Below are 55,433 nucleotides of genomic sequence, written 5' to 3'. Positions count from 1 at the left end.
GCCGCCATCAAGGGTGAGCTCGGCCGTCAGCGCCATGAGGTCGAGCTGATCGCCTCCGAGAACATCGTCAGCCGGGCCGTGCTGGAAGCGCAGGGTTCGGTGATGACCAACAAGTACGCTGAGGGTTATCCGGGCGCGCGCTACTATGGCGGTTGTGAGTGGGTCGACGTCGCCGAGAATCTTGCGATCGATCGCGCCAAGAAGCTGTTCGGCGCCAAATTCGCCAACGTGCAGCCGAACTCCGGCAGCCAGATGAACCAGGCGGTGTTCCTGGCGCTGCTGCAGCCCGGCGACACCTTCATGGGCCTCGACCTTGCGGCCGGCGGCCATCTCACCCACGGCTCGCCCGTCAACATGAGCGGCAAGTGGTTCAAGGCCGCGCACTACACCGTGCGCCGCGAGGACCAGATCATCGACATGGATGCGGTCGCCAAGCAGGCCGAGGAGGTCAAGCCGAAGCTGATCGTCGCCGGCGGCTCGGCCTATTCGCGCGCCTGGGACTTCAAGCGCTTCCGCGAGATCGCCGACAGCGTCGGCGCGTATCTGCTGGTCGACATGGCCCACTTCGCCGGCCTCGTTGCCGGCGGCGTGCATGCCTCGCCGGTGCCGCATGCCCACATCACCACGACGACGACGCACAAATCGCTGCGCGGCCCGCGCGGCGGCCTGATGCTGTGGAATGACGAGGCGCTGACCAAGAAGTTCAACTCGGCGATCTTCCCGGGTCTGCAGGGCGGCCCCCTGATGCACGTGATCGCGGCCAAGGCGGTCGCCTTCGGCGAGGCGCTGCGTCCGGACTTCAAGGTCTACGCCAAGAACGTCGTCGAGAACGCCAAGGCGCTGGCAGAAGCGATGAAGAGCCACGGCTTCGACATCGTCTCCGGCGGCACCGACAACCATCTGATGCTGGTCGATCTCAGGCCGAAGGGCCTGAAGGGCAACGCCTCGGAGAAGGCGCTGGTTCGCGCTGCCATCACCTGCAACAAGAACGGCATTCCGTTCGACCCCGAGTCGCCCTTCGTCACCTCCGGTATTCGTCTGGGCACGCCGGCGGCCACCACCCGCGGCTTCGGCGTCGCCGAATTCCAGCAGGTCGGCGGCATGATCGCCGAGGTCCTCAACGCGATCGCGCAGTCCTCCGACGGCAAGGCGCCGCTGGTGGAAGCCGCGATCAAGGAACGGGTCAAGGCGCTCACCGACCGGTTCCCGATCTATCAATAAGGCCAAGAGAACTGATTAAGGTCAACGGATGCGCTGCCCGAACTGCAACAGTCTCGATACGCAGGTAAAGGACTCGCGTCCGACCGAGGACTCTTCCGTCATTCGCAGGCGGCGCGTGTGCGTCGCCTGCGAATTTCGCTTCACCACCTTCGAGCGCGTGCAGCTGCGCGAGCTCACGGTGATCAAGCGCAACGGCCGCCGCGTGCCGTTCGACCGTGACAAGCTGATGCGCTCGGTGTCGATCAGTCTGCGCAAGCGGCCGGTCGAGCCGGAAAGGGTGGAGAAGATGGTCTCCACCATCGTGCGCGAGCTCGAGACCGGCGGCGAGGCCGAGATCTCGTCCGAGGTGATCGGCGAGACCGTGATGGAGCATCTGCGTACGCTCGACGACGTCGCCTATGTGCGCTTCGCCTCGGTCTACCGCAATTTCCGCGAGGCCAAGGATTTCGCCAACGTGCTCGGCGAGCTCTCCGGTGAGGAGGAAGCGCGGCTTGCCGCGATCCGCAAATGATCTTCCGTATCCTGGAAGATCAGTTCGCGCAGAAGGCCCGTGAGGCCAAGGACGCCGATCTTCGTTTCATGCAGCTGGCGCTGGCGCTGGGGAGGCGCGGGCAGGGTCGCACCTGGCCCAATCCGGCCGTGGGTGCCGTCATCGTCAAGGACGGCGTCATCGTCGGCCGCGGCTGGACGCAACCAGGCGGGCGGCCGCATGGCGAGCCCGAGGCTTTGCGGCGCGCAGGAGAAGCCGCCCGCGGCGCCACGCTCTACGTCACGCTCGAGCCGTGCTCGCATTTCGGCAAGTCGCCGCCTTGCGCAGATGCGGTGATCGCCGCCGGTATCAAGCGGGTGGTGGCGGCGATCGAGGATCCCAATCCGGAGGTCGCAGGGCAGGGGCATGCACGCCTGCGCGCTGCCGGCATCGCGGTGGACGTAGGCCTGTGCGCGGCGGAGGCCGCGTTCGACCATGCCGGCCATTTCCGCCGCATCCGGGACCAGCGTCCGCACGTGATCCTGAAGCTCGCGGTTTCGCCCGACGGCAAGATCGGCGCCGCCGGCGGCAAGCCGGTCGCGATCACGGGGGAGGCGGCGCGCAATCGCGTGCATCTGCTGCGCGCGCAGAGCGATGCGATCCTGGTCGGCATCGGCACGGTGCTGGCGGACGATCCGCAGCTCAATTGCCGCCTGCCGGGCATGGCGGCGCGCTCGCCAGTGCGTGTGGTGCTCGACCAGAGCCTGCGCATCCCCGCTTCAAGCCAGCTCGTGCGCTCCGCGCGCGAGACGCCGCTGTGGGTCATCGCTTCTGAGCTTGCGGAGCCTGCCGCTGCAACCCGCCTTGGTGCGGCCGGTGCGCAAATATTGCGCGTGCCTGCAGGCAGTGCATCAGGGCTCGATTTGCCGGCCACACTGCATGCGTTGGCCGGGAAGGGCATCACGCGGCTGATGGTCGAGGGCGGCAGCCGCGTTGCGGCATCGTTCGTGTCCGCCGACCTCGCCGACGAGATCTGGCTGTTCCGCGGCGCGGAAGCGGTGGGCCCTCGCGGCGTCGATGCGCTCGATGCATTGCCCCTGTCGGAAATCACGCAGTCGCAGGCCTACAAGGTTCATGCTAGCGAGACATTCGGCCAGGATACTTCCAAGGACACTCTCACCATCTACGAGCGCGCGTAATGTTCACCGGCATTGTCACCGATATCGGCGAGATCGTCAGCTTCACGCCCGTGGTGCAAGGGCAGCTGCACCGGCTGCGCATCGCCTGCAGCTACGATCAGACCACCATCGCCGACGGCGCCTCGATCGCCAGCAACGGCGTGTGCCTGACGGTGGTCGCCTCCGGCGTCGCGGGCGGCAAAACCTGGTACGATGTCGATGCGGCGGCGGAGACGCTGGCGCTGACCACGGCCAAGCACTGGAAACTGGGCACGAAGCTCAATCTCGAGCGCGCGCTCAAGATCGGCGACGAGCTCGGCGGCCATATCGTCGCCGGCCATGTCGACGGGATCGCGACCATTGTCAGCCGCGAGGACCTGCCCGACATGGCGCGGTTCGAGCTCTCCACCACGCGGGAGCTGGCGCGGTTCATCGCCACCAAGGGCTCGATCACGCTCGACGGCGTCTCGCTGACGGTCAATTCGGTCAAGGACGTGACCTTTACGGTGCTGATCATCCCGCACACGCTCGAGGTCACCACGATCGGTGGCTGGAAGGCGGGCAGCGAGGTTAATATCGAGGTCGATCTGATGGCCCGCTATGCGGCGCGGCTGACCGAAATGACGGTTTAAAACTTGGCTTACGTGCCTGCGGCGACTACATAACGCGCCGACCCAAGAGACGACTTCACGAACGGATTGAGACGATGGCAGACGCGCGGCGCGCACCCCTGAAGGACCAGACCGACATTTCCGGCGCGCGCGCGCTGATTGTCGAGGCAAGGTTCTACGACGATCTCCAGGACGCGCTTCTGGACGGCGCGGTGACCGAGCTGAAGGCGGCCGGCCTGACCCATGACGTCATCACGGTTCCCGGCGCGCTGGAGATTCCGGCGGCGGTGGCGATTGCGGTCGATGCGGCAGCCGCAAGCGGCAAGCCCTACGACGCGGTGATCGCGCTCGGCTGCGTGATCCGCGGCGACACCATTCATTTCGAGATCGTCTCGCAGGAATCCTCGCGCGCGCTGATGGACCTCGCCGTGGCGCGCAAGCTGCCGCTCGGCAACGGCATCCTCACCGTCAACAACGAGGATCAGGCCTGGGCGCGGGCGCGCGCCAGCGAGCTCAACAAGGGCGGCGACGCCGCGCGCGCCGCGCTTGCCATGCTGCGCATCAAGCGCCGCCTGGCGCGGGCCTGACGCCATGGTCGATTCCAAGAAAACGGCTGATCCCAGGAAACCGGCGGGCGCTCCGGAAAAGAAGGCGAACCGGCGCGGTGCGGCGCGGCTGGCCGCCGTCCAGGCGCTGTACCAGATGGACATCGCAGGTGCCGGCATCAACGATATCTTCGCCGAGTTCGAGAGCCATTGGCTCGGCAACGAGGTCGAGGGCGACACCTACCTGCCGGCGGAAGCCGCGTTCTTCCGCGACGTCGTCTCCGGCGTCGTGCGCGACCAGAAGAAGCTCGATCCCCTGATCGACGAGGCATTGTCGAAGGGCTGGCCCTTGAAGCGGATCGAAGCGATCCTGCGCGCGGTGTTGCGGGCGGGGGCCTATGAGCTCCAGCACCGCAAGGACGTGCCGGGCCGCGTCGTCGTCTCCGAATATGTCGATGTCGCCAATGCCTTCGTCGACCGCGAGGAAACCGGCATGGTCAACGCCGTGCTCGACCAGATCGGCCGCCAGTTCCGCGGCGACGAGTTCGGGCGGGGGTAAATCGAGACGACGACCTCCGCCGTAGCCGTCACCCTGAGGTGCCGGAGCGAAGCGGAGGCCTCGAAGGGCGGCGGCGTGCCACAAGGTGCACCTCGGCCGAGCATCCTTCGAGGCTCGCAAGGGCTCGCACCTCAGGATGACGGGTCTGGTTATTGTGACGCAGGACCAATACCGAGCTTCCCCCGAAGACTCCCTCATCGCGCGCTATTTCAAGCCGCTGGCGACCGATCCCGGTGCGTTCGCCCTGGTCGATGATGCTGCGGTGCTGTCGTCATCCGGCGACGACATCGTCGTCACCACCGACGCCATCGTCGAGGGCGTGCACTATCTTGCCAGCGATCCCCCTGACACCATCGCGCGCAAGGCGCTGCGGGTGAACCTGTCCGATCTCGCCGCCAAGGGCGCGGTGCCCGCCGGCTTCGTGCTGACGCTGGCGCTGCGAGCCAAGGAGGATGGCTGGCTTCGGCCCTTTGCGGACGCGCTGGGCGAGGACGCAATGGAATTTGCATGTCCGCTGCTCGGCGGCGACACGGTCTCGACGCCGGGCCCGCAGATGATCTCGATCACCGCCTTTGGCCGCGTGCCGAAAGGGCGGATGGTCGGCCGCACCGGCGCCAGGCCGGGCGATCGCATCCTGGTGACGGGCACGATCGGCGATGCCGCGCTCGGCCTCGACGTGCTCACGGGCGGCGCCGCCGCGGCGGCGCTCGCCACCGATCCCGTCGCAGGGCAGGCCCTGGTCTCGCGCTATCGCGTGCCGCAGCCGCGCAATGTGCTGGCGCTGGCCGTGCGCGATCATGCGACCGCAGCGATGGACGTCTCCGACGGCCTCGCCGGCGATCTGGTGAAGCTCTGTGCGGCCTCCGGGGTCTCGGCCACGGTCGACGTGACGAGCGTGCCGCTCTCGGCCGCAGCTGCAAGCCTCATCTCCCGCAACGTCGTTTGTGTCGAGACGCTGCTCGCGGGGGGCGACGATTACGAGGTGCTGTGCACTGTTCCGCCGGCGCAGGTCGATGCGCTGCTCGCGGCGGGGCGGGCGGCCGGCCTTGCCGTCACGGCGATCGGCACGATCGTCGCGGGGCAGCAGCGGATGCGCTTCCTGGACGGGCAGGGCCAGGAACTGGTTTTGAAGCGGCTGTCCTACAGCCACTTCTAGGAATTGCTCCAACCGGCATCTTGGTTTTCGGCACCTCGTCCTAAATACCTGCCGAGATCGGCGTTTTCGCCCCTATCCGGCGTTGCACCCTCAATTTGATTTTGGCAAGCTCGCGCTCGACTGAGGCCGCCCCTTTTGGGCAAGGGGCGGCTTTGTTCGAAATCAAGGCGCCGCACCGCACGACGGACAACAAAAGGCGCCGGGGGTACATCAAGGATCTGAGGCATAAATCACATGACAGCATTATGGTTGATAGTACTCTGCGGAGTGCTTTCCGTCGTCTACGCGATTTGGGCGACGTCTTCGGTGTTGAGCGCGGATGCGGGGTCGCCGCGCATGCAAGAAATTGCAGGAGCGGTCGCTGAGGGTGCTCAGGCGTATCTGCGGCGCCAATACACCACGATCGGTATCGTCGGCATCGTCATCTTCGTCTTGCTCGTCTATTTCCTCGGAATCTACGTCGCCATCGGCTTCCTGATCGGCGCGGTCCTGTCGGGGGCCGCCGGCTTCATCGGCATGAACGTCTCGGTCCGCGCCAATGTGCGTACGGCCCAGGCGGCGACGACGTCGCTCGCCGGTGGCCTCGAGCTCGCCTTCAAGGCAGGCGCGATCACCGGTATGCTGGTGGCAGGTCTCGCATTGCTCGGCGTGACGCTCTATTTCGGCTTCCTGGTGCATTCGCTGAAGCTCGCGCCAGACAGCCGCGTCGTCGTCGACGCCCTGGTGGCGCTCGGCTTCGGCGCCTCGCTGATCTCGATCTTCGCCCGTCTCGGCGGCGGCATCTTCACCAAGGGTGCGGACGTCGGCGGCGATCTCGTCGGCAAGGTCGAGGCCGGCATTCCCGAGGACGATCCGCGCAACCCGGCCACGATCGCCGACAACGTCGGCGACAATGTCGGCGACTGCGCCGGCATGGCCGCGGACCTGTTCGAGACCTATGCGGTGACCGCGGTCGCCACCATGGTGCTCGCTGCGATCTTCTTCGCCAAGACGCCGATCCTCGCCAACATGATGACGCTGCCGCTCGCGATCGGCGGCATCTGCATCATCACGTCGATCATCGGCACCTTCTTCGTCAAGCTCGGGCCGAGCCAGTCGATCATGGGCGCGCTCTACAAGGGCCTGATCGCAACCGGCGTCCTGTCGCTGGTCGGCATCGGCGGCGTGATCTACGCGCTGATCGGGTTCGGCAAGCTCGACGGCGTCGACTACACCGGCATGGCGCTGTTCGAATGCGGCGTGGTCGGCCTCGTCGTCACCGCGCTGATCATCTGGATCACCGAATACTACACCGGCACGGACTATCGTCCGGTGAAGTCGATCGCGCAGGCCTCGGTGACCGGCCACGGCACCAACGTGATCCAGGGCCTTGCCGTCTCGATGGAAGCGACCGCGTTGCCCGCGCTCGTCATCATCGCCGGCATCCTGGTCACCTACAGCCTCGCCGGCCTGTTCGGCATCGCGATCGCGACCGCCACCATGCTGGCGCTGGCCGGCATGATCGTCGCGCTCGACGCCTTCGGCCCGGTGACGGACAACGCCGGCGGCATCGCCGAGATGGCGGGCCTGCCGAAGGAAGTGCGCAAGTCGACCGATGCGCTCGACGCGGTCGGCAACACCACCAAGGCGGTGACGAAGGGTTACGCGATCGGCTCCGCCGGTCTCGGCGCTCTCGTGCTGTTCGCGGCCTACAACCAGGACCTCAAGTTCTTCGTTGGGGATTCCGCGCACCATCCCTACTTCGCGGGCGTCAATCCGGACTTCTCGCTGAACAATCCCTACGTCGTGGTGGGCCTGCTGTTCGGCGGCCTCCTGCCGTATCTGTTCGGCGCGATGGGCATGACCGCGGTCGGCCGAGCCGCGAGCGCGATCGTCGAGGAGGTCCGGCGCCAGTTCCGCGAGAAGCCGGGCATCATGCAGGGCACCGACAAGCCTGATTATGGCAAGGCGGTCGACCTGCTGACCAAGGCGGCGATCAAGGAGATGATCATCCCCTCGCTGCTCCCGGTGCTGTCGCCCATCTTCGTCTATTTCGCGATCTATGCGATCGCGGGCGGCGGGGTGGCCGGCAAGTCGGCGGCGTTCTCGGCCGTCGGCGCCATGCTGCTCGGCGTGATCGTGACGGGCCTGTTCGTCGCGATCTCCATGACCTCGGGCGGCGGCGCCTGGGACAACGCCAAGAAGTACATCGAGGACGGTCATTTCGGCGGCAAGGGCTCTGACGCCCACAAGTCGGCGGTGACCGGCGACACCGTCGGCGATCCCTACAAGGACACGGCGGGCCCCGCGGTGAATCCGATGATCAAGATCACCAACATCGTGGCCCTGCTGCTGCTGGCGATCCTGGCGCACTGAGCCGCGCGAACGAGACAAGACAAAACCCCGCGGCGTGAGCCGCGGGGTTTTTGTTTCTCGCCGTCATTCCGGGGCGGTCCAAAGGACCGAACCCGGAATCTCGAGATTCCGGGTTCGGCTCTTTCGAGCCGCCCCGGAATGACGCTTCGCGTCACTGCACGTCCATCTGCAGCCCTTCCTTCTGGATGATGCCGGCGAACTTCTTCGTCTCGGCGTCCACGAAGGCGGCGAACTGCTCCGGCGTGCCGTAATCGGCGCGGGCGCCCATGGCGGCGATCTGCTTCTTGACGTCGTCGCGCTCCAGCATCGCCTTGACCTGGAGATTGAGCGCGCCCAGCACCTCCGGCGAGACGCCCTTCGGCAGGAACACCGAGAACCACGACGAGACGTCGAAATTCGCAAGCTCCGGCGCGCTCTCGCGCATGGTCGGCAGGTTAGGGGCGAGGTCGCTGCGCTCGGGCGTGGTGACGCAGAGGCCGGTGAGGGTGCCGTTCTGAACCTGCGGCAGGCTTGGATAGAGATTGTCGAACAGGATCTGGATGTCGCCGGCGAGCGCGGCCTGCAGCGCGGGTCCGGCGCCGCGGAACGGGATGTGCGTCATCTTCAGCCCGGTGAGCTGGAGGAACCAGGCGCCGGTGAGGTGAGGGCTCTGGCCGACGCCGGAGGAGGCGTAGCTGAGCTTGTCCGGATTGGCCTTGAGAAAGGCGATCAGCTCGGCAACCGACTTGATGCCGGTCTTCGGATGCGCCGAGACGATGTTCGGGATCCGGATCATGTTGGAAACCGGCTGGAGCTGGTCCGGCTTGTAGGTGAGGTTCTTGAAGATGCTGTAGGCGATCGCGTTCGGACCGGGATTGCCGATCAGGATGGTGTGGCCGTCAGGCTTGGCGCGGACCACCTCGGCCGTGCCGATGGTGCCGCCGCCGCCGGAGCGGTTTTCAACGACGGCCGACTGGCCCCATGCGGTTTGCAGATGTGCGGCGAGGAGCCGGCCCATCACGTCGGTCGAGCCGCCGGCTGCGGCCGGGACGACGAGACGAACGGTCTCGGTCGGTTTCCAGTCCGCAAGGCTCGATCGCGGCAGGATGGCCGCGGCCGAAAGGCCCGCAGCAGCGGTGAGCACGCGACGGCGGGACAACAAAGTGTTCTGAAGTTTCTTGGGCACGAATCCAACTCCCTGCTTCTTGCTTTGCAGCGAGCGTAAGGAACCCGACTTGCGACGGCAAGTCGCACGCGACGACCAAGGCCGCGCAGAGGGTGGCACGACGCCGCAGGCGAGCGCCATTTACCTTCCGGCGGAATTGGAGCCGCGCGAGAGGCTCGCCTTGAAGCGTTGTCGCGACGCCAACCGGCGTCCACGTCGCTCGAAAAGGAGCTGGCGACCTAGTTGAAGCTGAGCAGCTTGAACAGCGGCGCGAGGTAGCTCATCTCCTGACCCGACGTCGCCGTGGTGCGGCTGATGAAGTCGAAGATCTTGCCGTCCTGCAGGCCGTAATTCGCCAACCGGCGCACGCGCCGGTTCTTGTCGAAATAGACCGCGATCACGCGCTGGTCGATCACCTTCTGGTTCATGAAGGCGACCATGCGCTCCGAGCGCTGCGAGATGTAGTAGAACACCTCGCCGTCGAGGGTGGCGACGGTGGAGGGCGTGCCCATCACGATCAGCACCTGATCCTGGCTCGCGCCGATCGGAATCTGCTCCAGCGCGCCGGGCGGCAGGATGTAGCCCTTCTGGAACTGTTCGCCGGTGCAGCCCGCAAGAGCGGCGCCGACCACGGCCATTGCGGCGAGCATGCGCAAGCCGCGCCAGCGTGCATGAAGGCCGCGCCGCTTGTCCGCGCGCAGGCTGGTCTGGTTCGTCGTGGTCATAGCGGAATTGATTCCGTCCCCTTGCGTCGCGCGAGGCGCTGAAGTACCGGGCTGGGCGACTGAATGCAACTCGCGCGCGCCCGCTTGCGGAAACCACAATGCTTTGGCCGTTCAATCACTTCAGGAAACCCCGGCTAACCCCGCCAGGCACCATTGAAGCCATCTATGGCATGATCGTGACGCAGGCGCGAGAACCCATATTTTACCGCGACTTGGGCGTGCCCGATACGGTTAACGGGCGTTTCGACCTGTTGCTGCTGCATCTCTGGCTGCTGCTGCGACGCCTGCGCACGGTCCAGAGCGCCGCGGAGCTGTCGCAGGCGCTGTTCGACCGCTTCTGCGAGGATATGGACGACAATCTGCGCGAGATGGGGGTGGGCGACCAGACCGTGCCGAAGCGGATGCGGGCCTTCGGCGAGGCCTTTTACGGCCGCGTCCAGGCCTATGACCTTGCCGTGGAGGCCGGCGGCGAGGCACTGGCAGAGGCGATCTGCAAGAATATCTTGAATGGGACAGGCCTGGACCAAGCGAAGCGGCTCGCGGCCTATGCCCGAGCCAGTGAGGCCGCGCTCGGCCAGGCCGACGAGGCCGCGCTGCTGCGGGCCTCTTTCAGCTTTCCTCCAGCGCGCAGCGAGGATGTCACGCCATGAGCCGACCAAATACCGGATCCGCGCCCGATCCCTGGCGGGCGCCCGTCATCGTCGCCCAGGTCCCCGATACCGGCCTGCATCGCGAACTCGAGGCCTCGGCCGCCGAGCGGCACGCCATGGCGGAGCTCGCGGGCGTGCGGGAGATCCTGTCTGCCGAAGCCGATTTCGACGTGCTGCCCAAGAGCGGCGGCCGGGTTCAGGTGACCGGCACCATCAGGGCCAGGGTCGGCCAGACCTGCGTGGTCACGCTCGATCCGATCGAGAGCGAGATCGAGGAGGAGGTGGACCTGATGTTCGCCCCCGAGGCCGAGGCGCGGCGCCTGGCCGACCTGATCGAGGAGGGCCAGGACGGCGACGATCCGCCCGAGGTCGCCGATCCGCCGGAGGCCATCGTCAATGGAATCATCGACCTCGGCCGGGTCGCCACCGACGCCCTGTTCCTGGCGATCGATCCCTATCCGCGCAAGCAGGGGGCCGTGTTCGAGGCGGAGGTCACCGCCCCCGATCCGGAGGACCATCCGTTCGCGGCGCTGAAGGCGCTGCAGGACAGCAAGAAGGACCGGTAGCGGGGCGTTTCTACGGGAGATCGCCTTGCCGGGGTGCGCGAGGCATTTCCCGGGATGGTTTCAAACATGCCCTTATCTATCTGATTTCAATATGTTCCTTGCCGATTTCGGGATTCACGGTCGGATCGCCCAGAAAGCAAAAGGCTGGGGGCAAGAGGTTGTTTCGGGGTAACAAAACGCTATTGTCGCGCCCCGGTCCGGGTGCGGCGTGGCGCTTGGCCGGGTCGCCATGTCCGTGGCGAACCCATCCGCGGCCCCCGCTGATCCAAGACCGCACCAGACCAGGTTTCCAGGACTTTTATGCCAAGCAAGGTTCGCATCGCGCTGGACGCCATGGGCGGCGACGTCGGCCCTGCCGTGGTCATTCCGGGCGCGGCCATCTCGCTTGGGCGGCACCGCGATAGCGAGTTCCTGCTGGTCGGCGACCGCGCCAGGATCGAGGCGGAACTCGAGAAGTCCCCGAAGCTGAAGGCCGTCTCGAAGATCGTCCACACCGATGTGGCCGTCGGCATGGACGACAAGCCGAGCCAGGCGCTGCGGCGCGGCCGCAAGACCTCCTCGATGTGGATGGCGATCGACGCCGTCAAGCGGGGCGAGGCCGATGTTGCGATTTCGGCCGGCAATACCGGCGCGCTGATGGCGATGGCCCGGTTCTGCCTGCGCACGCTGCCGGGCATCGACCGCCCGGCCATCTCCGCGATCTGGCCGACCAAGCGCGGCGAATCCGTGGTGCTCGATCTCGGCGCCACGCTCGGCGGCGACGCCCACCATCTGGTGTCGATGGCGGTGATGGGCGCGGCCAAGGCGAGCGTGCTGTTTAACAAGAAGCGGCCGACCGTCGGCCTGCTCAATATCGGGACCGAAGAGGTCAAGGGCCACGAGGAGATCCGCGAGGCCAGCGAGATCCTGCGGGCCAGGAACCTGCCGGAGCTCGACTATATCGGCTTCGTCGAGGGGGACGGCATCGGCAAGGGCGTCGCCGACGTCATCGTCACCGAAGGCTTCAGCGGCAACATCGCGCTCAAGACCGCCGAGGGAACCGCCCGGCAGATGGCCGAGTTGCTCCGCAACGAGTTGCAGCGGAGTTGGCTGACCAAGCTCGGCTACCTCTTGGCCCGCCGCGCCTTCCAGGCCCTGCGCGACAAGATGGATCCTAACAAGTCCAACGGCGGCGTGCTGCTGGGACTGAACGGGATCGTGGTCAAGAGCCATGGCGGAACCAGCGCCGAAGGCTTTGCCTATGCGATCGATGTTGGCTATGAGATGGCTCACTACGATCTCCTGAACAAGATCAATCAGATGCTCAACCGCGAGGGTGGTGCACTCAATTCCGTGCAGGCCGCGCAGGAGGCTGTTTCGTGACTCAAATTCGTTCGGTCGTGCTTGGCTGCGGCTCCTATCTGCCGGAGCAGGTCGTGACCAACGCCCAATTGGCGGCGCGTATCGACACCTCCGACGAGTGGATCGTGCAGCGCACCGGCATTCGCGAGCGGCACATCGCGGCCGAGGGCGAGTTCACCTCGCATTTGGCGATCCGGGCGGCGCAGGCCGCGCTCAGCGATGCCGGCCTTGACGCGCAGTCGATCGACCTGATCGTGCTGGCGACCTCGACGCCGGACAACACCTTCCCCGCGACCGCCGTCGCCGTGCAGCACGGGCTCGGCATCAACCACGGCGCGGCCTTCGACCTGCAGGCGGTGTGCTCGGGCTTCGTGTTCGCGCTCGCCACCGCCGACAACTTCCTGCGCACCGGCGCCTTCAAGCGCGCGCTGGTGATCGGCGCCGAGACCTTCTCGCGCATCCTCGACTGGAACGACCGCGGCACCTGCGTGCTGTTCGGCGACGGTGCCGGCGCGGTGGTGCTGGAGGCGCAGGCGCAGCCGGGCAAGGCGGCGACCGACCGCGGCGTGGTCACGACTCACCTGCGCTCCGACGGTCGCCACAAGGCAAAGCTGTTCGTCGACGGCGGGCCGTCCTCGACCCAGACCGTCGGCCATCTGCGCATGGAGGGCCGCGAGGTCTTCAAGCATGCGGTCGGCATGATCACCGACGTGATCGTCGACGCCTTCGAGGCGACCGGGCTCAATGCCGAGACCATCGACTGGTTCGTGCCGCACCAGGCCAACAAGCGAATCATCGACGCTTCCGCCCACAAGCTCCACATTGCGCCCGAGAAAGTGGTGCTGACGGTGGACCGTCACGGCAACACCTCGGCCGCCTCGATCCCGCTGGCGCTGTCGGTGGCGCGCAAGGACGGCCGCATCAAGAAGGGCGACATGGTTCTCATGGAGGCCATGGGCGGCGGCTTCACCTGGGGCTCGGCGATGGTGCGCTGGTAGAGCCACAGTCGATAAAATTTTGCCGGAATTAGCCGCCATTATCGATGCGCGTGCATTGATGAGCGCTGTTGACCGCCGTAACGTAAGCTCATAATTTCAGACAACAATTGTTCGCCGTGATGTGGGGCAGGGCGATGACCGATCAAAGTAAAACCGTAACGCGTGTCGATCTGTGCGAAGCCGTCTACCAGAAGGTGGGCCTGTCGCGCACGGAATCCTCTGCGTTCGTGGAACTCGTGCTGAAGGAGATCACCGACTGCCTGGAGAAGGGCGAGACGGTGAAGCTATCCTCGTTCGGCTCCTTCATGGTGCGCAAGAAGGGCCAGCGTATCGGCCGCAACCCGAAGACCGGCACCGAGGTGCCGATCTCGCCGCGCCGCGTCATGGTGTTCAAGCCGTCGGCGATCCTCAAGCAGCGGATCAACGCCCAGCACCGCACCAACGGCGACGCCAGCAAGGCGCAACCCGAGGCGTAACCGCCTTTCGAAGAGGATTGGCATTTGGACAAGGCGCCGGATGCGTTCCGAACCATCAGCGAAGTAGCGCAGGAGCTCGACATCCCGCAGCACGTGCTGCGGTTCTGGGAGACCCGCTTCTCCCAGATCAAGCCGATGAAGCGCAGCGGCGGCCGCCGCTATTACCGCCCCGACGACGTCGACCTGCTCAAGGGCATCCGCCGGCTGCTCTACGGCGAGGGCTACACCATCCGCGGCGTGCAGCGGATCCTCAAGGAGCATGGCGTCAAATCGGTGCAGGGCCTCGCCGACAGCGCCGCCGCGGTCTCGTTCGGCGCCATCGAGGACGCCATCGGCGCGAGCCTGATGGAGCCCGAGGACGAGGAGGCGCCGATCAAGGGCGTCGCCGATGCCGACGATGACGACTACCAGGGTGACGAGGAGGAAGGCATCGACTTCCGCTTCACCGAGGTCGACGACGAAGAGATCCTCACCACCTTCCGCAAGGGCGGCACGCCCGCCGCCCCGGCCGGCCCCAGCGCGCTGGACCGGGAGCGCCTCGGGAAGGTGCTCGCCGACCTCGTCGCGTGCCGCGAGATGCTGGATCAGGCCCTGAACGACGGCTAGAGGCGGTCTTCGGACCGCTTGCGGCCAGTTCCCCGGGGCGCCCTGGGCGCAAAGCCGATCAAGGAGAGGCACCAAAATGCTGCGGCCTCGCCTTGCGCATCGCGCCGATCCTAGCTAATGGAACGACGTTCGGAGCGTGGCGCAGCCCGGTTAGCGCACTAGTCTGGGAGACTAGGGGTCGGAGGTTCAAATCCTCTCGCTCCGACCATTTTTTCCAAAGTATCAGTCGGGTGGATGAACCTGCCGTAGGGCTCGCGCTGGCGGGCGCGCAGGTCGGCAGCGAGTGGCTGCTTCGGTGATCGGCAACCCAAATGCCGGAAAATAACCCCATGCACAGTAGCGATGTCATTGAGGGAATGGTGTTTTTCCGAATCGATTTGCAGCGCGTGAGGCTGCTTCTACCAAAAGGTGTAGCGACGGCCTGTACTCCCACGCTAATTTGTGGCGTTGGGCAGGAATTGGATCGATGGCGCAGCTTGTGAAAGCCATGGCGTGGCGGAAGATTTACGCGCTCGCTCTTCTATTGGCTTTTCAGTCGGGTTCGGCGGACGCGCAATCGAACATGACCGTAAAGGGATTCCCGCCGGAGCTACCCATTGAGATAGCGGGCAATGGATGGTTCGTCTTTTTGGACGGAGACATCGATCCCGATGCACCCCAGCGGTTTGAGCAGTATGTCACGCAAAACCGTATTCCCGATCGGTCTATTGTCTACCTGAACTCACCTGGTGGAAGCTTGGCTGCGGGCATAGAACTCGGTCGTCTGTTCCGAAAATATGGTTTCTCCACCGATATCGGTCGGAAATCACCATTCTCTCCGAAGCGCTACGATATTGATGCGGGCGGCTGTTATAGCGCGTGCGCGTACGCTTATTTGGGCGGTCAATTCAGGTATTTGAAGCAGGGGTCCCGATACGGCGTTCACCAATTCAAGTCGGTGCGGGCCGATGAGCGCATTGAAGGGACTGCTCAGGTCATCTCCGCTCTGGCAGTCGAATACATGCGCTCGATGGATGTTGATCCAGATCTTTTCACGTTGAGCGCCGCCGCGAGCCCTGACGGGATGCAGGAGATCGACAAAGTAACTTTGGAGCGGCTGAATGTCGTCAATAACGGGCGGACCCGACCTGTCTGGACAATCGAAAGTACGGGCGGACAACTTTATCTGAAAGGACAGCGAACAACCGAAGAATCTGGAATCAACAAGTTCATCCTCTACTGCGAAAAGCGACGCGCAGTTTTGCTCGCTATCTTCGACACTCTTCGCAGGGATGCAGAGCTCATGAATATGGCAGCCCATTCTCTTTTGATCGATGGGCAGGTGTATCGGCTGAGGCCCGATTCCAAGCGGATTCAAAATGGGTTGTTCAATGTCGCGTATACACTCTCGCAAAAGGAACTAGTCGCACTTCGCAAGGGAGAGAATGTTGGTGTGGCGATTCAGGCCTCGTACGAGGCACCTATATTCCTCGGGTTCGAGGGAATGAGCATCGGGAGCGGCAAGCTGAAGCTTGTTGGCATACTCGATCAGTGCGCTCTATAGGGGCTTCCCATTTTGCAGTCACCGCAGGCCTCGCTTCTCCGCGCGCCAGGCGGCGCATCATTCTAGCAAGCGCGTCCGGTCACGAGTCTGCGCAGGGCTTTCTCGATCGGGAGGTCCGCGACCTCCGCGTGCGCTGAGCGGACGATCCCGATGATCTCAGAGCGTGCGACGAAGCCGCTACTCTGGGGCTGAACAAAGCCGCCTCCGCGAACGCCGAAGACAGTTCGCGGTGACCAGCGGATTCACTAGCCGAAGCAGCGCGCCATCCGGCTCTTCGGAGTTCATCGCAGATGATGGCCGCGACTATCGCGGCCAATCGGTTCGCACCGCATTGGAGAACCGAGACTCAGGTTGCCGGCCTTACGGGCAGGGATGCCGCAGGCCATCATAGCCGAGATAGGTGCCGGAATACGGGTCATAGGACCTGAAGCGTTGGGCGCAATAGGCCACCGCGTCGCCAACATAGGGAGGCGGAGCGACATAGACCGGCCCGTAATAGCCGGGATAGCCGGGGCCGTAGCCGTAATACCCATAGGGTCGCGTTGCGCCAATGATCGCTCCGCCGATCAGGGCGCCGGCGATGCCTGCACCAATTCCAATTCCTGCACCGCCACGATAGCCGCCGTGCCAGCCGCGGCGATATTGCACGGTCTCGACCGATGGCGCCACCGTGCTACGCAGCATCAGCGGGGACGTTAGTGGCGCCGCAGTGACGGGCGCGGCGAGCCACGGCGTGGTGGCGACGACGAGCGCAACAAGCATAGTCCTGGACGACTTGTTCATGACAGCATCTCCAATGCGTTTTCGAGTAGCGCGGCCGTCTGCGGCGGCATCTTCGAAAAGGATCGACCAATAATGGTCCAGGAAGGCTGACTTGAATTGATCTGGCGCAACGTGGGCGCGCATCGATCGGACAAACTTGATCTTGTTCATTGGAGACATCTGCGCCTTGCGCGCGAACCAATGGCCGATCTTTCCTCATATCCGCAGTCGCGCACGCGTGTCGGCTGGTCTTCTCAGATTGTTGGTGGGCTGATCTGCCTGGCGGCCATCCGCCGAAGGTCGATCTAAGACGTGACGAAAACTTCTACGGACATCCCGGCGAAGGCGCCGGTGCTGCCGACGAAACTGCCGGACACCGGGATCGTCTGCCGGATGTCGCGCGCGACCGCGACCGGGATCAGATTGAAGCCGCCGAGGCTGCGGTTGGTCGGGTCGAATGTGATCCAGCCGGCTCCAGGTACGAAGACCTCCGCCCACGCATGGGTTGATCCCGCACCGCTCGACCCGATGCTGCGTTGGTCTGGATTGTAAAGATAGCCGGACACGATTCTGGCTCCGAATCCGAGCATGCGCGCGGCCTCGGTGAACAGCACGGCGAAATCCCGGCATGATCCCCAGCCACGATTCAGGGTTTCCACCGGCGTTTGGGTGCCCTCGTCCTCACGGCTCTGATACCGGACAGCTTCGGAAACGCCGACGCTGAGGTCTTTTAGCAGTGACAGCGTGTCAGTCCGACTTCCTCGAACGAACATTTGCGCCCAGTTTCGCAGGACTCCCGCCGAGTCCGAGAACTGGGGGAGGGCCAGGGCGCCGAGATCGGTCCAGTCGTCGTCGGAATAGTGGAAGGGGTAAGACACGGCCGAGACCGCGATATCGAACACTGGCCACGCGACGGCGTCGAGCTGAAGCTCCGCGACGCTGGCGATCGCCAGAGTGGAGGCCGTCATCTGAAACGTGGCCGTCGCGATTGCATTGCCGAACACATCGTGCGCCCAGGTCAAGGCCGCGGGCGGGGTGACCGTGATATTGCTCGAAATCAAGCGAAGCTCGCGGCTTTCGCGCGGACGAAGCATCAGGCGGTGCGGCAACAGGCGCACGGGCTCGTTGAATCGATACGTCGTCGTGTGCAGAACCTTCAGTGTTGTCAACGAAAGCTCCATCGGCGGCGACGTCGGATCAGGACCCTCGTCCGTGGCCAGCGCGGGAAGTATGGCGAGTTGGACGTGCCCATGCAAATGTGTGGACGTCGTGTCGGCGCGCCGATCCTGGGTGGTCGAGGCGGCCAGGAGGAACGCTCCATGACAAGACGGCCACCGCTTCCCAAGCATTTGAGCCGCCCCCGGGCGATCGCCATCGGACGGCAGATTCGGGAGCCTCGAGAGTGTCGGCTTCGCTAGCAGTACATCTGCCGACGCATCGACCGAGACCTACCTCAAATACCCCACCACCAACCGCGTCGTCTCGTCCGCCAGCGTCCGTACCATCTTCTCCGACAGCATCTCGGCGCCGTGCAGCACGGTGTTGTGCGCGATCGCTTCGATCGCGCCGACGCAGATGAAGGTTGCGACGTCGAGGTCGACCTTGCGCATCTCCTTGCGGCGGCTTTCGAGATAGGCGCGCACCAGGGCCTGGATCTCGCGGTTGTAGGCTTCGACGTCTTTGAGCTGGCCGGTGCGCGGGATCTGCTCGGCGAGCACCCGATGCAGTTTCGGATTGATGCGGTGGGCGTCGATCGCGACGGTGACGAGTTTTCGCACCGCCTTGTCGATCGGTAGGTCCGCGACCTCCGCGAGCGCTGAGCGGACGATGCCCATGATCTCCTCGTTGTGGCGGTCGATCACGGCGGCGACGAGCGCTTCCTTGCTCGGGAAGTATTGATAGAGCGAGCCGACGCTGACGCCGGCGACTTCCGCGATCCGGTTGGTGCTGGCCTTCTCGAAACCATCGCGGACCAGAATGCGAGCGGTCGCCTCGACCAGCGCGTCGACGGTGGCGCGGGAGCGCTCCTGGGAAGCATTTTTGCGAGGTTTTGTCGGCGGTTGGCGAGCCACGATGTTGTGATCCGAATGCGAGTATGAAAAGCGAGCGAATGCTCACATTATATCGGCAGGTGGCGGTGGGTCGGCAAGCCCGTTGTCGCCGTGTCGAAACAGCCATGTGGGGATGTGGCCATGAGCGTCGCCAGACTAGTGTCGGCCTTGCAGTTCTGCCCGGGCGGTTGCCTGTTCAGTCCGCCGGCCCGGCGCGATCCGGCCCCAAGCCTGCAGAGCCGCGCCTTCAACATGGTGCTCTCCCTGCTGCCCTACAAGAAGCAGCTGGCATCAGCCGAAGCGGTGCACGCGCATGTGCAGAAGCTCGCACTTAAGCCTGTCACCTTCGAGCCGACGGGGCTCGGCCGCGGTGTCGAGGCGACGCTGACGAAGATGGGCGGATGGCCGGTCTATTACACCGCGCCGTCCTCGGGCCATGAGGGCTGCAACTTCGTCATGTTCCTGCATGGCGGCGGCTACATCAACGAGATCGTGCCGGCGCATTGGCGCTTCGTCGGCGAGATGACGCGCAAGGCGAACGTCGTCTGCGTCGTGCCGATCTATCCGTTGGCGCCGCGCGCCACCGCGAAGGACGTGGTGCCGGCGACGGCCGAGATCTTGCGCATGCTGCTGGAGGACGCGGGGTCTGCCAAGGTGACAGTGGTCGGCAACTCCGCCGGCGCGGGGCTCGCGCTTGCCGCGTGCCAATGGCTGCGCGATCGCGGGCATCGGCAGCCGGACCGGATGGTGCTGATCTCGCCCGCCGCCGATGCCTCGGTCAGCCGTCCCGAGCAGATCGAGATCGCCAAGCGCGATCCGCTCCAGGACATTCCGGGGATCGTCGAGGCCGGGCATCTCTATGCCGGCGCGCTCGATATCGGCCATCCCTTCGTCAGCCCGCTCAACGGCGCCTTCCGCGCGCTGGCGCCGATGACGATCTTTTCGGGCACGCGCGATCTGCTCTACCCCGACAGCGTCGACCTTGCGGCGCGGGCGAGGGCGGTGGGCGTGCCGGTCGAGCTGCATCTGCTGCGTGACCAGCCGCACAATTATGCGCTGATGCCGACGCCGGAGGGACGGCGCGCGCGGGCGATGATCTTGCAGGCGGTGGCGTGATTGAAAGAGGCGTGTGATCGTTGTCACAGGACGCGCGCCGTCTCGTCACGACTGGCGCGGTGCGGCCCGTCGGAGGCGGCCTCCGGGGCGTTTCCTCGTATCCGTAGGCTTGTATCCGTAGTCTTGCGGGGCCGTCAGGCGTGGCCCTTGATCTCGTAGTGGCCGGGCACGCATTTGTACCGATCCAGGCGCCAATTGGCGTGATAGATCGGATGCTCGCCCATCCATTTCGCGAGCGGTGCCTGTGCGCCGACCGCACATTGCATCATCGAAATCTCGGGCGTCATGTTGCTGTCGGTCACGATTTCCTCGACGCAACTGCCTGAGCTAGCTGCGCTAAGCCGGCAGAGCACGGCTACGACGGTCACGAACATTCCTGTCACCTCATCGGTAGTTGCAGACCACGAAGAGGATGCAAGCGGAGTGCCAGAGCCTGTGACACGCAAACAACACGCTGGCCTGGCCGACTCGACCCAGCGTCCGAGGTCCATTTGACGATTCGGATTGTAAAAAATTTGCCCATAAACCGAAGCCGGACAAATACGGGAACCGGGGGACTACGGCTCCGCGCCGGCCTCCGCGCCTGGCAACGGCTCTCCTTGCGACGACGGAGCAAGCGCCTCGTCCTTCGAGACGACCGCTTTCAGCGGTCCCTCAGGATGAGGCTAATGAGCAGCGGTGCTCGTTGAGGCCGCCGCCACAGGCTCCGCCCTCATCCTGAGGGCCCGCCAACGGCGGGCGTCTCGAAGGATGTGCTGCGGGCGTTGCCGTCTTTCATGCAGGAGCTACGTGAGCGCGCGATTGTCCGCGCGCCGAAATAACGACATCGCCGATCCGCTTTCATTTGCGGATGCGGCGCTGCTACATTTCGCGCGCGCCCCAATCAGCGGCGCGATGACGAAGAAACATACCGACAAGGGAGGGGCCGAAAGTCCCATGAAGGATTTCGCAGGAAAGATCGCGGTCATCACCGGCGGCGGCACGGGAATGGGGCGGGAGCTCGCGCGGCAGCTCGTGGCCGAGGGCTGCAACGTCGCGATGTGCGACGTCTCGGAGGCCGCGATGGCGGAGACCAAGCGGCTCTGCGAGACCGAGAAGTTGCCGCAGGGCCTGCGCGTCACGACGCATGTCGCCGACGTCGCGATCGAGGATCATCTGAAGCGTTTTCGCGACGAGCTCGCCGAGCAGCAGAAGACCGACAGGATCCATCTGCTGTTCAACAATGCCGGCATCGGTGGCGGCGGCAGCCTGTTCACCAACACGCGCGAGCAGTGGGAGCGCACCTTCAACATCTGCTGGGGCGGCGTCTATCTCGGCGTGCGCACCTTCCTGCCGATGCTGGTCGCCGCGGACGAGGCGCACATCGTCAACACCGCCAGCGTCAACGGCTTCTGGGCCTCGATCGGCATGGGGCAGGCGCACACCGCCTACAGCTCGGCCAAGTTCGCGGTGAAGGGATTCACCGAAGCGCTGATCAACGATTTGCGCCTGCACGCGCCGCACGTCAAATGCTCGGTGGTGATGCCCGGCCATATCGGCACCTCGATCGTCTCCAATTCGCGCAAGGTGCAGAGCGCCGACGGTTCGGAGCGGCTCAATCCCGACGAGGTCGCGCTGACGCGCAAGCGCATGGTCGCGGCCGGCGTGCCGGATGCCGACAAGATGTCGGACGAGGACATCCAGGCGGTGTTCGCCGAGCGCGCCCGCAGCTTCCTGGAGGATGCGCCGACGACGGCCGCGCAAGCCGCGAAGATCATTCTCGACGGAGTGAAGGCAGAGCGCTGGCGCATCCTCGTCGGCGACGACGCCAGGCGGCTCGACGAGCGCGTGCGTGCAACGCCCGAGCAGGCCTATGACCGCGCCTTCTACGAAAGTTTCACGCAGGAGGTCGGCTGGCGGCTCGGTTGAGGCGCCGCGCCGGCAGCCGTCGGCGCGCGCGCCCATGTAGGTATGATAGTCATCATGACAAGAGGTGCGCGCCTGATATTGCGTGTCACCTCTTGCCAATGTTCAGGCCCGTATGCCGAATTGGAATGTCATGCATGCGTCACGGATCATCGTTCAAGCGATGGTGATCTCAAACGCCTGTAATGCCACGCGCGACGCCTTGGTCGGGAAACTGAAATGGTTTAGTGAATCGCGGGTAACGCGAGATAGAGCGTAGCTCCCGATGATACCCGCATGCCTCTCCGACGACTGGACCCTTTGCCCGGAGCGAGAGGACATCTCCGCTGAATTCACGCGGTTGCTGACCGCGGCGCAGGAGGGCGGCGCCACCATCGCCGAATGCCTGATGATCGCGCGGCATCTCGAGAGCAGCGACGACCGGTCCTGGCACCGCGAGTGGAAGCGGCTGGCGCAAGCCAACCGGCAGCGAGCCGAGGCCGCTTTCGCGGAAGGCCATCTGGCCAGCGCCCAGCGCAACTGGCTGCGCGCCATGAACTACTATGGCGCGGCGGCGATGCCGCTCGACCAGGCCGACGAGCGCCGCTGGGTCGCTGTGCTCACGATGCAGGAATGCGCGCGCCGCTACCTGTCGGCGCGCAGTCCCGCCGGCGAGGTCGTGACGATCCCCTGGCTCGACGGACACGCGTTGCAGGGTTATTTCCTGCCGGCACCTTCGGGAAGCGCGCGGGCTCCGACCGTGATCTGTATCGGCGAGCCCGGCCACCGCAAGGAGGAGTTCCTGTACAAGCTCGTGCCGCATGCGCGCGAGCGGGGCTTCTCGATGCTGGCGCTGGACCTGTTCGGCGACCGGCGCGACGACTACATCGACGTGCTGCTCCGGCGCGGAGATCTCGAGAGCGCGATTCCCTGCGTGATGGACCATCTGGAAGCGCGCGGCGACGTCGATTTCGCGCGGGTCGGGATCATCGCCGATGGCTGGGGCTCGTCCTTCGTGGCCCGCGCAGTGCTGCAGGAGCCGCGGCTCGCAGCCGCCGTCTGCGACGGTGGCCTGTGGGACCTGCACGAGCGGGCGTTTTTTGCCAGCCGGTTCGCGCTGAGCGACGTCGGCATCGTGCCGGTGCCGCATGCGCCGCTGATGGCCTCCAGCGCCGATTGTCCGGTGCTCATCACGCTCGGCGAGGACGGCTGGCTCAAGGCCGACCGGGCGCGCCAGCTCGTCCAGAGCTCCCGACACGGCGCTTCGGATGTGATGCTGAAGGTGTTCACGGCGGCCGAGACCGGCGCGGCGCAGGCCCATGCGGACAATCCGAGCCTCGCCAACGAGTACATCTTCGACTGGCTCGAATCGCGGCTCGGTGCCGCCGCCCGGCGGATCTGAGCCCCGTTCTCGGCCTTAGAGGTCGAGCGAGATCCGGACGCAGGCCTTCTCGAGGCGGTTCTTCAGCGTCGCCAGCTTTGCGGTGAATTCCGTCAGTTCGTCCTCGTCGAACTCCTGGAAGACGAATTCGCGAATCGTCTTGTACTGCTCGTTGAGGCTTGCGATGTGCTTCTGCGTCTTGTCGGTCAGCGACAACCGCACCACGCGGGCGTCGGTCAGCGAGGGACGACGGCGCAACAGGGCCTTCTTCTCGAGCAGCTTGGACTGCGTGGTGATGAAGGACGGATCCACGTGGAGCAGCTTGGAGACGACGTTGACCGGGATGCCGTCGTCCTTGTCGAGGTCGGAGATGGCCATCAGAATCAGCCATTGCGGGCCGCTGATGCCGAGCGTCTTCGCCCAGAACTGACGCAATTCCTCCAGGTGCATGTTGATCGACGATATCTCCCAGGTGAAACGCCGGATGATATCCAGGTTGCCGATCGAGCGCATTCGCGCTCCTTCTTTCCTCGTCGCGGACACAGCGTCACTCCCGTGGACGATAGTTCAGGCCGATGTTCGTGGAGGGCCATAGTCCACGCAAGCCTGCTCTGACGCAAGTGCAGAGCAGGCTAATTTCGTCATTAGAGATACAAAGATGATCAGCTCAAGGATTGGCCCCGCAGGCATACGGTGTGGCGCGCGGGGCACAGGTCGGCTGAAACCACAAAGCTGATCTAATAAACTATTTTGATTAGTGAACGACGCGCTGCATATTGTTCCCCGACGGTGGGGGGTACTCGATCGTCCCGCTGCAGGTGGTTCGCTCACGTTCCTCGCGCATGGCCGAGGGTGTCCGAAAGCGACCGAGCGGAATTGAGAGATGGGGATCTGGGGGGCCTCACGGTCCGGTCTCCGCAACTTGGAGGTTTTATATGAGAGTGGTGAAGAGCCTTTTGCTTGGCACTGCGGCGGGTCTGATCGCCGTCGGTGGAGCCCAGGCGGCCGATCTTCCGGTCAAGGCCAAGGCAGTCGAGTACGTCAAGATCTGCTCGCTGTACGGCACGGGCTTCTACTACATCCCGGGCACCGACACCTGCATCAAGCTGGGCGGCTATGTGCGTGCTGAAGTCGCGCTCAACGCCGGCGGCAACTACAGCGCCCAGTACAACGGCGTGTTCGCGGCCAACAACCGCCTGAACAACTACTACTCGATGCGCGCTCGTGAAGATCTCAACATCGACACGCGCACCGCGACCGAATACGGCGTCGTCCGCACCTATTTCGACGCGGTGTTCACCTGGACGACTGGCAATTACGGCGGGACCGGCTCGGGCACGGGCGCGACCCAGTACAGCGGCTCGATCGGCCTCAACGCGGCCGGCACCGGCCTCACCGGTTCGGGCGGCGGCAGTGTCAACGGCACCGACGGCAACCTCTCGGGCGGCTCGCTCGGCGTCTACTACGCCTTCATCCAGTTCGCCGGCTTCACCATGGGTAAGGCGGTGTCGCAGTTCGACGCGCCCTGGATCAACTATCCCGGCAACAACTTCGACCAGCTCGTCGGCGGCAGCGGCTCCACCAACGGAGTCGCGCAGTTCACCTACACGGCCGATTTCGGCCAGGGCATCACGGCGGCGTTCTCGGCGCAGGACCAGACGCAGGTCTACCAGACCAGCCTCTGGAACACGGCCGGCATGTCCACCACCGGCGTGCTCGGCGGTGCGTACGGCTCGAACGACATCGGCGGCAGCCGCTCGCCCGACCTCGTCGCGATGGTTCGCGTCGATCAGGCCTGGGGTCTGTTCCAGGCGTCGGTCGCTGCGCACGACAACCATGTCGCCTATTACGGTGCCTCCGAAGCCACCGGTCATCCCGAGGACAAGTGGGGCTGGGCCGTTCAGCTCGCCCTGGGCATCAAGAACATCCCGACCGGCGCAGGCGACGTGATCAACATCTCGGGCGTCTACACCGAGGGCGCGAGCCGCTACAACTTCCAGGAGCTGGCCGCGACCAGCTACTCGATGTTCGGCAGCTCGAACGCCGCCTATCAGAGCATCGGCTTTGCCGGCGTGTCTGACGCGGTGTTTGCGCCGGGCGGCCAGCTCGAGCTGACCAAGACATACGGCTTCCGGGGCGCCTACACCCACAACTGGAACCCGTACTGGAACACGGCGCTCTACGGCGCGTGGGCTGCGGTCAACTACAGCGGCACCGCGAAGGGCCTGATCTGCGGCAGCGCCGCGTTCGCCACCCTGACCGGCACCTGCAACCCGGACTTCAACATCGGCCAGGTCGGTGTCATCACCCGCTGGACGCCGGTGAAGAACCTGACCTTCTCGGCTGACTTCACCTACAGCCACCTCGATCAGAAGTATTCGGGCGTGATCACGACCGGTGCGCTGACGGGCGTCGCCAAGCCGGCGACAACCTACGAGCTGAAGGACCAGGACACCTACAGCCTGCTGCTGCGCGCCCAGCGCAACTGGTAAGCTTGACGTCCATCGATGCGACAAGGCCCCGGCGGGACACCGCCGGGGCTTTTTGTTTGCGAAGATCTTCGCAATCCGATCGTCCGTGCGGCGGACGAAGACGAGCTATGCGATTCAATCGCCTCGAATTAATTTACTTACCTGAGTTACTAAGGTATATGACTCTCAGCCAAATACGAAAGTTGCGGCTCTTAGCTTCACGCTAAGCCTCCAGGAACCTCCGGTGATGCCCCACCGGAGGTTTTTCATTTCGGATCGCAGCTCGATGCGTCGCGCAATGATCTAGCCGCGCATCATTCGGGCGCGCGAATTCGGCCGGTAGGCGAGGCGGCTGTGGCCGGCGCAATAGGACTGACCGTCGGGCGCGGAATTGCCGCAGAAGCAGAAATCCTCGGCGCCCGGCGTCGAGATCGGCCAGCGGCAGCGGTTCTCGGCAAGCTCCAGCAGCGAGCAGCGATTGGCCTCGTCGATGGGACCCGTGACCACGGGGGCATCGGTCTCGCCATAGATCGTGGCGAGCATCTCATATTGCAGCCGCGGCACGGCCCGCACCCTTGCCGGCGCAGAGCCTTTGTCCTGAACCTTGCGATCGTCGACGGTCCGGCCACGCGTCAGATTGAGGCGGGACAGCTTGCCGATCACGGCATTGCGGCTGACGCCAATGTCGGCGGCGATCTCGCGGCAGGAGAGGCCGGCCTCGAAATGCTGCTTCAGAAGTTCAATTCGTTCGTCGGTCCAGGTGGGTGAGAGAACAGGCATTTGTAAACGGTCCCAGGTTGCAGATGTCGGCCATCCGCCGCTCGAGATCCGTCCGCTTCACGCACCGGCGCGCGCTCACGTCCTGCCATTGTCGCGGATCGACAAAAGCCCGTCCTTGATGGCGAGACGGATGCCTTCCTCGATCAAGGTCCGTGCGACGCCGGGAACGCTGGTGCCGTGGGTGCCCTGTCTCACCAACTTCTCCAGGTAGGTGATGGTCGAGAGCGCCAAAGTTACGGGAATACGGTCAGTCTCGGCTTTTTCGGTGGCCATGGCCCGAACGCTAGCCTCTTACTCAGGTACATAAAAGTAACGATTAAGACTCTATTTAGGTTCAGGGGCGGAAGTCAAATGCGGGCTGGGCCTGATGCACAGCATGTTGGAATCGCAGGGGAAATTACCCACGACTCAGCGCGCCGCACGGCGGACCGGGCGGCGGCGGTGGCGTCAACAGGTCGGCAGGAGTGGCCGGGCTCAGCCGTGCACGACGGCCTTTTCGATCATGCAATGGATCCCTTTGGCGCCGTTGACGGTCTGGGTCACCCGCAGGTCAGCCGCCAGACTGCACAGCGTGTAGGCATCCTCGCGCGACAGGTTTCGTCGTTCGCCGAGCAGGGCGATCATGTCGCGCAGCGCGCGCACCACGCACTGGTCGAGGTCGGGGTCCATCGCCATGGTCATGTAGTGCGTCGCCGTCTCGGCGCGGGGATAGTCGAACCTGAGGTCCTTGCGTACCGTCAGGCGGAAGCGGCCCTGGAGCGCCGTCTCGATCGCGGTGACGCAGACCTCGCCGTCGCCTTGCACGCCATGGCCGTCGCCGCAGGAGAACATCGCGCCCGGCACGAACACCGGCAAATAGAGCGTCGCGCCTGCACCCAGCTCCTTGTTGTCGAGATTGCCGCCCATGGCGCGCGGGATCAGCGAGGAGATGCGGCCCCAGCCTGGCGGCGGCGAGACGCCCATCACGCCGAAGAACGGCTTGAGCGGCAGGTCGAGACCCCACGGCATGCGACCGGTCATCCGCGTTCGGTCCAGCGGAATGTTCAGGATGCGCGTCTCGTGGAAATCGTCGGGCAGGGTGCCGGACAGCGGCTTGATCATGTTCCAGCCCCAATCCTGCCGGAGCTGAACGTCGAGGATCTCGACTGCGAGCACGTCGCCGGGCTCGGCGCCTTCGACCGCGATCGGTCCGGTGAGGATGTGGCCCGGCAGCATACGCTCGTTGCTCGCATGAACCTCGTGCATCTCGGGCGGAATGTGAAACTTGTCGCGGTCGGGCAGCATGTCCGGGCCGCCGCTGATGGTGTCGACGGTGACCTCGTCGCCACTCGCGATGGTGAGGACCGGCTTGAGGGCGGCTTCGAAGAAGCCCCAATGGCAGGTTTTGGGGCTGGAATGCAGGTGATGATGGGTCATGTGCCGCGTCCGGTTGCTTTCCTCAGGCCGGGCTTGACCCGGCGATCGATCCTCTTTCAAGAAGATTTCTGAAGATGGCAGGGCGGGTCAAGCCCTGCGCAGACTGGCACGGCCATCCCAGCGAGGCTCCCCTGTTTTTCGTTCTGTCCAAGACAATCGGCACCGCGCTGCTGCCGATCAACCTTCTGGTCGAGCTCGGCATCGTCTCGCTGCTGCTGATGGCGACGCGTTTTGCCGCGCTCGGCCGCAAGCTGGCCGTGACCACGCTGGTGTTGCTGGCGCTGGCGGCGTTCTCGCCGCTCGGCAATCTCCTGATCTATCCGCTGGAGTCGCGGTTTCCGGCGTGGGACGCCGCGCGCGGCGCGCCCGACGGCATCATCGTGCTTGGTGGCTCCGTCGACACCGATCTGTCGGCGGCGCATCGCACGCCGGTGGTCGCGCATGCGGCCGATCGTCTGTTCGCGCCAGCCGAGCTCGCGCGCCGCTATCCGAATGCGCGCATCGTGTTTACCGGGGGGACCGCGAACCTGGTTTCGACCGAGGCGAAGGAGGCCGATTATTCCGCGCCCATCCTGGAAAATCTCGGCATACCGAAGGAGCGCCTGATCCTCGAGCGCAATTCGCGCAACACCTGGGAGAATGCGATCTTCACGAAGGAGCTGGTGAAGCCGAAGCCGGGCGAACGCTGGCTTCTGGTGACGTCGGCCTTCCACATGCCGCGCTCGATGGGAATCTTCCGCAAGGCCGGATTCGACGTCGAGGCCTATCCGGTGGACTGGCGGATGGGCGGACGTGGCGATCTCTTCTCCTTCACCAACATGGGCGCGGACGGGCTCGGCCGAACCGAAGTCGCGGTGCGCGAGTGGATCGGCCTGGTGGCTTACCGCCTGATGGGCAGGACCGGCGAGTTGCTTCCGGGTCCTGCGAAGGACTAGAACGAAGACCGCAAAACAAGAACATGCGGCGAAACGCGCCGCTCCGGAGGAAGCCATGCAACAGCAGAGCGCAGACAGCATCGATCTTGCCGGCCTCGTCGCCGATCTCAACGGCCTGCTGCGGCTGAAGACGACTGTGATCGGCATGAAGCTGTTCGCACGCGCCGCGGACATGGAGGCGATCCCGAAGATCCGGCGGCCGAATGCGATCCACACCACCGACCAGATCGTCAGCATGGCCTCGCGGCTGGGCTGGACTGTCGGCATCACCGCCGATGATCTCGTCGGCGCGCAATGCCGCGCCGTGATCGGTCTCGCGCCACAGGACGAGAAATGGCTCGCCGGCGAAAGCTATGTCGGGGTCTGGCACGGCACCGCCGAGGACGCGCGCAAGCGCCAGGAGGCGCTGGACGTGGTGCCGTTCGGACGGTATCAGGCGCTCGCCGTCAGTCCGCTCGCGAGCGGAAGGCTCAATCCGCCCGACATCTGCCTCGTCTATGCGACGCCCGGGCAGATGATCATCCTGATCAACGGGCTGCAATATACCGGCTACAAGAAGTTCGAATGGGGCGTGGTCGGCGAGACCGCTTGTGCTGATTCCTGGGGGCGGGCGCTCAAGACCGGGGAGCCCAGCCTGTCCTTGCCATGCTATGCCGAACGGCGCTATGGCGGCGTGCCGGACGAGGAGATGCTGATGGCCTTGAAGCCCACGCATCTCGCCAAGGCAATTGAGGGCATGAAGGCGCTCGCCAAGAACGGGCTGCGCTATCCGATCCCGCCCTATGGTATCCAAAGCGACGTCCGTGCCGGCATGGGCGTGAGCTACGCGAAGAAGTGAAGGACGGCCATGAGCTCTGCGAAATTCGACATCGTCGTCTACGGTGCGACCGGTTTCACCGGCCAGCTCGTCGCCGAATATCTGACTCAGCATTACAAGGGCGACCACGGGCTCAAATGGGCGATGGCCGGCCGCAGTCTCGGCAAGCTCAAGTCGGTACGCGACGCGGTCGGCGCGCCCGGAAATACGCCGCTGATCGTCGCGGATGCGTCCGACGCGGCCTCGCTGAGGGCGATGGCGGAGCAGACGATGTCTGTCATCACGACGGTCGGTCCGTATCAGCTCTATGGCGAAGAGCTGTTGGCTGCCTGCGTCGCCACCGGCACGGACTATTTCGATCTCTGCGGCGAGCCGATCTGGATGCGGCAGATGATCGACAAGTACGAGGCGGCTGCCAAGGAGAGCGGTGCGCGCATCGTGTTCTCCTGTGGCTTCGATTCCGTGCCCTTTGAGCTCGGCACTTTCTTCGTGCAGGAAGAGGCCAAACGCGTGTTCGGCGCGCCCGCCGCGCGCGTGAAGGGCCGTGTGCGCGACATGCGCGGCACGCTCTCGGGCGGCACGGCGGCGAGCGCGAAGGCAACCTTCGACGCGGTGGCCAAGGACATCAGCCTGATCGCGATCCTGAACGATCCGTTCGCGCTGACGCCGGGCTTCACCGGACCGAAGCAGCCGAAGGGCAACAAGCCGCTGATCGAGGAGGATCTCAATTCCTGGGCCGCGCCGTTCATGATGGCGCTGATCAACACCCGCAACATCCATCGCTCCAACATGCTGATGGGCTTTCCCTACGGCCAGGATTTCGTCTACGACGAGATGGTTCTGACCGGTCCGGGCGAGAAGGGCGAGGCCAACGCCAAGCGCGTGATGGCCGCCAACGCCGAGAAGACCGGCCCGAACGCGCCGAAGCCGGGCGAGGGGCCTTCGAAGGAAGAGCGCGAGAACGGGCTGTTCGATCTGCTCTATGTCGCGATCGCGCCCGACGGCCGCATGGTCCGCGCCGGTGTCACCGGCGACCGCGATCCCGGCTACGGCTCGACCTCGAAGATGATCTCCGAATGCGCGATGTGCATGCTGCGTGACGTGACGGACGTGCCGGCCGGATTCTGGACGCCGGGCGCAGCGATGCAGCACAAGCTGATCAAGCGGCTGCAGGACAATGCCGGGCTGGCGTTCAGGGTGGAAGCGTAAGGTCGGTGTCCGCAAAGTTCGACATCGTCGTCTATGGCGCGACGGGGTATACCGGCCAACTCGTCGCCGAGTACCTCGCCGCGCATTACGTCGGTGACGGCGCGCCGACATGGGCGATGGCGGGGCGCAGCAGAGACAAGCTCGTATCCGTTCGCGATGCGATCGGCGCGCCCAGGGAGACACCGCTCATCGTGGCGGACGCGGCCGATCCCGCCTCGTTGCAGGCGATGGTCGATCAGGCGAAGCTGGTCGTCACCACCGTCGGTCCGTACCAGCTCTATGGCTCCGATCTGCTTGCGGCCTGCGTCGCATCCGGCACCGACTACATGGATCTCTGCGGCGAGCCGATCTGGCTGAAGCAGATGATCGACAAGCATGAGGCGGCTGCCAAGGCGAGCGGCGCGCGCATCATGTTCTCCTGCGGCTTCGACTCCGTCCCGTTCGAACTCGGTGCGTTCTTCGTGCAGGAGGAAGCCAGGCGCGTGTTCGGAGCGCCTGCGTCTCGCGTCAAGGGACGCGTCCGCGACCTCAGCTGGAAGTTCTCCGGCGGCACCTCGGCGAGCGCGAGGGTCACCTTCGAGGCAGTCGCGCAGGATCTCAGCCTGGTCTCGATCCTCAAGGACCCCTTCGCATTCACGCCCGGCTTCGAGGGGCCGAAACAGCCGCGCGGCAACAAGCCCGTTTTCGAGGAAGACCTGCAATCCTGGTCCGCCCCGTTCGCGATGGCAACGCTGAACACGCGCAACGTCCATCGCTCCAACATGCTGATGGGTTTCCCGTATGGCCGGGATTTCGTCTACGACGAGATGGTGTTGACGGGAGCGGGGGACGAAGGGCAGGCCAACGCAAAGCTCGTCATGGCCGCCAATGGCGAAAAGACCGGTCCCAAAGCGCTCAAGCCGGGCGAGGGGCCGTCGAAGGAAGAGCGCGACAACGGTCGTTACGACCTGCTCTATGTCGCGATCGCGCCCGACGGCCGTCAGGTTCGCGCGGCGGTGAAGGGCGATCTCGATCCCGGCTATGCCTCGACGGCGAAGATGGTTTCCGAATGCGCACTTTGCCTGCTGCGCGACACGCCGGATGTTCCGGCGGGGCTCTGGACGCCGGGCGCAGCGATGCAGCACAGGCTGATCAAGCGGCTGCGAGATAACGCGGGACTGAAGTTCGAGGTGGAGGGCTAGGTCGGCTCTCGTAGGGTTGGCGAAGCGAAGCGTGCCCACGATCTTTTGCAATCACGGAGAGATCGTGGGCACGGCGCGTTGCGCCTTTGCCGACCCTCCGGCGCCGTTCGTGCTGCTATACCGCCCTTGCATCATAGGCGTACATGAACTCCATGCTCTTCGAGCCCAGCGGCAGAAGCCATTTCATCATCTGATTTCTGATCCACGCGCCGGTCGCGCTGAATTCGCGCTTGCTGTTGCCGTTGCGGCGGGCCATGGCGACGATCTTCTCGGTGCGCGGACGGCGTTCGGCCTCGAAGGCCTGGAAGGTGGCGCCGAGCTCCTGGCCGTCCTGCATCAGGCGGGCGAGCCGCATCGCATCTTCCAGCGCGAGCGAAGCGCCCTGGCCGGCGTGCGGGCTGGTCGCGTGCGCGGCGTCCCCAATCAGCAGCGAGCGCTTGCGCGACCAGGTCGGCAAGCTCGCAACGTCGAGCGTGTCGGTGACGACGATGTTCTCCGCCGCTTCGACGATATCGGGGATCGGATCGTGCCAGCCGCGGTGGAAGCCGCGCAGATGCTGCTTCAGCGTCGCCTGGTCGAGCGCGCGAAACATCGCCGCATCCATGCCGTGCGACGGCTGTGTGCTCCACCACATCACGCCGTCACTCGGATCGGGGCTGCAATAGCCATAGCCGAAGAAGCCGCTCTGGCCGAACGTGGTCTCGACGTGCCGGCCGATCGACCTGCCGTCGAGAACGGCGTGCGGCACGAAGCCGCCGAAGCCGATCAGGCCGGTGTTGAAGGGTTGCGGGCCGTCAGGCACGACCTGGCGGCGCGTTACCGAATGCACGCCGTCGGCGCCGATCAGGAAGTCGCCCTCGGCCGTGGTGCCGTCGGCGAAATAGGCGATGATCGGCTGGTCGCCGCGGTCCTCGATCTTGATCAGGCGCTTCTCGAAATAGAGCGAGACGCAGGCGCACCAGGCCTTGTCGATCAGGATCTCGTTCAGCGTGGCACGGCAGACGTTGACGGCCGGCTGGCCGAAGCGCCGCGCCATGTCGCGGTTGATCGAGCCGAGCTTGGCGCCGCCTTGCGAATAGAAGTCGAAGGACTCCGCGACCGAGCCGCGGCTGATCAGTTCGTTCGCGAGCCCGATCTCGTCCATCACATGCATGCCGTTCGGCGCGATCTGCAGGCCGCCGCCGATGCCCTTGGAATAGGGCCAAGCCTCGTAGATCGCGGACTCGATGCCGGCGCGGCGCAGCAGGATCGCGGCCACCGGGCCGGCGATGCCGGCACCGATGATCAGCGCCTTGCGGTGACGATAGGACATGGCTTGCTCCCGACGTTTCCGTGGTGCTAGGAGAAATTACGGTCGCTAATTCTCTTAGTGACTAAGATATATATCGCCTAAGATATGAGGCCGACCTTGTCAAGGACGAAGGCGCGCGCTGCGCTGTTGCAGGAGCTCGAGGAGGCCATGCGCAGGTCGTCGGCGCAGGGTGTGCTCTATGGGCAAACCGTTGCCAACGTTGCCGGAATTGCCAATTCCGACCTCGAATGCATGGACATCCTGTACCTCGAGGGCCGCGTCACCGCAGGGAGGCTCGCCGAGGTCACGGGCCTGACGACCGGCGCCATCACCGGCGTCGTCGACCGGCTGGAGAAGGCGGGCCTGGTGCGCCGCGAACGGGACGAGAAGGACCGCCGCAAGGTCTTCATCGCGGTCGTGCCGGAGGCGGCCATGAAGATCGGCCAGTTCTACGTGCCGATGCAGCAGGCGATGGAGAAGGTCCTTGGCGCCTATTCCGAAGAGGAGCTGCGCCTGCTGCTGCGCTTTGCCAACGAGGGCTACAAGGGCGTGCTCACGGCGACCGAAGCGCTGAAGGGACTTCTCAATACGCCGCCTGAGAAGCGGCCCGCGCTCAAGCTGAAGACCCGTTCTCGTCAGCCCTGACCTTGTAGATCTGCGCCGCCGCGATCATGCCCCACACCGCGCCCAGCATCATCCAGAAATGCCGCCAGTGGTCGGTGTCGATCACGAAGCTCTCGCCGACGGTGCCGATGAAGGCGGAGAACAATGCGAGATAGGCGCGCTGCCAGGGCACGGGGACGAAGATGTGGCGAAAGCCTGTGATCACGGTCGTGAAGACCAGCGCGGGATAGCACACGCCGGACAGCCAGCCGCCGGACATGAAGGCGTTGAGATAGGAGTTGTGGGTGTCCTCGGGGAAGAAGCGGTGGAATTGCAGGGGACCGATGCCGAACGGCAGGTCGAGCGCCATCTCCGCGCCGAGGATGTGGCGGCCGAACCGGCCGAAGCGGCCCTCGTCGTAGCTCTGGTCGAAGCTCGCGCGCTGCTTGAACATCTCGGCGGTGGCATCGAATGACAGCAGCACTGCGATCAGCGCAAGGCCCAGCACCGCGGCCACGATCGCCATGATGATGATGCGCGAGCGCTGCGCGTTGGTGCGGCTGGTCAGGACCATTAGCGCCAGCATGAAGGCCGAGGTGAGCACGAGGCCGCCCCAGGCGGCGCGCGAGAAGGCGAGCAGGATCGCCAGCGACATGATGGCGAAGGCAAGGACGTTGCGGAACGCCTTCCCCAGCCTGTCCGAAACCACGCTCTGGAGCGCAAACAGCGCGGGCAGGATCAGGAAGGCGCCGAGCACGTTCGGGTCCTTGAAGGTGCCGCGCGCGCGGCCGTAGAGCGTGAGCAGGTCGTTGCCGCCGGGCACGAGGTGGAAGTAGCCGGCGACCGCCAACAGCGAGGCGACCATCGCGCCGACCACGAGGCCGCGGCGGAGCATGTCGAGCCGGGCCGCGGTGTCCTCGGACATGACCATGGCGAAGAACACCACGGTCACCGCCATGTACCAGGAGGTCGCGATCCAGCTCACCACCTCGGACTTGTCGAACAGCGGGATCGCGCTGATGGTGTAGCCGACGTTGAGCAGCACCAGCAGCGCGATCAGCGGCATCAGCGCGAGCCGCAGGCGAAGTCCGGTGGCGAAGAACGTGACGGCCGCGAGCAGCGTCATGATCTCGTAGGGGCTCGGCTCGATGAAGACGACCGCGCCGGAGGCGCCGACCAGCCAAACCAGCGCGCGCTGCAGCGCCAGCACGCCTGGCGCGGCACGGGCCGCTGCATTCATCTCCCCGGCTGTCGCCGCATACGCCATCAGATGCTCATACGCTTACGCAAGTCGTTGTCACAAACACAGCTGTCATCGCCCGGCCTTGTGCGCAATTGCGCACTGGACCGGGCGATCCAGTACTCCGTGGCGGCGATTGGAGAGGACGGCTGCCGCTGCGGCGTACTGGATGCCCCGCTCCAGTGCGCACCAGCGCACAAGGCGGGGCATGACGGAGAACTCAACTCAATACGCGTTCTCGTTCTTGGTCAGCAGCGAGATCGGCGTCTTCAGCAGAATGTAGAGGTCGAACAGCACCGACCAGTTCTCGATGTAGTAAAGGTCGAACTCGACGCGCTTCTGGATCTTTTCCTGGTTGTCGATCTCGCCACGCCAGCCGTTGATCTGGGCCCAGCCGGTGATGCCGGGCTTGACGCGGTGGCGGGCGAAATAGCCGTCGACGGCCTCGTCGAACAGGCGGCTCTGCAGCTTGCCCTGCACCGCATGCGGGCGCGGGCCGACCAGAGAGAGATTGCCGGAGAACACCACGTTGAAGAGCTGCGGCAGCTCGTCGAGGCTGGTCTTGCGGATGAAGCGGCCGACGCGGGTGACGCGCGGATCGTTCTTGGTCACGACCTTGGAGGCGGTGGGATCGGCCTGATGATGGTACATCGAGCGGAACTTGTAGACGTCGATGCGCTCGTTGTTGAAGCCGAAGCGCTTCTGGCGGAACAGCACCGGCCCCGGGCTGTCGAGCCTCACCGCGAGCGCGACGAGACCCATGACCGGCAGTGCCGCGAGCAGGGCGAGGCTGCCGACGACGCGGTCGAACAGCCATTTCATCACCAGGTCCCAGTCGGTGATCGGCGCCTCGAACACGTCGAGCGTCGGCACCTCGCCGAGATAGGAATAGGAGCGGGGGCGGAAGCGCAGCTTGTTGGTGTGCGCGGAGAGGCGGATGTCGACCGGCAATACCCAGAGCTTCTTCAGCATCTCCAGGATACGCGTTTCCGCCGAGATCGGCAGCGCGAACAGCACGAGGTCGACGCGGGTGCGGCGGGCGAATTCGACGATGTCGTCGACCTTGCCGAGCTTGCGCGCGCCGGCGCAGGTGTCGAGCGCGCGGCTGTCGTTGCGGTCGTCGAACACGCCGAGCACGTGGATGTCGGAATCCTGCTGCGCCTTCAGTGCTTCGACCAGCTGCTCGCCGTTGCTGTCGGAGCCGACGATGATGGTGCGGCGGTCGAGCCGGCCCTGGCGCGCCCAGCCGCGCACCAGCGAGCGCAGCACCAGCCGCTCGGCGATCAGCGCGGCGAGCCCGAGGACGTAGAAGGCGGCCAGCCACAGCCGCGAGATCTCGCTGCCGTATTTGGCGAAGAAGGAGATGCCGATGAACAGCAGGAAGACGAATGACCAGGACGAGATCATTCGCGTCATCTGCCGGAGCTGTCCGCGGAACAGCTGCACCTGATAGATGTCGGCGGCCTGGAAGCAGATCACGGCGGCGATCGCCACCGCGACGACCTCCGCAGGATAGAGCCAGTTGAAGCCGGCGTGCGGCATCACATAGCCGGCATAGAGCGCGATGCCGACGAGGCTCAGCAGCGCGAAGTCGGCCAGGCGCACGAAGCCGGCGATCACGATCGGCGAATAGGCGCGGGCGACCTTCTGGTTGACGACTTCGAGCGCAGCGGGCGTCAGCCGGCGACGGCGCTCGACGAAAGGTTGGTCAGCGGGCTTCGCCGCAGCGCTGGTCGCGGCGTCGAGCATCGAGCGTGCGTTGAGCGGTTCCACGGGCGTCCACGTCCATTCCAAAGCCCGCGGCACGGCCTTGAGCGCCCGGGCGAGCATCCCCTGGACCTCCGATTATCGAACAAATCGGAAGATTCTCTAAAGCGGGCTTAAGGATGGTTAATGATTGGCAAATGCGTCGCGATAGCCGGCGATCACGCCCTCGACCATCGCGGCCTGCGAGAAGTGCGCGGAGATGCGGTCGCGCAAGGAGACCGCGCGCTGTGCTGTGGTCTGGGGGTCATCGAGCGCCGCGGCGATCGCCTCCGCCATCGCCTCGGGATTGCTCGGCGCGAACAAAGCGGGGCTGTCGCTGCCGAAGATCTCGGGGATGCCGCCGATGCGGGCCGCGATCATGGGAATGCCGGCCGCGCCGGCCTCGATCACGACATAGGGCATGGAATCGCCGCGCGAGGGGACGACGAGCAGTCGCCCCTTGGAGAAGCCGTAGCGCGCCTTGACGTGACCGATGAAGCGAATGGCGCCCGTGAGGCCGAGCTTCTCGACCTGCGCCTTCAGCGCCGCCGTTTCCTCGCCGTCGCCGCCGAGCGTCAGCGTGACCTTCTTGCCGCCCTCGTGCAGGCGCGCCACCGCATCGACCAGGAGGTCCGCGCCCTTGATGTGCCTGAACTCGCCGACATAGCAGATGTCGGTCGCATCGTCGGCGGTGATGACAGGCTCGAATTCTTCCGGCGTGACGCCATTGAAGACGCAATGCACCACGCCCTTGGGCGTGCCGACGATGCGTTGATAGGTGTCGCGGGCAAACGCGCTCTCGAACAGAAACAGATCCGTCGAATCCATCAGCGCGCGCTCGAGCCGCGCGTAGAACTCGCCCTTGAAGGTGTTGAGGGGATAATGCAGCGAGCCGCCATGCGGCGTGTAGATGCGGATGGTGTCGTCGGACCGCCGTCGCATGCGGATGAAGGCGCCGGCCTTGGCGCCGTGGCCGTGCATCACGTCGGGCTTCAGCGTCGCGATCAGGCGCCGCATCCGAAACCACACCATGACGTCGTCGGGCGAGGGCTCGCGGCGAATCGCCATGCGGTGCACGCCGAGCTTCAGCCGCGGCGCGAGCTCGGCAAGCGCCTTGTCGGCGCGCTCGCCGCCGGTGAGGCTATCGGCGAGGATGCCGACATGATGGCCGCGATCGACCTGGCCGTTGGCGACGTCGAGGATGTGGCGGAATATGCCGCCGACCGGAGCGCGCACGGCGTGGAGGATACGAAGCGGCCGGTCGGGAGAGGGGGGCATGAATCAGAACCAGCGCTCGACGGCGGATGCCGAACAATTCCTAGGAAAATATCGAGACGGATTAAGAGCCTTCGTGGTTAACAAACGGTGACGAGCGCGCGCCCTGCGGGCGCCCGATCCCGCGATTAACCCAGCGGCAACCTTAATGGAGTGTAATCGCCGCGGTTGAGGTAGCTTGGTGGCGTTGCCCCTGCGGGAGTGTTCGATGCGTTTAGCGTTCTGGCGTGCCGGCAAGGACAAGGCGGTGGTTGCGCGCGCCGTCGCAAGGCCCAAGGCCGAAGCCGCGCCCAAAGCTGACGTCAAGGCTGACGAGAAGGTCGAGCCCAAAGTCGAGTCCAAGATCGAATCCAGGATCGACGTCAAGCCTGCGCCTGTTGTCACCAAGCAGCCACAAGGCGAATCCGGCGACATCGACCTGCACGCGCTCGGCGCGGCACTGGCGCGCAAGCGCGGCTGGATCATCGTGCCGACCCTGCTGGCGCTGGTCGCCTCCATCGCCGTCGTCAATCTGGTCACGCCGCGCTACAAGTCCGAAGCGCGCATCCTCATCGACGGCCGCGAGAACGTGTTCCTGCGCCCGAGCAGCGACCGCACCGAGGAGCGCCAGGCGCTCGACGCCGAGGCCGTCACCAGCCAGGTGCAGCTGGTGCTGTCGCGCGATCTTGCGCGGGAGATCATCAAGAAGAACAAGCTTGCCGAGCGCCCCGAATTCGATCCCGTCCTGCAGGGCGTCTCGCCGCTGAAGTCGCTGGCCGCGATGATCGGCATCGGCCGCGATCCGTTCTCGATGACGCCGGAAGAGCGCGTGCTCGACGCCTATTACGATCGTCTGCAGGCCTACGCCGTCGACAAATCGCGCGTCATCGTCGTCGAATTCCAGTCCGCCGATCCCGAGCTTGCCGTCCGCGTCGCCAATTCGATTGCCGACGGCTATCTCGTGCTCCAGCAGGGCGTGCGCCAGGAGCAGGCCAAGAACGCCAGCCAGTGGCTGGCCGGCGAGATCGACAGCCTGCGCAAGAAGGTCTCCGACGCCGAGGCGAAAGTGGAGGATTTCCGCTCCAAATCGTCGCTGTTCGTCGGCACCAACAACACCACGTTGTCGAACCAGCAGATGGGCGAGGTCAACACCCAGCTCAACAATGCCCGTTCGATGAAGGCGGACGCGGAATCCAAGGCGCGGCTGATCAAGGAGATGCTCCAGAGCGGCAAGCCGATCGAGGCGTCCGAGGTCGTCAACTCCGAATTGATGCGCCGGCTGTCGGAGCAGAGGGTGACGCTGCGCGCGCAGCTCGCCGAACAATCATCCACGCTGCTCGGCAATCATCCACGGATCAAGGAGCTGAAGGCGCAGCTCGGCGACCTCGACAATCAGATTCGCGACGAAGCGGCCAAGATCTCGCGCTCGCTCGAAAGCGACGCAAGGATCGCCAGCGGCCGCGTCGACGGCCTGACCGTGAGCCTCGAGCAGCTCAAGAAGCAGGCCGCCTCGACCAACGGTCAGGACGTCCAGCTCCGCGCGCTGGAGCGCGAGGCCAAGGCGCAGCGCGATCTGCTCGAGACCTATCTCGCCAAGTACCGCGAGGCCAATACCCGCGAAACCATCGACACCGCGCCGACCGACGGCCGCATCATCTCGCGTGCCATCGTCTCGAACACCCCGGCCTATCCGAAGAAGCTGCCGATCGTGCTGATCGCCACGATTGCGACACTGCTGCTCTCGTCCGGCGTCGTCGTCACCGGCGAGCTCTTGCGCCAGACTGCGCCGCGCGCGGTGGCGGCGGTGCTCCCGGCACGGGCGCCGGTGCGCCAGGAGGCGCCGGTCCAGCCGGTCGTCGAGCCGATCGCGAGTCCGGTCATCGAGCCCGATCTGGCGGAGCCGGCGCCGCTCCAGCCGGAGATGATTGATGCTGCGGACGTCACCGAATTCACCGAGATCGAACGGCTGGCCGAGACTTTGCGCGCCGCCGGGCCGGCGGCCAAGAAGGTCACGGTGCTCGGCACCGCGTCCGGCGAAGCCATTACGCTGTCGACGCTGACGCTCGCCCGGCATCTGGCGCGCGAGGCGCGTGTCGTCGTGGTCGATCTCGCCGCGTCCTCGCCGACGATGGCCGCGGTGTCCGTCGATGCCTCGGCGCCCGGCCTTGCCGAGCTGATGCAGGGCCAGGCGTCGTTCGCGCAAGTGATCACCCGGGACAAGCTGTCGCGGCTGCATCTGGTCATGGCCGGCCGTCCCGGCTTCGACCGCAGCCTGCTGCAATCGCCGCGGGTGACGCTCGCCATCGACGCGCTGCTGCGTGCCTATGACCACGTCCTGATTGACGCCGGCAGCGCCTCGGACCTTCCGGCCGAGCTGCTGACGGCGCATGCCCGCGCCGTCGTGGTGCCCGATGCCGCGATGCCACAGGACGCGCGCATGCTGATGTGCGAGCAGCTGAAGGCGGTCGGCTTCAGCGAAGTGACGATGTTGAGCAGGCCGGTGCAGGCGTCCAATGCGGCGGAAGCCCCGCGCGTGGTGGCGGCGTAGGCCAGGGCGCTCGCCCTCTTTCTTTCAGTTGAGCGACATCGGTGCTGCTCTTACCCTCCCCTGGAGGGGGAGGGTCGGCTCGCGGCGCGTCAGCGCGGCGAGACGGGGTGGGGTGATCTCTCCCCACGGGCGCTGTTGGATGAGGAGAGACCGTCACCCCACCCCGTTGCGCATTTCGCTTCGCTTCATGCGCAACGACCCTCCCCCTCCAGGGGAGGGTAAGAGGCAGCTCGCAAGTGGAGAGATCTTGACGAGGGGGCCGACCTATCCGAACGCCTGCCGCACGCGCCGCGCCAGATCGAACAGCATCTGGTTCTGCTTCACCAGACGCTTGCCGCGGCTGAGCGAGGACATCGCCATCGCGGCAAGTTTGCCGCGCGAGGTCAGGGGCACAAAGCTGTCGAAAATCTCTTCGTCGTCCTTGCAGAACATCCGCTTGTAGTCGTCCGAGCCGATGCCGAGGTCGAGCGAGCGGTAGCCGCGCTCGCCGTAGCGATCGATGATGTAGCGCATCAGGATCAGGCCGGGGCTGTAGCGGGCGTGCTCGGACATCGTGTAGGTGTTGAACATCATCGAGAAACGCTGGCCGTCGGCGACGCCGGCGAAGATCGCGATCACCTCCTCGTCGCATTCGAGCGCGTGGATGTCGATGACGCGGCCTTCGCCGCGGGGCGCGAGGCAGGCGCTGCGGATGAACTGTTCGACGCCGGGCTCGGCGAAGACATTGGGGAGCTTCTGCTCGGCCATCCGCGCCGGCTTGACGCGGAAGAACCAGTCGAGCAGGCGGGTGACGTCGGCGTCGGACGTCGCCAGATGATAGCGATAGCCGGCGAGGGGCTGGAGCTTCTTTTCCTTGCTCTTGAGCCGGCGGCGGAACGAATTGCTGAGCCGCGATGCCGGCGGTCCACCCGGCTCCATCACGAGCTGCGGGCAGCCGTTGATCGCGCTCTGCCGCGGCAGCAGTGCAAACGGGTTCTGCTGGTCGCGCCAGCGCAGCGGCTGCTGTGTCAGCGCGAGCACGTCGACGTGCTCACGGAGCGGCACCAGCATCGCTTCCAGATCGGCAGCAACGGTCTGTGCGGCGCATGTGGCGTCCCACAGGCCCATGTTGAAGGTCGTATGCTTGCCGCCCATGAAGGAGGCCGTGCGCACGCCGTGGCTCTGGCGCAGCGAGAGCGGCAGCAGCAGCAGCGGCCTGTGCTCGGAGTCACGGCCGATCACGATGAAGGGGCGTACGCCTTCGCGCTCGCCGACCAGGCGCTGCCAGGGGCTCAGCAGATCGAACCGCTGATAGGGCGTGAAGAGATGGCCGGGCTCCTCGAAGGCGCGCCAGACCGCCTCGGCGGCGTCGAGATCGGTGACGATGTCGACATGCGCGATACGGCTCGCTTTCGACCGCGCTGGCGCTTCTGCCGTCCGGCTTTGCATCGCCGCAGCCATGGTCATCCGCAAAACCTGTCGAGAATTCAGAAATAGACGTCAATCGGCCTGTGGCCGACCTTTGCAAAGAAATGTCAACAAAGGGTAAGGACAATGGGAGCGGGAACGGGCGCCCCGAGGGCGCGAAGGGTGGGGTCTTGGCATCCGACGACAGATGGCTGGAGCGGCTGCGCCTTGAGCTCGCCTGGTTCACCGGCCGGGCCGCGCTGGGCAGCCGCGGTGCCGGCGCCATCCTGCGCTTCGAACGCGTGCGCCCGCGGCGGCGCGGCGCCTTTCAGCCGCTGCGCGCGCACGAGATCACGCCGCAATTCCTCGATCGCGCCATTCGCGCGCTGAAGCGCTGGGGTTACGATTTTCTCGGCATGGACGAGGTCTGCCGGCGCGCGGTGACATTGCCGGAGCCGCGCCGCTTCGTGGCGCTCACCTTCGACGGCGCCAGCAAGGATCTGATCGACTTCGCCTATCCGGTGCTGGCGCACCACGCCGTGCCCTTCACGATCTACCTGCCCACCGCATTTCCCGACGGCGTCGGACAGGCCTGGTGGCTCGGGCTCGAGCAGGTGATCGCGCGCGAGAGCCGCATCAGCCTGATGATGGGGGAGAAGGAGCAGCGCTTCGTGGTGACGGATACCGCCGAGAAGCAGGCGCTGTTTTCGCATCTCGAGAGCTGGCTCCGCTCGCTGTCGCCGGCGGATCTGTCGGCGGCGATCGCCGATCTCTGCACGCGCTACCGGATCGACCTTGCCGCGCTCTCGCGCGAGGCGTCGATGGATTGGGAGGATCTGGCGAAGCTTGCCGCCGATCCGCTCGTCACGATCGGCACCGCGACCGTGAACTATCCCGTGCTCGCGAACATGAAGGACAATGCGGCGCTGCGCGAGATGACGATGGGCAAGGCCGTCGCGGAATCCGCTTTTCGCCGCAACGTCGAACATTTCGCCTTTCCGTTCGGCGACCGCGCCTCTTTCCGGCGCAGCCACGTCGTGATGGCGGAGGAGGCCGGCTTTGCCAGCGCGGCGTCGGCGATCCCGGGCATCGTGGATGCGGAGGGGCGGACCAATCTGCGCGCGCTGTCGCGGATCTCCTGGGACGGCCGCGTACGCTCGCTGCGCATCTTGCGCGTGCTGGTGTCGGGCGTTGCCTTTGCGCCGGTGAAACCGACCGGCCGCGCTACCGGCCAGACTTGACGCGATCGGGCCGCTGCATCCAGCTCACGATCGGCATCGCCGGCAGCACCCAGCCCATGCCGACCACCACGTAATAGATCGCCTGCCGCCAGCCGGACTCGGCGATCCACGGCATCTGCGCTGCGGCCATGCCGAGCAGGGCCCAGACGGTGCAAAGCACCAGGAGCAGGATGGCGCCGAGGAACTTGCGGGTGCGGATCGTCATGGCGGACTATGAACGGCTTTCGCGTAACTTGCGCTGCGGGAGCGGGGGACTATAAGGGGCACGCAGTCCGGTTCAAGCCTCGAAACCCTGGTTTTGCTCCTGAAATGACGACGATTTCCACTCCGTCCGAGCCGCATCGCGCCGTGCGCTGGTGGCTGATTTCCGTGGCCGCTTTGATTGCGCTGATGGTGCTGGTGGGCGGTGCGACGCGGCTGACGGAATCGGGCCTCTCGATCGTCGAATGGAAGCCGGTCACGGGCAGCGTTCCGCCGCTGTCGGAGGCGCAGTGGACCGAGGCGTTCGAGGCCTACAAGAAGATCCCGCAATATCGCGAGCTCAATGCGGGCATGAGCCTGTCCGAGTTCAAGGAAATCTTCTGGTGGGAGTGGAGCCACCGCTTGCTCGGCCGCTTCATCGGCGTCGCCTATCTCCTGCCGTTCCTGGTCTTCCTGTGGCGCGGCGGCCTCTCCGGTGAGTTGAAGCGCCGGCTGTGGCTGCTGTTCGCGCTTGGCGGCCTGCAGGGCGCGGTGGGCTGGTGGATGGTGGCCTCGGGCCTCACCGAGCGCGTCGAGGTCTCGCAATATCGGCTGGCGACACATCTTGTGCTCGCGCTGCTGATCTTCGCCGGCATCGTATGGACGGTGCGGCGGCTCAAGGAGCGGCCGCAGATCGCAGCGCCGGCGCGGCTTCGGTTCACGAGCGCGCTGCTCCTCGTCGTGACGTTCGTTCAGATCTATTTCGGTGCGCTGGTCGCGGGCCTGCGCGCGGGCCGCGCCTACAACACCTGGCCGCAGATCGACGGCGCGTTCATTCCCTCGAGTGAGCGGCTGTGGTTCGAGGCGCCGTGGTGGCGCAACATGTTCGACAACGTCCTGACGGTGCAGTTCGAGCACCGCATGACCGCCTATGCGCTGTTCGTGCTGGCGCTGCTGCACGCGATCGACGCGGTGCGCTCGCGCGCGGGCCTGGCTGCGAGCGGCGCGCTCTGGCTGTTTGCGGCTGTGAGCCTGCAGGTGGTGCTCGGCATCCTGACGCTGCTCAACCAGGTACCGATCGATCTTGCGCTGTCGCACCAGGCGGTCGCGATCGCAGTGCTGACGCTTGCGGTGATGCAGGTGGAACGGCTGTCCTCGCGGCACTCTGCGCAGGTGCAGCCGCGCGCGGTTCCGGTTGGCCAGCCCGGCTGATCACCATCAGCCGGCCGATCAGGTCAGCAATAGCCGTAGATGCCGCACGAATAGGGCAGGCGCCAGAAATAATCGACCTGCTTGCCGCCGTAATACGAGCCCTGATAGTCGTAGTCCCAGGGACGGCCGTAATAGCCCGGCAGCGTGTGCGAGCCCGGTAGCAGCGGAGTACCCGGCAGGTTGCGGATGTAGCTGCCGATGCCATGGGCCGGCGAGATCAGCGCATCCGGATCGGTGTCGACCCAAACCTTGGGCGGCTCCTGCTGCTGCGCGGCGGCTCGCCGCTTCGACGTGGCCGGCAAGTCAGCAGCAAACGTGCTTGAAACCGTCAGCATCGCGGCAAGGGCAGGCACCATCCAGCGCAGCATCGTCGGCTCCGAATCAAAGGGGCGATCCAAGGACGATGTATGCGGCCGATATGGTTAATGATCGTTAACGAGGCTGTTGTTCCCGGGGCGGCCTTGCACACCGCCCCGGGCGACAATTACGCCCCCAGCGCCTGTTCCAGATCCGCGATCAGGTCTTCCTTGTCCTCGATGCCGACCGAGAGCCGCACCACGTCGGGCCCGGCGCCGGACTTCACCTTGGCGGCGTCGTCGAGCTGGCTGTGCGTGGTCGAGGCGGGGTGGATGACGAGCGAGCGGGTGTCGCCGACATTGGCGAGGTGCGAGAACAGCTGCAGCTTCGACACCAGATTGACGCCGGCGTCATAACCGCCCTTCAGGCTGAAGGTGAACACGGCGCCCGCGCCCTTCGGCGCATATTTGCGCGCCAGCTGGTTGTACTTGTCGCTCGGCAGGCCCGCATAGCTGACCGAGGCCACCGCCGGATGGCCGGCGAGGAATTCGGCGACCGCTTTGGCATTGTCGCAATGCCGCTGCATGCGCAGGGGCAGCGTCTCGATGCCGGTCAGGATCATGAAGGCGTTGAACGGTGACAGTGCGGGGCCGAGATCGCGCAAGCCCAGCACGCGGCAGGCGATCGCAAAGGCGAAATTGCCGAAGGTCTCCTGCAGCCTGATGCCGTGATATTCGGGCCGCGGCTCCGAGAGCATCGGGTATTTGCCGCCCGTGGACCAGTCGAAGGTGCCGGCGTCCACGATGATGCCGCCGAGCGAATTGCCGTGGCCGCCGAGGAATTTCGTCAGCGAGTGCACGACGATGTCGGCGCCGTGGTCGATCGGGCGGATCAGATAGGGCGAGGCCAGCGTGTTATCGACGATCAGCGGCACGCCCGCTTTGCGCGCGACCGTCGAGATCGCCTCGATGTCGGTGATGCTGCCGGCGGGATTGGCGATGGACTCGATGAAGATCGCCTTGGTGCGCGGCGTCACCGCGCGCTCGAAGCTTGCGATGTCATCGGGATCGGCCCACACCACGTTCCAGCCGAAGCTCTTGAACGCATGCGTGAACTGGTTGATCGAGCCGCCATAGAGTTTTCGCGCGGCGATGAATTCGTCGCCGGGCTGGAGCAGCTGCTGCAGCACTACGACCTGCGCGGCATGGCCCGAGGCCACCGCCAGTGCAGCCGTGCCGCCTTCGAGCGCCGCGACGCGCTCTTCCAGCACGGCATTGGTGGGGTTGCCGATCCGGGTATAGATGTTGCCGAACGCCTGCAGGCCGAACAGCGAGGCGGCATGGTCGGCGTCGTTGAAGACGAACGAGGTCGTTTGATAAATCGGAGTCGCGCGCGCGCCGGTGGTGGGGTCGGGCTGTGCACCGGCATGCACGGCGAGGGTCGAAAATCCCGGAAGGCGATCGCTCATTGAGGGCGTCCTGTTCTTGTGGTCTGAAATCGCGCGGCATGCTGATGGGCGCCGCGCTCGCCGTCAAGGCGCCGCTTCACATCAGGATGATTTGGGAATGATCCTGCTACGGATTGTCGCGTTCGCGAAATGAACGCTTCGCAATTGCGTCAGCTTTGCTCGGTCTTGTTTTTCGCCGCGCGATCGGATGCCGCTGTGTCGCCGCCGCCGACACTCATCCGATTGAGGGACAGCCGCATGCCCTGGGTCGGCGCCGGCGCACGCTTGGAACTCAGCGTGCGCGAATTCACGCCCATCCAGGAGATCTCGGAAGACAAGCGGCCATATTCGATCTTGGGGCAGCGGTTCATTACCACCTTGATACCGACCGATTCCGCCTTCGCCGCCGCGGCATCGTCGCGAGCTCCGAGCTGCATCCAGATCACCTTGGGCAGCGGATCGAGCGTGAGCGCTTCCTCGACCACGGGCATGATGTGGCTCGAGTTGCGGAAGATGTCGATCATGTCGACGGGCCGGCCGATGTCGGAGAGCGAGGCGACGAACGGTTTTCCGAGCAGCTCCTTGCCGACATGGCCGGGGTTGACCGGGATCATGTCGTAGCCGCGTTGCGCCAGATATTTGAACGCGAAATAGCTCGGCCGCACATTGACCGGCGAGGCGCCGACCATCGCGATCGACTTCACGCCGTTGAGGATGCCGCGGATGTAATTGTCGGGATAGGCGTCGTGGTTCATCACGTATCTTTTCTTGTTGGCGAGGTCACTCATCCCGCCATGTCGGCGTGCGCTTCTCGATGAAGGCGCCGATGCCTTCCTCGGCGTCGCGCGCCATCATGTTCTCGGTCATCACCTCTGCGGCATAGCGATAGGCGTCCGCAAGGCTCATCTCGGCCTGGCGATAGAACGCCTCCTTGCCGAGCTTGATGGTGTAGGCGGATTTCAGCGCGACCTGTCGCGCCAGCTCGATCGCGGCCTCGCGCTCGGTGCCGGCGGCAACGACGCGATTGATCAATCCGATTTCGCGGGCGCGCTCGGCCGGGATCGGTTCGCCCGTCAGCAGCATCTCCATCGCCTGCTTGCGCGGGACGTTGCGCGACAGCGCCACCATCGGCGTCGAGCAGAACAGGCCGATGTCGACGCCGGGGGTGGCGAAGCTTGCGGCCTCCGAGGCGACCGCGAGGTCGCAACTCGCCACGAGCTGGCAACCGGCCGCGGTCGCGATGCCCTGGACGGAGGCGACCACGGGCTTGGGCAGATGCACGATCGCCTGCATCAACGCGCTGCAGGCGGTCATCATTTCGGCGAAGAAGGCGCGGCCGCGATCGGGATCGGTGCGGCGCGCGGTGAGCTCCTTCATGTCGTGGCCGGCGGAGAAGGCGGGACCGTTGGCGGCGATCACGACGCCGCGGACGGCCTTGTCGTCGCGGATCTCGTCGAGCTCGGCGTGCAGGCCCGCGATCATCGCTGCCGACAGGCTGTTGCGCGCGGCTGGCCGGTTCAGCGTCAGGACCGCGATGGAGCCTACGGTCTCGCGCAGCAGGATCGGCGGTTGCGGGGAGGGGGCGCGGGCGGCCTGGCCGGACATCGAAGCGTTTCCGTTGGATTATTGCATTTGAATGACGCAGATAACTTAATGTAACAGGGCAAGTGAAGCGAGGGTGGGGAACAGCATGGCGTTAGCGAAAATGAGCGTGGCAGAGGTGGAGCAGTTCCTCCGTCACGAGTTTCCCCAGGCCTTCAGCGGCGACGACATCACGATCGAGAGCGCCGACGGCCAGACCTGCCTTTTGCGGCAGCGATACAGCGAAAAGATGCTGCGGCCGGGCGGTACCGTGTCCGGACCGACCCTGATGGCGCTGGCCGATTTCGCGATGTACGTGGTGCTCCTGTCCGCGATCGGGCCGGTCGGTCTCGCGGTGACCACCAATCTCAACATCAATTTCCTGCGCAAGGGCGGGTCCGGGCAGGACGTGCTGGCGGAAGCGCGGCTGCTCAAGCTCGGCAAGCGCCTGGCGGTCGGGGAAGTGAAGCTGCTGTCCGGCTCCTCGCCTGATCCGATCGCTCATGTCACCTCGACCTATTCCATTCCAAATGTTTGAGCTTTTCGCAGGTAATATAGCACCATATTTTTAACTTATTGATATCTCACATCTAATTTACGTCTTCGGGCATTGACCGTGACGCGTCTCTTCTCTAGAAAACCGCGCAGTCCGGTGCGGTGTTCGCGCCGATGCTCCCCGTCCACGGAAACTCTGACATGAAAACCTTTTCGGCAAAGCCGGCTGAGGTGACGAAGAAGTGGGTGCTGATCGACGCCAAGGGTCTGGTCGTCGGCCGTCTCGCCACCATCGTCGCCATGCGCCTGCGCGGCAAGCACCTCCCGACCTACACCCCGCACGTTGATTGCGGCGACAACGTCATCATCATCAATGCGCAGCATGCGGTCCTCACGGGGCGCAAGCGCGAGCAGAAGACCTACTACAAGCACACCGGCTATGTCGGCCACGTCAAGGAGCGCACCGCGCGCCAGATCCTCGAGGGCAAGCATCCCGAGCGCGTGCTCGAGAAGGCCGTCGAGCGCATGATTCCGCGTGGTCCGCTCGGTCGCGTGCAGATGGGCAACCTCCGTGTCTACGGCGGCGCCGATCATCCGCACGAGGCGCAGCAGCCCGAGAAGATCGACATCGCCAAGTTGAACCGCAAGAACACGAGGGCCGCATAACATGGCCGAATCCATCCAGTCGCTCGACCAGCTCTCGCAGCTCAAGACGGCGGCGGCGCCCGATGCGCCCAAGCACGAGAAGAAGGTCGACAAGTTCAACCGCGCCTATGCCACCGGCAAGCGCAAGGACGCGGTCGCCCGCGTGTGGATCAAGCCGGGCGCCGGCAAGGTCACCGTCAACTCGCGCGAGGTCGAGGTCTATTTCGCCCGTCCCGTGCTGCGCATGATGATCGAGCAGCCGTTCTCGGTGGCCCAGCGTTCGGGCCAGTACGACGTGATCTGCACGGTCGCCGGCGGCGGCCTGTCCGGCCAGGCCGGCGCGGTCCGTCACGGCATCTCCAAGGCGCTGACCTATTTCGAGCCGGAGCTGCGCTCGGTGCTCAAGAAGGGCGGCTTCCTCACCCGCGACTCGCGCGTGGTCGAGCGCAAGAAGTACGGCAAGGCCAAGGCCCGCCGGTCCTTCCAGTTCTCGAAGCGTTAATCGCTTCGGTCACATTCGCCGCGAAAGCGGCTTCAATGAGATGCAAAAGGGCGCTGATTTCAGCGCCCTTTTTGCTGTTCGTTTGTACGCAAATTGATGGCGTGTTTCCGGAAAACTTGGGCGCCCGCGAAAACCTGAATGGAACCCGCCACACCTAGCGTCGCCTTCGGAAGGGCGCGCAAATCGGATGTACCGATCGCGTAACTGCTATGTTCTAGAGGGGGCCGACATGATGTCGCTCGATAGCATCACGCTCTATTTGGTCGCCACCATGGTCGCCGCACTGCTCGGCGCCATGATGGTGTTTTTCGGCAGGCAGGAGAACAGCCCTGCACTGAAATGGTGGGGCACCGCCTATCTGCTCGGTGCCGCCTCCGTCGCGCTGTGGACCGCGGCCGGCGACAAGCTCGGCCCGCAGCTCCATCTCGCGTTGAATGCCGTCGGCTTCGTCGCCTGCGGCATGGTCTGGAATGCGGCGCGCGTCTTCCACGGCCGCAAGCCGAACTGGCCGGGCCTCGTGCTCGGCGCGCTCGCCTGGGTCGCCGCCGTCTCGCTGCTCGATCCCGCCGCGTCCATGCTGCGCATGATGATCGGCGCCGGCATCGTCTCGGTCTACGCGGCGCTGACCGCGAGCGAACTCTGGACCGAGCGGCGCAAGAGCGAGCAGCGGCGCTGGCCGGCCTTGGTCGTGCCGGTGATGCACGGCTGCGTGCTGATGCTGCCGATCGTGCTCGGCAGCTTCCTGCGTCCGCACGATGCCGGCTTCTCCTCCAGCATCTGGGTCACGGTGTTCGCCGTCGAGCTCATCCTCTACGCCGTCGGCACCGTGTTCGTGATCTTCATGCTGGTGTCCGAGCGCACGGTGACCGCGCACCGGACCGCAGCTTCCACCGACCCGCTCACCGGCATGCTCAACCGCCGCGGCTTCTCGGAAGCCTGCGGCCGCGTGATCGAGCGCGAGGCCAAGGCCGGACGCCCCGTCACCGTGATGATCTTCGACATCGACCACTTCAAGTCGATCAACGACCGCTTCGGCCATCCCGCCGGCGACGAGATGCTGAAGCTGTTCTCCACCGTCGTCGTCAACAATCTGCGCATCACCGACATGTCGGGCCGCATCGGCGGCGAGGAATTCGCAGCGCTGCTGCCGTGTTCGCTGGAGGAGGGCGTGCTGGTCGCCGAGCGCGTGCGCGAAGCCTTCGAAACCTCCGGCGTGGTGGTCGATGAGGGTCCGGTCGACACCACCGTCAGCATCGGCGTTGCCGGCGGGCCCGCCGGCACCGAGCTCGAAGTGCTGCTGGCCTCGGCCGATACCGCGCTGTACCAGGCCAAGCGTGGCGGCCGTAACCGCGTCGAGGCGGCGGAGGAGCTGCCGCTGTCGCTGGAGAACTGGCGCCGCCAGAGCGCCGCGCGGATCGGTGCGCCGCAGGTGCGGCCTGCCACCGCCTGAGAGGCAGCAGCGGCGTTGCGGTAATCCTCTGTTTACCATTCGATCCCTACCATTGCGGTCATGGAATCGATCCGTCGACAGAACCCGCAAGCTGCCCTGATGTCGCTCGAAGCCGCTGCGACCTCGGCACGCAGCGGTTTCGCCTGTCTGTTCTCCACCGCGGATGAATACGAGAGCGCGCTGATCAGCGAGCGCCGCGCGCAGGGGCGCTACGCGCAAAGCCGCCGCAGCACCTGGCCGCTCGCGATGTTCGTCGGATGCGCCCTCGTCGTGGCGGGCACGGTTCTGCTGCTGGTCTGAGAGATCTGCATTTTTGGGCCGACCAGGGCGCCATTCCGGCGCCTTTTTCTTTGCCCTCGGCTGCGGTAGACACGCCCATCGAACAAAATTGGGTGGAAACCGATGATCACCGAGATCGCGCAAATCGACGTCAAGCCGGGCAGCGAGAAGGACTTTGAGGCCGCCGTCGCCAAGGCCAAGGCCGCCTTCGGCCGCTCCAAGGGCTTTCACGGCTTCGAGCTGCACAAGTCGATCGAGAAGCCGCAGCGCTACCGGCTGATGGTGAAATGGGCGACGCTGGAGAACCACACCGTGGATTTCCGCGGCTCGGAGAATTTCACCGAATGGCGCGGCCTGGTCGGCCAGTATTTTGCCGCGCCCCCGGAGGTCGAGCACACCGAGACCGTGCTGACGACCTGAGCGAGGTCAGGCCGTGTCTTGTTGTTTGAGCATGATCTTTTCGGAAAACCGCTGCACACTTTTCCGGATCATGCTGCCAGCGGCGGCGCCTCATAGGTCTTGAAATGGTCGATCATGACCTTGGCGATGGCGACCAGCGGCAGCGCCAGCGCGAGGCCCCAGATTCCGAACACCACCCCGAGCAGGATCTGGAACGCGAACAGCGTCGCCGGCGGGATGTCGAGCGCCTGCCGCTGGAGCACCGGGGTCAGCACATAGCTCTCCATGGCGTGGACGCCCATGAAGAGCAGGAAGGCCGATAGTGCGGGGACCCAGCCCGAGGCGAGGCTCGCCAGCACCACGATGACGCCGGCGATGATGGCCCCGACGGTCGGGATGAAGGCGAGCAGGCCGGCCTGAATCCCCAGGATGAACGAGCCGGGAATGCCGATGAGCAGAAGCCCGATCCAGGTCACCACACCGACCGCGAGCATGACGATGATCTGCGCGATCAGCCAGCGCTCCAGGGTTTCGCTGATGCGATCGATGATCAGGGTGACGCGGGTGCGGTGCCTCGCCGGGGCCAGGAACAAGAGGCCGTCGTGATAGACGGCGGGCTGGGCTGCGAAGGCGAAGCCCAGGAACAGCACGATGAAGATGTTGCCCACGCCGTGGATGGTGCCGAGCAGCAGCTTGAAGGTCTGGCTCACGATCGCGCCACCGCTGGAAGCCAGCGCGCCCGCGCTGGGCAAGGCACCGCGCGAGGGCGCTGCGGGTGCGGACGCAGCCTCCGACGACGGCGTGGTGCTGGCGGCGTCGGCCGCGCCGTTGCCGAGATCGAAGAAGCTGGTGTCGATGCCGTGGCTGTCCAGGAAGGACCTGACATTGGCGAGCTGCGATTTGAGGGTCTTGCTCAGCAGCGAAGCCTGCTCGGCAATGGTGGCGCCGCCGAGATAGGCGATGCCGGCGAGCATCAGGGCAAGCCCGGTGCAGACGATCGCGAGCCGCACCGCATGCGGCAGGGGCACGCGGCGGCCGAGCGCGATCGTCAGCGCGTTGAGGCCGAGACCGAGCAGCATGCCGGTGAAGATCAGCAGCAGAGTGGTGGCAAAATACCAGGTGAAGGCGAGCAGTGCGGTGAACAGCACGACGCCGATGCCTCCGACCGAGATCGCCCAAGCCTGGTCCCAAGCGAGGTCGCCGTGGGGACGGGAGCGTTCATCCTTGGACATGGTCACATCGGGTCCTTTTTAGTGCGCTGCGCGCTGCACTCTCTCGACAAACGCGTTTCCGATCAAGCCCGCGTCAACGCGCTGGTTTGACGCCGGCACGTCGACGGTGCAGAGCGATAGGGAAAGAGCAATGGGGGCGGTTTGAGCTTCATCAGCAAATGGGCCGGTCTGCTCGGGCTTCTGGCCGTGCTCGTGATCGGCGACCAGATCCGGATCAACCGGCCCGGCCACAAATATCGCCTCACGGTCGAGGTGACGACGCCCGACGGCATCAAGGCCGGGTCGGGCATTCTGGCCGTCGTGCCAGACCGCAACTACAATCGCAGCGGCCGCACCACGATGCGCGGCGAGGCGGTGTTCGTCGATCTCGGCCAGGATGGCGCCAAGGGCAGGAATCTGGTGGCCTTGCTGGCGCACCGGCAGGACGCCAAGCTGGACTTCGACGACATCAACTATGTCGCGCTCCGTGCCCATGGCGCCGCGCACGGCAACCGCGTCTCGTTCAATGACATTCAGCGGCAGACCGGAATCGTCCCGGTGCAGGGAGACCTCGTTCCGGTGCTCGTGAGCTTTGGCGATCCGAAGGATCCCACCACCGCGCGGCTCGTCGCCGCCGACCGGGCGGAGGCGGTTCTGGGCGAGGGCTACGCGATCCGTGGTCTTAACGCGGAAGTCGTGCCCAACGGGCTTTGGCCGATTGACTTCGGCGGGGCGCTCGGGGAGCCCGTGACGCGCGGCATCGCGGTGAAGCTGCCCTGGCTGGCCGCGCCGGGCGATGGTGCGGCAACCGCCCTGAAGGCCGCCGGCCTGCCTTCCGGGGGCGAGGCCCGGGAGGCATTTGCGCGAAAATAGCATTGCCGTCCCGCGATCCCCTCTGTTGAATTTGTTTCATTCGAGGGGCATGTTTGGGGAATCTTCTTTCGGAGAGGCGCGGAACGACAGATGAGAAAGCCGGTCGTCGGCGTGATCGGGAATTCCCATCGCGTCGAAAATCGATTTCAGGTCCAGATGGTGGGCGAGCGCAACCTGCGCGCCGTGGCCGAGGTCTCCGGCGGCTTGCCGGTGATGTTCGCAGGCTCCCCTGATATCACCGATATCGCGGCGCTGCTCGACACCGTGGATGGCATCATCCTCACCGGGGCGAGGGCCAACGTGCACCCGACCCATTTCAACGTCGACCCCTGCGAGAAGCACGAGCCCTACGACATCCACCGCGACGAGGTAGCGCTGGCGCTGTCGGTCGCCTGCGTTGCCCGCGGCGTTCCGCTGTTCGGCATCTGCCGCGGCTTGCAGGAGATGAACGTCGCCTTCGGCGGCTCGCTGCATCCCGAGATCCGCGAAATCCCCGGCCGCATGAACCATCGCATGCCCCGGCTCGAGAACGGCGAGATCCATCCCGATCCCACCGTCGTGTTCGCCGACCGTCACGACGTCGACCTGACGCCGGGCGGGGCGTTCGCAAGGATTCTCGGCTGCGAGAAGATCAGGGTCAATTCGCTGCACGGACAGGGCATCCTCGAGCCCGGCAAGCGCGTGCTGATCGAGGGCGTCGCCGAGGACGGCACCATCGAGGCGATCCGGATCGCGGAAGCCCCGAGCTTTGCGCTCGGCGTGCAATGGCACGCCGAATACGATCCCCAGCACAATCCGATCAACCGCAAGCTGTTCGAAGCCTTTGGCGAGGCGCTGGTGGCAAGGCAGAAGGCGGCGGCTTAGGGGGCTCGTGTCCCGGACAAGCCACAATGCGCAGGCATTGCGGCGCAGAGCCGGGACCCAGCGGCGCCGGGCTTTGCTGCGACATGGGCCCCGGCTCAGCAGCGCACCGTCGAAGTGACGCTGCGCTGCGTCCGGGGCACGAGAGTGGAGCGTGAGGCTCGCTCTCTGACGGCGCGGGCGTGGTGCAGACATGCCTCTTCAATCTCGCGGCGCGTTTCGCCCGAGCTTTGCAGGTCGTTCGCGCGCTTTGAATGCCAAAGGGCGCAGGGAAGGCCGGGCGCCGGCGGCACCCGCAAGTCCGTGCGCGACGAAAATGCACACGGGGTGGACCACAGGTGATGCCGGTCGCCCGGCCTTCCCTGCGCGGCTGGTTTTAACGGTGTCCTTCGTGCTCTCCCCGGGGAGCGTTGCACTATTGCCCCCGTCGTCTTGCGGGTGATCGATGCGCGCACCGGTTGGCCGCCGCATCACCGCAAGCCTTGACGCCAGAACCCCGGGCGTCAGGACCACACGACTTCTCCGTCCGCGGACGATCCCGCCGAA

The 55,433-nt window shown here is 65.3% G+C and carries 56 protein-coding genes and 1 tRNA gene (1 of these 57 running past the window's edge); 36 read left to right on the top strand and 21 right to left on the bottom strand.

Features of this window, described 5'->3' with window-relative positions; genetic code table 11:
• From glyA to UNPF46_RS28780, 8 genes are all read left to right on the top strand, one after another.
• Positions 1–1,221, top strand: partial view of a serine hydroxymethyltransferase gene (gene glyA / locus UNPF46_RS28815; RefSeq protein ID WP_100177586.1) — the 3' portion only. Its footprint begins 90 nt before the window's first position; 1,221 of the gene's 1,311 nt are visible here — the last part of the coding sequence; its start codon lies off the left edge, out of view; its stop codon occupies positions 1,219–1,221.
• Between the two features lie 28 nt (positions 1,222–1,249).
• Positions 1,250–1,732 carry a transcriptional regulator NrdR gene (gene nrdR / locus UNPF46_RS28810; protein ID WP_100177587.1) on the top strand — a complete coding sequence of 161 codons (483 nt, stop codon included), beginning with the start codon at positions 1,250–1,252 and terminating at the stop codon, positions 1,730–1,732.
• Positions 1,729–2,889 (top strand): bifunctional diaminohydroxyphosphoribosylaminopyrimidine deaminase/5-amino-6-(5-phosphoribosylamino)uracil reductase RibD, encoded by a 1,161-nt coding sequence (gene ribD / locus UNPF46_RS28805; protein ID WP_100177588.1) that lies wholly within the window; start codon positions 1,729–1,731, stop codon positions 2,887–2,889. The genes nrdR and ribD overlap by 4 nt, the downstream gene beginning before the upstream one ends.
• Complete coding sequence (locus UNPF46_RS28800) at positions 2,889–3,500, top strand: riboflavin synthase (protein ID WP_142252249.1); 612 nt, start codon at positions 2,889–2,891, stop codon at positions 3,498–3,500. Before ribD ends, UNPF46_RS28800 begins: the two co-directional genes overlap by 1 nt.
• A 74-nt stretch (positions 3,501–3,574) precedes the next feature.
• Positions 3,575–4,066 (top strand): 6,7-dimethyl-8-ribityllumazine synthase, encoded by a 492-nt coding sequence (gene ribH, locus UNPF46_RS28795; RefSeq protein ID WP_142252248.1) that lies wholly within the window; start codon positions 3,575–3,577, stop codon positions 4,064–4,066.
• 4 nt (positions 4,067–4,070) lie between these two features.
• Positions 4,071–4,583, top strand: coding sequence for a transcription antitermination factor NusB (gene nusB, locus UNPF46_RS28790; protein WP_142252247.1), 513 nt, complete (start codon positions 4,071–4,073; stop codon positions 4,581–4,583).
• Between the two features lie 136 nt (positions 4,584–4,719).
• Positions 4,720–5,739 carry a thiamine-phosphate kinase gene (gene thiL / locus UNPF46_RS28785; RefSeq protein ID WP_142252246.1) on the top strand — a complete coding sequence of 340 codons (1,020 nt, stop codon included), beginning with the start codon at positions 4,720–4,722 and terminating at the stop codon, positions 5,737–5,739.
• Positions 5,740–5,973: 234 nt separating this feature from the next.
• Positions 5,974–8,094, top strand: coding sequence for a sodium-translocating pyrophosphatase (locus UNPF46_RS28780; RefSeq protein ID WP_100177594.1), 2,121 nt, complete (start codon positions 5,974–5,976; stop codon positions 8,092–8,094).
• A gap of 151 nt (positions 8,095–8,245) precedes the next feature.
• Here UNPF46_RS28780 and UNPF46_RS28775 read toward each other — a convergent pair whose 3' ends face one another.
• A complete protein-coding gene (locus UNPF46_RS28775) occupies positions 8,246–9,259 on the bottom strand; it encodes a Bug family tripartite tricarboxylate transporter substrate binding protein (protein WP_100177595.1) in 1,014 nt (337 codons plus the stop codon).
• A gap of 218 nt (positions 9,260–9,477) precedes the next feature.
• Complete coding sequence (locus UNPF46_RS28770; RefSeq protein WP_181770162.1) at positions 9,478–9,963, bottom strand: outer membrane protein assembly factor BamE; 486 nt, start codon at positions 9,961–9,963, stop codon at positions 9,478–9,480.
• A gap of 98 nt (positions 9,964–10,061) precedes the next feature.
• Between UNPF46_RS28770 and UNPF46_RS28765 the strand changes: the two genes are divergently transcribed.
• The 8 genes from UNPF46_RS28765 (at position 10,062) to UNPF46_RS28730 (ending at position 16,143) form a co-directional block, all read left to right on the top strand.
• The gene (locus UNPF46_RS28765) at positions 10,062–10,613 is read left to right on the top strand and encodes a ubiquinol-cytochrome C chaperone family protein (RefSeq protein ID WP_142252244.1); all 552 of its coding nucleotides are present in this window, start codon (positions 10,062–10,064) and stop codon (positions 10,611–10,613) included.
• Positions 10,610–11,179, top strand: a complete 570-nt coding sequence (locus UNPF46_RS28760) for a YceD family protein (RefSeq protein ID WP_142252243.1) — start codon at positions 10,610–10,612, stop codon at positions 11,177–11,179. The genes UNPF46_RS28765 and UNPF46_RS28760 overlap by 4 nt, the downstream gene beginning before the upstream one ends.
• 300 nt (positions 11,180–11,479) lie before the next feature.
• A complete protein-coding gene (gene plsX, locus UNPF46_RS28755; protein WP_142252242.1) occupies positions 11,480–12,541 on the top strand; it encodes a phosphate acyltransferase PlsX in 1,062 nt (353 codons plus the stop codon).
• Positions 12,538–13,518 carry a beta-ketoacyl-ACP synthase III gene (locus UNPF46_RS28750; RefSeq protein ID WP_100177599.1) on the top strand — a complete coding sequence of 327 codons (981 nt, stop codon included), beginning with the start codon at positions 12,538–12,540 and terminating at the stop codon, positions 13,516–13,518. Before plsX ends, UNPF46_RS28750 begins: the two co-directional genes overlap by 4 nt.
• 134 nt (positions 13,519–13,652) lie before the next feature.
• Positions 13,653–13,994: an integration host factor subunit alpha gene (locus tag UNPF46_RS28745; RefSeq protein WP_018456841.1), complete on the top strand. Its 342-nt coding sequence runs from the start codon at positions 13,653–13,655 to the stop codon at positions 13,992–13,994.
• Positions 13,995–14,018: 24 nt separating this feature from the next.
• Positions 14,019–14,600: a MerR family transcriptional regulator gene (locus UNPF46_RS28740; RefSeq protein WP_100177600.1), complete on the top strand. Its 582-nt coding sequence runs from the start codon at positions 14,019–14,021 to the stop codon at positions 14,598–14,600.
• Between the two features lie 130 nt (positions 14,601–14,730).
• Positions 14,731–14,808: transfer RNA gene (locus UNPF46_RS28735), tRNA-Pro, on the top strand.
• A gap of 258 nt (positions 14,809–15,066) precedes the next feature.
• The gene (locus tag UNPF46_RS28730; protein ID WP_142252241.1) at positions 15,067–16,143 is read left to right on the top strand and encodes a COG3904 family protein; all 1,077 of its coding nucleotides are present in this window, start codon (positions 15,067–15,069) and stop codon (positions 16,141–16,143) included.
• Positions 16,144–16,503: 360 nt separating this feature from the next.
• Here UNPF46_RS28730 and UNPF46_RS28720 read toward each other — a convergent pair whose 3' ends face one another.
• The 3 genes from UNPF46_RS28720 to UNPF46_RS28710 form a co-directional block, all read right to left on the bottom strand.
• The gene (locus tag UNPF46_RS28720; RefSeq protein ID WP_142252240.1) at positions 16,504–16,926 is read right to left on the bottom strand and encodes a BA14K family protein; all 423 of its coding nucleotides are present in this window, start codon (positions 16,924–16,926) and stop codon (positions 16,504–16,506) included.
• Between the two features lie 284 nt (positions 16,927–17,210).
• Positions 17,211–18,074 (bottom strand): transglutaminase family protein, encoded by an 864-nt coding sequence (locus tag UNPF46_RS28715; RefSeq protein WP_142252239.1) that lies wholly within the window; start codon positions 18,072–18,074, stop codon positions 17,211–17,213.
• A 279-nt stretch (positions 18,075–18,353) separates the two neighbouring features.
• Complete coding sequence (locus UNPF46_RS28710; protein WP_142252238.1) at positions 18,354–18,977, bottom strand: TetR/AcrR family transcriptional regulator; 624 nt, start codon at positions 18,975–18,977, stop codon at positions 18,354–18,356.
• Between the two features lie 120 nt (positions 18,978–19,097).
• On the opposite strand from UNPF46_RS28710, the gene UNPF46_RS28705 reads away from it, so the two are divergent.
• Positions 19,098–20,072: an alpha/beta hydrolase fold domain-containing protein gene (locus tag UNPF46_RS28705; protein WP_142252237.1), complete on the top strand. Its 975-nt coding sequence runs from the start codon at positions 19,098–19,100 to the stop codon at positions 20,070–20,072.
• Positions 20,073–20,206: 134 nt separating this feature from the next.
• Here UNPF46_RS28705 and UNPF46_RS28700 read toward each other — a convergent pair whose 3' ends face one another.
• The gene (locus UNPF46_RS28700) at positions 20,207–20,374 is read right to left on the bottom strand and encodes a hypothetical protein (protein WP_245448343.1); all 168 of its coding nucleotides are present in this window, start codon (positions 20,372–20,374) and stop codon (positions 20,207–20,209) included.
• Positions 20,375–21,008: 634 nt separating this feature from the next.
• Here UNPF46_RS28700 and UNPF46_RS28695 point away from each other — a divergent pair.
• Together UNPF46_RS28695 and UNPF46_RS28690 are read left to right on the top strand one after the other, a co-directional pair.
• On the top strand, positions 21,009–21,980 hold the full coding sequence (locus UNPF46_RS28695) for an SDR family NAD(P)-dependent oxidoreductase (protein ID WP_100177604.1): 972 nt from the start codon (positions 21,009–21,011) through the stop codon (positions 21,978–21,980).
• Between the two features lie 262 nt (positions 21,981–22,242).
• The gene (locus UNPF46_RS28690) at positions 22,243–23,358 is read left to right on the top strand and encodes an alpha/beta hydrolase family protein (RefSeq protein WP_142252236.1); all 1,116 of its coding nucleotides are present in this window, start codon (positions 22,243–22,245) and stop codon (positions 23,356–23,358) included.
• 15 nt (positions 23,359–23,373) lie between these two features.
• Here the strand turns inward: UNPF46_RS28690 and UNPF46_RS28685 are convergent, their stop codons facing one another.
• Positions 23,374–23,880, bottom strand: coding sequence for a MarR family winged helix-turn-helix transcriptional regulator (locus UNPF46_RS28685; protein WP_100177606.1), 507 nt, complete (start codon positions 23,878–23,880; stop codon positions 23,374–23,376).
• 392 nt (positions 23,881–24,272) lie between these two features.
• On the opposite strand from UNPF46_RS28685, the gene UNPF46_RS28680 reads away from it, so the two are divergent.
• Entirely contained in the window at positions 24,273–25,829 is a 1,557-nt protein-coding gene (locus tag UNPF46_RS28680; RefSeq protein ID WP_142252235.1) for a porin, read from the top strand.
• Between the two features lie 282 nt (positions 25,830–26,111).
• Here UNPF46_RS28680 and UNPF46_RS28675 read toward each other — a convergent pair whose 3' ends face one another.
• The 3 genes from UNPF46_RS28675 to UNPF46_RS28665 all read right to left on the bottom strand — a co-directional run bounded on the left by UNPF46_RS28675 (position 26,112) and on the right by UNPF46_RS28665 (position 28,004).
• Positions 26,112–26,588 carry a GcrA family cell cycle regulator gene (locus tag UNPF46_RS28675; protein ID WP_100177608.1) on the bottom strand — a complete coding sequence of 159 codons (477 nt, stop codon included), beginning with the start codon at positions 26,586–26,588 and terminating at the stop codon, positions 26,112–26,114.
• A gap of 75 nt (positions 26,589–26,663) precedes the next feature.
• A complete protein-coding gene (locus tag UNPF46_RS28670; RefSeq protein ID WP_007603456.1) occupies positions 26,664–26,861 on the bottom strand; it encodes a hypothetical protein in 198 nt (65 codons plus the stop codon).
• A 201-nt stretch (positions 26,862–27,062) separates the two neighbouring features.
• Positions 27,063–28,004, bottom strand: a complete 942-nt coding sequence (locus UNPF46_RS28665; RefSeq protein WP_142252234.1) for an acetamidase/formamidase family protein — start codon at positions 28,002–28,004, stop codon at positions 27,063–27,065.
• A gap of 167 nt (positions 28,005–28,171) precedes the next feature.
• On the opposite strand from UNPF46_RS28665, the gene UNPF46_RS28660 reads away from it, so the two are divergent.
• Genes UNPF46_RS28660 through UNPF46_RS28645 form a run of 4 tightly spaced genes read left to right on the top strand, consistent with a single transcriptional unit; the run spans position 28,172 to position 32,146 of the window.
• Positions 28,172–28,939 carry a YdcF family protein gene (locus UNPF46_RS28660; RefSeq protein WP_181770167.1) on the top strand — a complete coding sequence of 256 codons (768 nt, stop codon included), beginning with the start codon at positions 28,172–28,174 and terminating at the stop codon, positions 28,937–28,939.
• A gap of 55 nt (positions 28,940–28,994) precedes the next feature.
• Positions 28,995–29,777: a DUF169 domain-containing protein gene (locus UNPF46_RS28655; RefSeq protein ID WP_142252232.1), complete on the top strand. Its 783-nt coding sequence runs from the start codon at positions 28,995–28,997 to the stop codon at positions 29,775–29,777.
• A 9-nt stretch (positions 29,778–29,786) separates the two neighbouring features.
• The gene (locus UNPF46_RS28650) at positions 29,787–30,965 is read left to right on the top strand and encodes a saccharopine dehydrogenase family protein (protein ID WP_142252231.1); all 1,179 of its coding nucleotides are present in this window, start codon (positions 29,787–29,789) and stop codon (positions 30,963–30,965) included.
• Between the two features lie 5 nt (positions 30,966–30,970).
• On the top strand, positions 30,971–32,146 hold the full coding sequence (locus UNPF46_RS28645; protein ID WP_142252230.1) for a saccharopine dehydrogenase family protein: 1,176 nt from the start codon (positions 30,971–30,973) through the stop codon (positions 32,144–32,146).
• 115 nt (positions 32,147–32,261) lie between these two features.
• Here the strand turns inward: UNPF46_RS28645 and UNPF46_RS28640 are convergent, their stop codons facing one another.
• Complete coding sequence (locus UNPF46_RS28640; RefSeq protein WP_142252229.1) at positions 32,262–33,458, bottom strand: FAD-dependent monooxygenase; 1,197 nt, start codon at positions 33,456–33,458, stop codon at positions 32,262–32,264.
• A 147-nt stretch (positions 33,459–33,605) separates the two neighbouring features.
• Here UNPF46_RS28640 and UNPF46_RS28635 point away from each other — a divergent pair, with 147 nt between their 5' ends.
• A complete protein-coding gene (locus UNPF46_RS28635) occupies positions 33,606–34,082 on the top strand; it encodes a MarR family winged helix-turn-helix transcriptional regulator (RefSeq protein ID WP_181770166.1) in 477 nt (158 codons plus the stop codon).
• On the opposite strand, the gene UNPF46_RS28630 is transcribed toward UNPF46_RS28635, so the two are convergent.
• From UNPF46_RS28630 to UNPF46_RS28620, 3 genes are all read right to left on the bottom strand, one after another.
• The gene (locus UNPF46_RS28630) at positions 34,051–35,307 is read right to left on the bottom strand and encodes an O-antigen ligase family protein (RefSeq protein WP_181770161.1); all 1,257 of its coding nucleotides are present in this window, start codon (positions 35,305–35,307) and stop codon (positions 34,051–34,053) included. The genes UNPF46_RS28635 and UNPF46_RS28630 overlap by 32 nt on opposite strands.
• Before the next feature lie 198 nt (positions 35,308–35,505).
• On the bottom strand, positions 35,506–37,053 hold the full coding sequence (locus UNPF46_RS28625; RefSeq protein ID WP_181770160.1) for an undecaprenyl-phosphate glucose phosphotransferase: 1,548 nt from the start codon (positions 37,051–37,053) through the stop codon (positions 35,506–35,508).
• Positions 37,054–37,170: 117 nt separating this feature from the next.
• On the bottom strand, positions 37,171–38,304 hold the full coding sequence (locus UNPF46_RS28620) for a glycosyltransferase family 4 protein (RefSeq protein ID WP_142252225.1): 1,134 nt from the start codon (positions 38,302–38,304) through the stop codon (positions 37,171–37,173).
• Positions 38,305–38,509: 205 nt separating this feature from the next.
• Between UNPF46_RS28620 and UNPF46_RS28615 the strand changes: the two genes are divergently transcribed.
• On the top strand, positions 38,510–40,828 hold the full coding sequence (locus UNPF46_RS28615; RefSeq protein ID WP_142252224.1) for a GumC family protein: 2,319 nt from the start codon (positions 38,510–38,512) through the stop codon (positions 40,826–40,828).
• Between the two features lie 264 nt (positions 40,829–41,092).
• Here UNPF46_RS28615 and UNPF46_RS28610 read toward each other — a convergent pair whose 3' ends face one another.
• Positions 41,093–42,274, bottom strand: coding sequence for a GNAT family N-acetyltransferase (locus tag UNPF46_RS28610; RefSeq protein ID WP_142252223.1), 1,182 nt, complete (start codon positions 42,272–42,274; stop codon positions 41,093–41,095).
• A gap of 131 nt (positions 42,275–42,405) precedes the next feature.
• Between UNPF46_RS28610 and UNPF46_RS28605 the strand changes: the two genes are divergently transcribed.
• Complete coding sequence (locus UNPF46_RS28605) at positions 42,406–43,455, top strand: polysaccharide deacetylase family protein (protein ID WP_142252222.1); 1,050 nt, start codon at positions 42,406–42,408, stop codon at positions 43,453–43,455.
• On the opposite strand, the gene UNPF46_RS28600 is transcribed toward UNPF46_RS28605, so the two are convergent.
• Positions 43,439–43,660 (bottom strand): DUF2842 domain-containing protein, encoded by a 222-nt coding sequence (locus UNPF46_RS28600; protein WP_097663273.1) that lies wholly within the window; start codon positions 43,658–43,660, stop codon positions 43,439–43,441. The genes UNPF46_RS28605 and UNPF46_RS28600 overlap by 17 nt on opposite strands.
• 104 nt (positions 43,661–43,764) lie before the next feature.
• Between UNPF46_RS28600 and UNPF46_RS28595 the strand changes: the two genes are divergently transcribed.
• Positions 43,765–44,847, top strand: coding sequence for a COX15/CtaA family protein (locus UNPF46_RS28595; protein WP_142252221.1), 1,083 nt, complete (start codon positions 43,765–43,767; stop codon positions 44,845–44,847).
• A gap of 23 nt (positions 44,848–44,870) precedes the next feature.
• Here the strand turns inward: UNPF46_RS28595 and UNPF46_RS28590 are convergent, their stop codons facing one another.
• From UNPF46_RS28590 to UNPF46_RS28575, 4 genes are all read right to left on the bottom strand, one after another.
• A complete protein-coding gene (locus tag UNPF46_RS28590) occupies positions 44,871–45,215 on the bottom strand; it encodes a hypothetical protein (RefSeq protein ID WP_142252220.1) in 345 nt (114 codons plus the stop codon).
• A gap of 116 nt (positions 45,216–45,331) precedes the next feature.
• Positions 45,332–46,612 carry an O-acetylhomoserine aminocarboxypropyltransferase gene (locus UNPF46_RS28585; protein WP_142252219.1) on the bottom strand — a complete coding sequence of 427 codons (1,281 nt, stop codon included), beginning with the start codon at positions 46,610–46,612 and terminating at the stop codon, positions 45,332–45,334.
• A 149-nt stretch (positions 46,613–46,761) separates the two neighbouring features.
• A complete protein-coding gene (locus UNPF46_RS28580; RefSeq protein ID WP_100181180.1) occupies positions 46,762–47,346 on the bottom strand; it encodes a CoA-binding protein in 585 nt (194 codons plus the stop codon).
• Between the two features lie 25 nt (positions 47,347–47,371).
• Complete coding sequence (locus tag UNPF46_RS28575) at positions 47,372–48,196, bottom strand: enoyl-CoA hydratase (protein WP_142252218.1); 825 nt, start codon at positions 48,194–48,196, stop codon at positions 47,372–47,374.
• Between the two features lie 85 nt (positions 48,197–48,281).
• Here UNPF46_RS28575 and UNPF46_RS28570 point away from each other — a divergent pair, with 85 nt between their 5' ends.
• The 6 genes from UNPF46_RS28570 (at position 48,282) to UNPF46_RS28545 (ending at position 51,963) form a co-directional block, all read left to right on the top strand.
• The gene (locus UNPF46_RS28570) at positions 48,282–48,710 is read left to right on the top strand and encodes a PaaI family thioesterase (RefSeq protein WP_100177396.1); all 429 of its coding nucleotides are present in this window, start codon (positions 48,282–48,284) and stop codon (positions 48,708–48,710) included.
• A gap of 158 nt (positions 48,711–48,868) precedes the next feature.
• Positions 48,869–49,333, top strand: coding sequence for a 50S ribosomal protein L13 (gene rplM / locus UNPF46_RS28565; protein ID WP_011087726.1), 465 nt, complete (start codon positions 48,869–48,871; stop codon positions 49,331–49,333).
• Between the two features lies 1 nt (position 49,334).
• The gene (rpsI, locus tag UNPF46_RS28560) at positions 49,335–49,814 is read left to right on the top strand and encodes a 30S ribosomal protein S9 (RefSeq protein WP_018320095.1); all 480 of its coding nucleotides are present in this window, start codon (positions 49,335–49,337) and stop codon (positions 49,812–49,814) included.
• A 229-nt stretch (positions 49,815–50,043) separates the two neighbouring features.
• The gene (locus tag UNPF46_RS28555) at positions 50,044–51,264 is read left to right on the top strand and encodes a GGDEF domain-containing protein (protein ID WP_142252217.1); all 1,221 of its coding nucleotides are present in this window, start codon (positions 50,044–50,046) and stop codon (positions 51,262–51,264) included.
• Between the two features lie 60 nt (positions 51,265–51,324).
• Complete coding sequence (locus UNPF46_RS28550) at positions 51,325–51,564, top strand: hypothetical protein (RefSeq protein WP_100177394.1); 240 nt, start codon at positions 51,325–51,327, stop codon at positions 51,562–51,564.
• Positions 51,565–51,666: 102 nt separating this feature from the next.
• Positions 51,667–51,963 (top strand): antibiotic biosynthesis monooxygenase family protein, encoded by a 297-nt coding sequence (locus tag UNPF46_RS28545; protein WP_025036647.1) that lies wholly within the window; start codon positions 51,667–51,669, stop codon positions 51,961–51,963.
• 68 nt (positions 51,964–52,031) lie between these two features.
• Here UNPF46_RS28545 and UNPF46_RS28540 read toward each other — a convergent pair whose 3' ends face one another.
• A complete protein-coding gene (locus tag UNPF46_RS28540) occupies positions 52,032–53,180 on the bottom strand; it encodes an AI-2E family transporter (protein ID WP_502705506.1) in 1,149 nt (382 codons plus the stop codon).
• A gap of 135 nt (positions 53,181–53,315) precedes the next feature.
• Between UNPF46_RS28540 and UNPF46_RS28535 the strand changes: the two genes are divergently transcribed.
• Positions 53,316–54,026 (top strand): hypothetical protein, encoded by a 711-nt coding sequence (locus tag UNPF46_RS28535; RefSeq protein WP_142252215.1) that lies wholly within the window; start codon positions 53,316–53,318, stop codon positions 54,024–54,026.
• Positions 54,027–54,116: 90 nt separating this feature from the next.
• Positions 54,117–54,890: a gamma-glutamyl-gamma-aminobutyrate hydrolase family protein gene (locus UNPF46_RS28530; RefSeq protein ID WP_100177391.1), complete on the top strand. Its 774-nt coding sequence runs from the start codon at positions 54,117–54,119 to the stop codon at positions 54,888–54,890.
• Positions 54,891–55,433: the final 543 nt, after the last annotated feature.

This window comes from Bradyrhizobium sp. UNPF46 (assembly GCF_006658625.1).
GTDB lineage: Bacteria > Pseudomonadota > Alphaproteobacteria > Rhizobiales > Xanthobacteraceae > Bradyrhizobium > Bradyrhizobium nitroreducens.
The sequence above is the reverse complement of the archived record's forward strand: the minus strand, read 5'-3'. Positions and strand labels throughout refer to the sequence as shown.

Coding starts and splice junctions, on each gene's coding strand:
- nrdR (WP_100177587.1), top strand. CDS start 1,250: ATGCGCTGCCCGAACTGCAACAGTCTCGATACGCAGGTAAAGGACTCG.
- ribD (WP_100177588.1), top strand. CDS start 1,729: ATGATCTTCCGTATCCTGGAAGATCAGTTCGCGCAGAAGGCCCGTGAG.
- UNPF46_RS28800 (WP_142252249.1), top strand. CDS start 2,889: ATGTTCACCGGCATTGTCACCGATATCGGCGAGATCGTCAGCTTCACG.
- ribH (WP_142252248.1), top strand. CDS start 3,575: ATGGCAGACGCGCGGCGCGCACCCCTGAAGGACCAGACCGACATTTCC.
- nusB (WP_142252247.1), top strand. CDS start 4,071: ATGGTCGATTCCAAGAAAACGGCTGATCCCAGGAAACCGGCGGGCGCT.
- thiL (WP_142252246.1), top strand. CDS start 4,720: ATGACGGGTCTGGTTATTGTGACGCAGGACCAATACCGAGCTTCCCCC.
- UNPF46_RS28780 (WP_100177594.1), top strand. CDS start 5,974: ATGACAGCATTATGGTTGATAGTACTCTGCGGAGTGCTTTCCGTCGTC.
- UNPF46_RS28770 (WP_181770162.1), bottom strand. CDS start 9,963: ATGACCACGACGAACCAGACCAGCCTGCGCGCGGACAAGCGGCGCGGC.
- UNPF46_RS28765 (WP_142252244.1), top strand. CDS start 10,062: ATGCTTTGGCCGTTCAATCACTTCAGGAAACCCCGGCTAACCCCGCCA.
- UNPF46_RS28760 (WP_142252243.1), top strand. CDS start 10,610: ATGAGCCGACCAAATACCGGATCCGCGCCCGATCCCTGGCGGGCGCCC.
- plsX (WP_142252242.1), top strand. CDS start 11,480: ATGCCAAGCAAGGTTCGCATCGCGCTGGACGCCATGGGCGGCGACGTC.
- UNPF46_RS28745 (WP_018456841.1), top strand. CDS start 13,653: ATGACCGATCAAAGTAAAACCGTAACGCGTGTCGATCTGTGCGAAGCC.
- UNPF46_RS28730 (WP_142252241.1), top strand. CDS start 15,067: ATGGCGCAGCTTGTGAAAGCCATGGCGTGGCGGAAGATTTACGCGCTC.
- UNPF46_RS28720 (WP_142252240.1), bottom strand. CDS start 16,926: ATGAACAAGTCGTCCAGGACTATGCTTGTTGCGCTCGTCGTCGCCACC.
- UNPF46_RS28705 (WP_142252237.1), top strand. CDS start 19,098: ATGAGCGTCGCCAGACTAGTGTCGGCCTTGCAGTTCTGCCCGGGCGGT.
- UNPF46_RS28695 (WP_100177604.1), top strand. CDS start 21,009: ATGAAGGATTTCGCAGGAAAGATCGCGGTCATCACCGGCGGCGGCACG.
- UNPF46_RS28690 (WP_142252236.1), top strand. CDS start 22,243: ATGATACCCGCATGCCTCTCCGACGACTGGACCCTTTGCCCGGAGCGA.
- UNPF46_RS28680 (WP_142252235.1), top strand. CDS start 24,273: ATGAGAGTGGTGAAGAGCCTTTTGCTTGGCACTGCGGCGGGTCTGATC.
- UNPF46_RS28675 (WP_100177608.1), bottom strand. CDS start 26,588: ATGCCTGTTCTCTCACCCACCTGGACCGACGAACGAATTGAACTTCTG.
- UNPF46_RS28670 (WP_007603456.1), bottom strand. CDS start 26,861: ATGGCCACCGAAAAAGCCGAGACTGACCGTATTCCCGTAACTTTGGCG.
- UNPF46_RS28665 (WP_142252234.1), bottom strand. CDS start 28,004: ATGACCCATCATCACCTGCATTCCAGCCCCAAAACCTGCCATTGGGGC.
- UNPF46_RS28655 (WP_142252232.1), top strand. CDS start 28,995: ATGCAACAGCAGAGCGCAGACAGCATCGATCTTGCCGGCCTCGTCGCC.
- UNPF46_RS28650 (WP_142252231.1), top strand. CDS start 29,787: ATGAGCTCTGCGAAATTCGACATCGTCGTCTACGGTGCGACCGGTTTC.
- UNPF46_RS28640 (WP_142252229.1), bottom strand. CDS start 33,458: ATGTCCTATCGTCACCGCAAGGCGCTGATCATCGGTGCCGGCATCGCC.
- UNPF46_RS28635 (WP_181770166.1), top strand. CDS start 33,606: ATGCGCAGGTCGTCGGCGCAGGGTGTGCTCTATGGGCAAACCGTTGCC.
- UNPF46_RS28630 (WP_181770161.1), bottom strand. CDS start 35,307: ATGGCGTATGCGGCGACAGCCGGGGAGATGAATGCAGCGGCCCGTGCC.
- UNPF46_RS28620 (WP_142252225.1), bottom strand. CDS start 38,304: ATGCCCCCCTCTCCCGACCGGCCGCTTCGTATCCTCCACGCCGTGCGC.
- UNPF46_RS28615 (WP_142252224.1), top strand. CDS start 38,510: ATGCGTTTAGCGTTCTGGCGTGCCGGCAAGGACAAGGCGGTGGTTGCG.
- UNPF46_RS28610 (WP_142252223.1), bottom strand. CDS start 42,274: ATGACCATGGCTGCGGCGATGCAAAGCCGGACGGCAGAAGCGCCAGCG.
- UNPF46_RS28600 (WP_097663273.1), bottom strand. CDS start 43,660: ATGACGATCCGCACCCGCAAGTTCCTCGGCGCCATCCTGCTCCTGGTG.
- UNPF46_RS28595 (WP_142252221.1), top strand. CDS start 43,765: ATGACGACGATTTCCACTCCGTCCGAGCCGCATCGCGCCGTGCGCTGG.
- UNPF46_RS28590 (WP_142252220.1), bottom strand. CDS start 45,215: ATGCTGCGCTGGATGGTGCCTGCCCTTGCCGCGATGCTGACGGTTTCA.
- UNPF46_RS28585 (WP_142252219.1), bottom strand. CDS start 46,612: ATGAGCGATCGCCTTCCGGGATTTTCGACCCTCGCCGTGCATGCCGGT.
- UNPF46_RS28580 (WP_100181180.1), bottom strand. CDS start 47,346: ATGAACCACGACGCCTATCCCGACAATTACATCCGCGGCATCCTCAAC.
- UNPF46_RS28575 (WP_142252218.1), bottom strand. CDS start 48,196: ATGTCCGGCCAGGCCGCCCGCGCCCCCTCCCCGCAACCGCCGATCCTG.
- UNPF46_RS28570 (WP_100177396.1), top strand. CDS start 48,282: ATGGCGTTAGCGAAAATGAGCGTGGCAGAGGTGGAGCAGTTCCTCCGT.
- rplM (WP_011087726.1), top strand. CDS start 48,869: ATGAAAACCTTTTCGGCAAAGCCGGCTGAGGTGACGAAGAAGTGGGTG.
- rpsI (WP_018320095.1), top strand. CDS start 49,335: ATGGCCGAATCCATCCAGTCGCTCGACCAGCTCTCGCAGCTCAAGACG.
- UNPF46_RS28555 (WP_142252217.1), top strand. CDS start 50,044: ATGATGTCGCTCGATAGCATCACGCTCTATTTGGTCGCCACCATGGTC.
- UNPF46_RS28550 (WP_100177394.1), top strand. CDS start 51,325: ATGGAATCGATCCGTCGACAGAACCCGCAAGCTGCCCTGATGTCGCTC.
- UNPF46_RS28545 (WP_025036647.1), top strand. CDS start 51,667: ATGATCACCGAGATCGCGCAAATCGACGTCAAGCCGGGCAGCGAGAAG.
- UNPF46_RS28530 (WP_100177391.1), top strand. CDS start 54,117: ATGAGAAAGCCGGTCGTCGGCGTGATCGGGAATTCCCATCGCGTCGAA.